Annotated in this window: 63 protein-coding genes and 1 other RNA gene (2 of these 64 only partly in view); 21 read left to right on the forward strand and 43 right to left on the reverse strand. The window is 69.6% G+C overall.

What is annotated here, in order from left to right; all coding sequences use genetic code 11:
* The 3 genes from VGB24_RS00690 to VGB24_RS00700 all read left to right on the forward strand — a co-directional run.
* Nucleotides 1-152, forward strand: partial view of a hypothetical protein gene (locus VGB24_RS00690; RefSeq protein ID WP_331071032.1) — the 3' portion only. The gene continues 4 nt to the left of window position 1, outside the view; the window shows 152 of its 156 coding nt (coding positions 5-156); its start codon lies beyond the left edge, outside the window; the stop codon is at nt 150-152.
* Nucleotides 153-822: 670 nt separating this feature from the next.
* Nucleotides 823-1455: a response regulator gene (locus VGB24_RS00695; RefSeq protein WP_331071033.1), complete on the forward strand. Its 633-nt coding sequence runs from the start codon at nt 823-825 to the stop codon at nt 1453-1455.
* A gap of 2 nt (nt 1456-1457) precedes the next feature.
* Entirely contained in the window at nt 1458-2402 is a 945-nt protein-coding gene (locus VGB24_RS00700) for a HAMP domain-containing sensor histidine kinase (protein WP_331071034.1), read from the forward strand.
* A gap of 454 nt (nt 2403-2856) precedes the next feature.
* Here the strand turns inward: VGB24_RS00700 and VGB24_RS00705 are convergent, their stop codons facing one another.
* Together VGB24_RS00705 and VGB24_RS00710 are read right to left on the reverse strand one after the other, a co-directional pair.
* The gene (locus VGB24_RS00705; RefSeq protein ID WP_331071035.1) at nt 2857-3249 is read right to left on the reverse strand and encodes a DUF3037 domain-containing protein; all 393 of its coding nucleotides are present in this window, start codon (nt 3247-3249) and stop codon (nt 2857-2859) included.
* Nucleotides 3246-4094: a HipA family kinase gene (locus VGB24_RS00710; protein ID WP_331071036.1), complete on the reverse strand. Its 849-nt coding sequence runs from the start codon at nt 4092-4094 to the stop codon at nt 3246-3248. The genes VGB24_RS00705 and VGB24_RS00710 overlap by 4 nt, the downstream gene beginning before the upstream one ends.
* A gap of 150 nt (nt 4095-4244) precedes the next feature.
* Here VGB24_RS00710 and VGB24_RS00715 point away from each other — a divergent pair, with 150 nt between their 5' ends.
* Complete coding sequence (locus VGB24_RS00715) at nt 4245-4694, forward strand: hypothetical protein (RefSeq protein ID WP_331071037.1); 450 nt, start codon at nt 4245-4247, stop codon at nt 4692-4694.
* Nucleotides 4695-4799: 105 nt separating this feature from the next.
* Here the strand turns inward: VGB24_RS00715 and VGB24_RS00720 are convergent, their stop codons facing one another.
* The 5 genes from VGB24_RS00720 to VGB24_RS00740 all read right to left on the reverse strand — a co-directional run bounded on the left by VGB24_RS00720 (nt 4800) and on the right by VGB24_RS00740 (nt 7359).
* A complete protein-coding gene (locus tag VGB24_RS00720) occupies nt 4800-5621 on the reverse strand; it encodes a helix-turn-helix domain-containing protein (protein ID WP_331071038.1) in 822 nt (273 codons plus the stop codon).
* Nucleotides 5622-5713: 92 nt separating this feature from the next.
* On the reverse strand, nt 5714-6016 hold the full coding sequence (locus VGB24_RS00725) for a DUF3817 domain-containing protein (protein ID WP_331071039.1): 303 nt from the start codon (nt 6014-6016) through the stop codon (nt 5714-5716).
* A 45-nt stretch (nt 6017-6061) separates the two neighbouring features.
* The gene (locus VGB24_RS00730; protein WP_331071040.1) at nt 6062-6628 is read right to left on the reverse strand and encodes a hypothetical protein; all 567 of its coding nucleotides are present in this window, start codon (nt 6626-6628) and stop codon (nt 6062-6064) included.
* A complete protein-coding gene (locus VGB24_RS00735; RefSeq protein WP_331071041.1) occupies nt 6625-7068 on the reverse strand; it encodes a DUF2809 domain-containing protein in 444 nt (147 codons plus the stop codon). The genes VGB24_RS00730 and VGB24_RS00735 overlap by 4 nt, the downstream gene beginning before the upstream one ends.
* 42 nt (nt 7069-7110) lie before the next feature.
* Complete coding sequence (locus VGB24_RS00740; protein ID WP_331071042.1) at nt 7111-7359, reverse strand: helix-turn-helix transcriptional regulator; 249 nt, start codon at nt 7357-7359, stop codon at nt 7111-7113.
* A gap of 73 nt (nt 7360-7432) precedes the next feature.
* Between VGB24_RS00740 and VGB24_RS00745 the strand changes: the two genes are divergently transcribed.
* The gene (locus tag VGB24_RS00745) at nt 7433-7669 is read left to right on the forward strand and encodes a hypothetical protein (RefSeq protein WP_331071043.1); all 237 of its coding nucleotides are present in this window, start codon (nt 7433-7435) and stop codon (nt 7667-7669) included.
* Between the two features lie 39 nt (nt 7670-7708).
* Here the strand turns inward: VGB24_RS00745 and VGB24_RS00750 are convergent, their stop codons facing one another.
* Together VGB24_RS00750 and VGB24_RS00755 are read right to left on the reverse strand one after the other, a co-directional pair.
* On the reverse strand, nt 7709-8329 hold the full coding sequence (locus tag VGB24_RS00750; RefSeq protein WP_331071044.1) for a hypothetical protein: 621 nt from the start codon (nt 8327-8329) through the stop codon (nt 7709-7711).
* A gap of 205 nt (nt 8330-8534) precedes the next feature.
* The gene (locus tag VGB24_RS00755; RefSeq protein WP_331071045.1) at nt 8535-10829 is read right to left on the reverse strand and encodes a Tex family protein; all 2295 of its coding nucleotides are present in this window, start codon (nt 10827-10829) and stop codon (nt 8535-8537) included.
* A 192-nt stretch (nt 10830-11021) separates the two neighbouring features.
* Between VGB24_RS00755 and VGB24_RS00760 the strand changes: the two genes are divergently transcribed.
* Complete coding sequence (locus VGB24_RS00760; RefSeq protein WP_331071046.1) at nt 11022-12005, forward strand: hypothetical protein; 984 nt, start codon at nt 11022-11024, stop codon at nt 12003-12005.
* A 341-nt stretch (nt 12006-12346) separates the two neighbouring features.
* Here VGB24_RS00760 and VGB24_RS00765 read toward each other — a convergent pair whose 3' ends face one another.
* The 4 genes from VGB24_RS00765 to VGB24_RS00780 all read right to left on the reverse strand — a co-directional run bounded on the left by VGB24_RS00765 (nt 12347) and on the right by VGB24_RS00780 (nt 14898).
* Nucleotides 12347-12769, reverse strand: a complete 423-nt coding sequence (locus tag VGB24_RS00765; RefSeq protein ID WP_331071047.1) for a hypothetical protein — start codon at nt 12767-12769, stop codon at nt 12347-12349.
* The gene (locus tag VGB24_RS00770; RefSeq protein WP_331071048.1) at nt 12769-13458 is read right to left on the reverse strand and encodes a ribonuclease HII; all 690 of its coding nucleotides are present in this window, start codon (nt 13456-13458) and stop codon (nt 12769-12771) included. Before VGB24_RS00770 ends, VGB24_RS00765 begins: the two co-directional genes overlap by 1 nt.
* 82 nt (nt 13459-13540) lie before the next feature.
* Nucleotides 13541-13717 carry a hypothetical protein gene (locus VGB24_RS00775; RefSeq protein ID WP_331071049.1) on the reverse strand — a complete coding sequence of 59 codons (177 nt, stop codon included), beginning with the start codon at nt 13715-13717 and terminating at the stop codon, nt 13541-13543.
* 11 nt (nt 13718-13728) lie between these two features.
* The gene (locus tag VGB24_RS00780; RefSeq protein ID WP_331071050.1) at nt 13729-14898 is read right to left on the reverse strand and encodes a metallophosphoesterase family protein; all 1170 of its coding nucleotides are present in this window, start codon (nt 14896-14898) and stop codon (nt 13729-13731) included.
* Nucleotides 14899-15093: 195 nt separating this feature from the next.
* Here VGB24_RS00780 and VGB24_RS00785 point away from each other — a divergent pair, with 195 nt between their 5' ends.
* Together VGB24_RS00785 and VGB24_RS00790 are read left to right on the forward strand one after the other, a co-directional pair.
* Nucleotides 15094-15588, forward strand: coding sequence for a cation:proton antiporter regulatory subunit (locus tag VGB24_RS00785; protein ID WP_331071051.1), 495 nt, complete (start codon nt 15094-15096; stop codon nt 15586-15588).
* 3 nt (nt 15589-15591) lie between these two features.
* On the forward strand, nt 15592-16806 hold the full coding sequence (locus VGB24_RS00790; protein WP_331071052.1) for a cation:proton antiporter: 1215 nt from the start codon (nt 15592-15594) through the stop codon (nt 16804-16806).
* Between the two features lie 306 nt (nt 16807-17112).
* Here the strand turns inward: VGB24_RS00790 and rplS are convergent, their stop codons facing one another.
* From rplS to ffh, 5 genes are all read right to left on the reverse strand, one after another.
* The gene (gene rplS, locus VGB24_RS00795; RefSeq protein ID WP_331021624.1) at nt 17113-17463 is read right to left on the reverse strand and encodes a 50S ribosomal protein L19; all 351 of its coding nucleotides are present in this window, start codon (nt 17461-17463) and stop codon (nt 17113-17115) included.
* Between the two features lie 73 nt (nt 17464-17536).
* On the reverse strand, nt 17537-18235 hold the full coding sequence (gene trmD, locus VGB24_RS00800) for a tRNA (guanosine(37)-N1)-methyltransferase TrmD (RefSeq protein ID WP_331071053.1): 699 nt from the start codon (nt 18233-18235) through the stop codon (nt 17537-17539).
* Nucleotides 18235-18774, reverse strand: a complete 540-nt coding sequence (gene rimM / locus VGB24_RS00805) for a ribosome maturation factor RimM (RefSeq protein WP_331071054.1) — start codon at nt 18772-18774, stop codon at nt 18235-18237. Before rimM ends, trmD begins: the two co-directional genes overlap by 1 nt.
* Nucleotides 18775-18788: 14 nt before the next feature.
* Nucleotides 18789-19478, reverse strand: a complete 690-nt coding sequence (gene rpsP, locus VGB24_RS00810) for a 30S ribosomal protein S16 (protein WP_331071055.1) — start codon at nt 19476-19478, stop codon at nt 18789-18791.
* Nucleotides 19479-19621: 143 nt separating this feature from the next.
* A complete protein-coding gene (gene ffh, locus VGB24_RS00815; RefSeq protein WP_331071056.1) occupies nt 19622-20980 on the reverse strand; it encodes a signal recognition particle protein in 1359 nt (452 codons plus the stop codon).
* 306 nt (nt 20981-21286) lie between these two features.
* Here ffh and VGB24_RS00820 point away from each other — a divergent pair, with 306 nt between their 5' ends.
* From VGB24_RS00820 to VGB24_RS00830, 3 genes are all read left to right on the forward strand, one after another.
* Nucleotides 21287-21652 (forward strand): type II toxin-antitoxin system RelE/ParE family toxin, encoded by a 366-nt coding sequence (locus tag VGB24_RS00820; RefSeq protein ID WP_331071057.1) that lies wholly within the window; start codon nt 21287-21289, stop codon nt 21650-21652.
* Nucleotides 21649-22053: a helix-turn-helix transcriptional regulator gene (locus VGB24_RS00825; RefSeq protein WP_331071058.1), complete on the forward strand. Its 405-nt coding sequence runs from the start codon at nt 21649-21651 to the stop codon at nt 22051-22053. The genes VGB24_RS00820 and VGB24_RS00825 overlap by 4 nt, the downstream gene beginning before the upstream one ends.
* 219 nt (nt 22054-22272) lie before the next feature.
* On the forward strand, nt 22273-23208 hold the full coding sequence (locus VGB24_RS00830; RefSeq protein WP_331071059.1) for a protein kinase domain-containing protein: 936 nt from the start codon (nt 22273-22275) through the stop codon (nt 23206-23208).
* Between the two features lie 138 nt (nt 23209-23346).
* Here VGB24_RS00830 and ssrA read toward each other — a convergent pair.
* Nucleotides 23347-23720: a transfer-messenger RNA gene (gene ssrA, locus VGB24_RS00835) on the reverse strand.
* Nucleotides 23721-24023: 303 nt separating this feature from the next.
* Between ssrA and VGB24_RS00840 the strand changes: the two genes are divergently transcribed.
* The gene (locus tag VGB24_RS00840) at nt 24024-24599 is read left to right on the forward strand and encodes an outer membrane beta-barrel protein (protein ID WP_331071060.1); all 576 of its coding nucleotides are present in this window, start codon (nt 24024-24026) and stop codon (nt 24597-24599) included.
* 81 nt (nt 24600-24680) lie between these two features.
* On the opposite strand, the gene VGB24_RS00845 is transcribed toward VGB24_RS00840, so the two are convergent.
* Complete coding sequence (locus VGB24_RS00845; protein ID WP_331071061.1) at nt 24681-28571, reverse strand: bifunctional RecB family nuclease/DEAD/DEAH box helicase; 3891 nt, start codon at nt 28569-28571, stop codon at nt 24681-24683.
* A gap of 522 nt (nt 28572-29093) precedes the next feature.
* On the opposite strand from VGB24_RS00845, the gene VGB24_RS00850 reads away from it, so the two are divergent.
* From VGB24_RS00850 to VGB24_RS00865, 4 genes are read left to right on the forward strand one after another with little or no spacing between them, the layout of a single operon-like run.
* Entirely contained in the window at nt 29094-29408 is a 315-nt protein-coding gene (locus VGB24_RS00850) for a FeoA family protein (protein WP_331071062.1), read from the forward strand.
* 4 nt (nt 29409-29412) lie between these two features.
* Nucleotides 29413-29634, forward strand: a complete 222-nt coding sequence (locus VGB24_RS00855; protein ID WP_331071063.1) for a FeoA family protein — start codon at nt 29413-29415, stop codon at nt 29632-29634.
* Between the two features lies 1 nt (nt 29635).
* Nucleotides 29636-31816 (forward strand): ferrous iron transport protein B, encoded by a 2181-nt coding sequence (feoB, locus tag VGB24_RS00860; protein ID WP_331071064.1) that lies wholly within the window; start codon nt 29636-29638, stop codon nt 31814-31816.
* Nucleotides 31817-31839: 23 nt separating this feature from the next.
* The gene (locus VGB24_RS00865) at nt 31840-31983 is read left to right on the forward strand and encodes a hypothetical protein (protein ID WP_331071065.1); all 144 of its coding nucleotides are present in this window, start codon (nt 31840-31842) and stop codon (nt 31981-31983) included.
* Between the two features lie 106 nt (nt 31984-32089).
* Here VGB24_RS00865 and VGB24_RS00870 read toward each other — a convergent pair whose 3' ends face one another.
* Nucleotides 32090-33205 (reverse strand): ABC transporter substrate-binding protein, encoded by a 1116-nt coding sequence (locus tag VGB24_RS00870; protein WP_331071066.1) that lies wholly within the window; start codon nt 33203-33205, stop codon nt 32090-32092.
* Between the two features lie 462 nt (nt 33206-33667).
* On the opposite strand from VGB24_RS00870, the gene VGB24_RS00875 reads away from it, so the two are divergent.
* Nucleotides 33668-34882, forward strand: coding sequence for a hypothetical protein (locus tag VGB24_RS00875; protein ID WP_331021639.1), 1215 nt, complete (start codon nt 33668-33670; stop codon nt 34880-34882).
* 62 nt (nt 34883-34944) lie between these two features.
* Nucleotides 34945-35394: a hypothetical protein gene (locus VGB24_RS00880; RefSeq protein ID WP_331071067.1), complete on the forward strand. Its 450-nt coding sequence runs from the start codon at nt 34945-34947 to the stop codon at nt 35392-35394.
* A 71-nt stretch (nt 35395-35465) separates the two neighbouring features.
* Here the strand turns inward: VGB24_RS00880 and VGB24_RS00885 are convergent, their stop codons facing one another.
* Nucleotides 35466-35993 (reverse strand): hypothetical protein, encoded by a 528-nt coding sequence (locus VGB24_RS00885; protein ID WP_331071068.1) that lies wholly within the window; start codon nt 35991-35993, stop codon nt 35466-35468.
* 152 nt (nt 35994-36145) lie between these two features.
* Between VGB24_RS00885 and VGB24_RS00890 the strand changes: the two genes are divergently transcribed.
* On the forward strand, nt 36146-36427 hold the full coding sequence (locus VGB24_RS00890) for a hypothetical protein (RefSeq protein ID WP_331021642.1): 282 nt from the start codon (nt 36146-36148) through the stop codon (nt 36425-36427).
* A gap of 3 nt (nt 36428-36430) precedes the next feature.
* Here VGB24_RS00890 and VGB24_RS00895 read toward each other — a convergent pair whose 3' ends face one another.
* The 16 genes from VGB24_RS00895 to VGB24_RS00970 all read right to left on the reverse strand — a co-directional run bounded on the left by VGB24_RS00895 (nt 36431) and on the right by VGB24_RS00970 (nt 48643).
* Entirely contained in the window at nt 36431-36868 is a 438-nt protein-coding gene (locus VGB24_RS00895; RefSeq protein WP_331071069.1) for a type II toxin-antitoxin system VapC family toxin, read from the reverse strand.
* The gene (locus VGB24_RS00900; RefSeq protein ID WP_331071070.1) at nt 36865-37188 is read right to left on the reverse strand and encodes a hypothetical protein; all 324 of its coding nucleotides are present in this window, start codon (nt 37186-37188) and stop codon (nt 36865-36867) included. The genes VGB24_RS00895 and VGB24_RS00900 overlap by 4 nt, the downstream gene beginning before the upstream one ends.
* Before the next feature lie 215 nt (nt 37189-37403).
* Nucleotides 37404-38459 carry a Glu/Leu/Phe/Val dehydrogenase gene (locus VGB24_RS00905; RefSeq protein ID WP_331071071.1) on the reverse strand — a complete coding sequence of 352 codons (1056 nt, stop codon included), beginning with the start codon at nt 38457-38459 and terminating at the stop codon, nt 37404-37406.
* A gap of 109 nt (nt 38460-38568) precedes the next feature.
* The gene (locus VGB24_RS00910; RefSeq protein WP_331071072.1) at nt 38569-39705 is read right to left on the reverse strand and encodes an acyl-CoA dehydrogenase family protein; all 1137 of its coding nucleotides are present in this window, start codon (nt 39703-39705) and stop codon (nt 38569-38571) included.
* 80 nt (nt 39706-39785) lie between these two features.
* A complete protein-coding gene (locus tag VGB24_RS00915; protein WP_331071073.1) occupies nt 39786-40031 on the reverse strand; it encodes a hypothetical protein in 246 nt (81 codons plus the stop codon).
* A 76-nt stretch (nt 40032-40107) separates the two neighbouring features.
* Nucleotides 40108-40965: a 3-hydroxybutyryl-CoA dehydrogenase gene (locus VGB24_RS00920; protein ID WP_331071074.1), complete on the reverse strand. Its 858-nt coding sequence runs from the start codon at nt 40963-40965 to the stop codon at nt 40108-40110.
* Between the two features lie 62 nt (nt 40966-41027).
* Nucleotides 41028-41402, reverse strand: coding sequence for a hypothetical protein (locus VGB24_RS00925; protein ID WP_331071075.1), 375 nt, complete (start codon nt 41400-41402; stop codon nt 41028-41030).
* Complete coding sequence (locus tag VGB24_RS00930) at nt 41399-42328, reverse strand: CPBP family intramembrane glutamic endopeptidase (RefSeq protein WP_331071076.1); 930 nt, start codon at nt 42326-42328, stop codon at nt 41399-41401. Before VGB24_RS00930 ends, VGB24_RS00925 begins: the two co-directional genes overlap by 4 nt.
* 4 nt (nt 42329-42332) lie before the next feature.
* On the reverse strand, nt 42333-42905 hold the full coding sequence (locus tag VGB24_RS00935; RefSeq protein WP_331071077.1) for a biotin transporter BioY: 573 nt from the start codon (nt 42903-42905) through the stop codon (nt 42333-42335).
* A 188-nt stretch (nt 42906-43093) separates the two neighbouring features.
* Nucleotides 43094-44317 carry an acetyl-CoA C-acetyltransferase gene (locus VGB24_RS00940; RefSeq protein WP_331071078.1) on the reverse strand — a complete coding sequence of 408 codons (1224 nt, stop codon included), beginning with the start codon at nt 44315-44317 and terminating at the stop codon, nt 43094-43096.
* A 53-nt stretch (nt 44318-44370) separates the two neighbouring features.
* A complete protein-coding gene (locus VGB24_RS00945) occupies nt 44371-45285 on the reverse strand; it encodes an MBL fold metallo-hydrolase (protein WP_331071079.1) in 915 nt (304 codons plus the stop codon).
* Entirely contained in the window at nt 45282-46163 is an 882-nt protein-coding gene (locus VGB24_RS00950; RefSeq protein ID WP_331071080.1) for a 3'-5' exonuclease, read from the reverse strand. The genes VGB24_RS00945 and VGB24_RS00950 overlap by 4 nt, the downstream gene beginning before the upstream one ends.
* Nucleotides 46160-47419 carry an arginine deiminase family protein gene (locus tag VGB24_RS00955; protein WP_331071081.1) on the reverse strand — a complete coding sequence of 420 codons (1260 nt, stop codon included), beginning with the start codon at nt 47417-47419 and terminating at the stop codon, nt 46160-46162. Before VGB24_RS00955 ends, VGB24_RS00950 begins: the two co-directional genes overlap by 4 nt.
* Before the next feature lie 104 nt (nt 47420-47523).
* Nucleotides 47524-47766 carry a type II toxin-antitoxin system HicB family antitoxin gene (locus VGB24_RS00960; protein ID WP_331071082.1) on the reverse strand — a complete coding sequence of 81 codons (243 nt, stop codon included), beginning with the start codon at nt 47764-47766 and terminating at the stop codon, nt 47524-47526.
* The gene (locus VGB24_RS00965; RefSeq protein WP_331071083.1) at nt 47763-48017 is read right to left on the reverse strand and encodes a type II toxin-antitoxin system HicA family toxin; all 255 of its coding nucleotides are present in this window, start codon (nt 48015-48017) and stop codon (nt 47763-47765) included. The genes VGB24_RS00960 and VGB24_RS00965 overlap by 4 nt, the downstream gene beginning before the upstream one ends.
* A gap of 5 nt (nt 48018-48022) precedes the next feature.
* Nucleotides 48023-48643, reverse strand: coding sequence for a redox-sensing transcriptional repressor Rex (locus tag VGB24_RS00970; RefSeq protein WP_331071084.1), 621 nt, complete (start codon nt 48641-48643; stop codon nt 48023-48025).
* A 211-nt stretch (nt 48644-48854) separates the two neighbouring features.
* On the opposite strand from VGB24_RS00970, the gene VGB24_RS00975 reads away from it, so the two are divergent.
* Both VGB24_RS00975 and VGB24_RS00980 read left to right on the forward strand, forming a co-directional pair.
* Complete coding sequence (locus VGB24_RS00975) at nt 48855-49298, forward strand: type II toxin-antitoxin system VapC family toxin (protein ID WP_331071085.1); 444 nt, start codon at nt 48855-48857, stop codon at nt 49296-49298.
* A gap of 3 nt (nt 49299-49301) precedes the next feature.
* Complete coding sequence (locus tag VGB24_RS00980) at nt 49302-49502, forward strand: hypothetical protein (RefSeq protein ID WP_331071086.1); 201 nt, start codon at nt 49302-49304, stop codon at nt 49500-49502.
* 63 nt (nt 49503-49565) lie between these two features.
* Here the strand turns inward: VGB24_RS00980 and rsmA are convergent, their stop codons facing one another.
* The 5 genes from rsmA to pta all read right to left on the reverse strand — a co-directional run.
* Complete coding sequence (rsmA, locus tag VGB24_RS00985) at nt 49566-50423, reverse strand: 16S rRNA (adenine(1518)-N(6)/adenine(1519)-N(6))-dimethyltransferase RsmA (RefSeq protein ID WP_331071087.1); 858 nt, start codon at nt 50421-50423, stop codon at nt 49566-49568.
* A 5-nt stretch (nt 50424-50428) separates the two neighbouring features.
* Nucleotides 50429-51988, reverse strand: coding sequence for a GAF domain-containing SpoIIE family protein phosphatase (locus VGB24_RS00990; RefSeq protein WP_331071088.1), 1560 nt, complete (start codon nt 51986-51988; stop codon nt 50429-50431).
* A gap of 16 nt (nt 51989-52004) precedes the next feature.
* Nucleotides 52005-52472, reverse strand: coding sequence for an ATP-binding protein (locus tag VGB24_RS00995; RefSeq protein WP_331071089.1), 468 nt, complete (start codon nt 52470-52472; stop codon nt 52005-52007).
* A gap of 131 nt (nt 52473-52603) precedes the next feature.
* Nucleotides 52604-52936 (reverse strand): STAS domain-containing protein, encoded by a 333-nt coding sequence (locus tag VGB24_RS01000; RefSeq protein WP_331021660.1) that lies wholly within the window; start codon nt 52934-52936, stop codon nt 52604-52606.
* 152 nt (nt 52937-53088) lie between these two features.
* On the reverse strand, nt 53089-53209 hold the end of the coding sequence (gene pta, locus VGB24_RS01005) for a phosphate acetyltransferase (protein WP_331071090.1). It continues 863 nt past the right edge of the window; only the last 121 of its 984 coding nucleotides appear in the window; its start codon lies off the right edge, out of view; the stop codon is at nt 53089-53091.

Genomic DNA, 53209 nt, shown 5'->3' on the forward strand with positions numbered 1-53209 from the left:
AGACGATCATGGGCGTGGTGGCGGCGGGGTGGTGCCTGGCGGCGGTGGTCGTGTCGTACCGCAACATCCGCGGACTGCTGGACCAGCGCCGGGCCAGGCGCGACATGGCGGCGCACGATCCGTACGGCGAGGAGGATCGCGGCGGGGGCTGAGGGGCGGGTTCGACGGGCTGCTTTGCATGCTGCGGCAGCCCCCTCTCCCGGCCTCTCCCCCGCAAACTGCGCGGGAGAGAGGAGAACGTCGATCGGGGTTCGACGGGCTGCCTCGCATGCCGCGGGAGCCCCCTCCCCCCGGCCCCCTTCCCCCGCTGCGCAGGGGAGGGGGAGACCTGAATCGCGGTTTGGCTGGCCCCGCGCACTCGACTGCGCATGCAGTCCGCGCAGGCGGACTTCGTGCCGTTCCAGCCGCGGTTTCAACCGCCCGGACGGGGCCGCGTGCGTGCACTCGATCCGACGACACACCCATGCCTGAAGTGTACCCCCTCTCCCACGCTGTTTGTGGGAGAGGGTGGACGAGCCTAGGCGAGGACGGGTGAGGGCCCCACGGCAGCCGAGGCCTCGGCCGCCGTGACCGCTGCCGCGCCCGGGCTAAGAGGCATCCGCAGCCAGATTCCTCGGCGCGCGGAGAGTGAGGCACGGGCTGGTGCGGTGCGCCTGCGCCTCAGGATGACAGGGGTTTGCGTGGGCTGCGGTCGGCGCGACGTGCCATCGTAGGTCACCCGACCCATGCCTGTCGCTGATCCGTACCCGTACCTTCCCATCCGATTCGACCGCGCGTGCATCAGGCCCGCGCATCCAATCAACCGTACTGATCCTGGAACGAATGTCCCGCATCCTGCTCGTCGAGGACAGCCCCGACCTGGCCGAGGGGCTGCAGCGAAACCTGGAGATGGACGGCTACGAGGTGTCGCTGGCCATGAAGGGCGCCCACGCCCTAGCCCTGGCCACCAGCGACAAGCCCGACCTGATCGTCCTGGACCTGGGCCTTCCCGACCGCGACGGCTACAGCGTGCTCGAGGAGTTGCGCACCCGCGGCGCCACCTGCCCCGTCCTCATCCTTTCCGCCCGCAGCCTGGAAGCCGACAAGCTGCAGGGCTTTCGCCTGGGCGCCGACGACTACGTCACCAAGCCGTTCAGCGTGATGGAGCTTCTGGCGCGCATCTCGGCCCTGCTGCGCCGCGCGCGCGCCGCCGCCGCCCCGGCACCCCCGCCCGGAGCCGCCGAAGCGCCCAAGCCCGCCCCGCTCGCCGACGAGGCCCTGCGTGAGCGCTTTGGCCTGACGGCGCGGCAGATCGCCGTCACCCGTCTGCTGGGCGAGGGCTACAGCAACGCAGAGATCGCCAAGCAGCTTTCGGTGAGCTACTTCACCGCGCGAAACCACGTAGAGCAGGTGCTGTCGAAGCTCGGCGTGTCCACGCGTGCGGCGGTCGGCTCCATCCTGTACGGGCAGGGCTGACGGTGGACCGGGGGCGGATGCGGCTGGCGCGGCGGCGGTCCCTGGCGGGCGGGCGCCTGGCCTCCGGCGCCCTGGGCACGGCCTCGGCGCTGACCGCCGTCGCCGCGCTGGCGCTGGTGATGAGCGGCGGTTCGCTCCCCGGCTGGGTACCTCCGTTCACGCTGGGGGCTGCGGCGCTCGGTCTGGGAGCGGGCGCCTGGCTTCAGCGCCGCGCCGAGCGCGAGGAGCGCCGCGTCCGCCGCGCCGTCGCCGATGGGCTGGCCCACTCGGTCCGCACTCCGCTGGCCCAGGTGCAGATGCAGGCCGAGATGCTTCTCGCCGGCCGCACGCCCTCGCCTGAGGAGCAGGAGCGCGCGTTGATGAACATCGACGGCGCCGCCCGCCGCCTGTCGCGCGCGGTGGAGAACGCCGTCGCCTTCGCCAGTCTGTCCAATCCCGGCCTGCTCCTCGTCCCCGCGACGGTCGATCTCGGCGCGCTGATCGAGGATGCCGCCGCCGACGCCACCGGCGCCTTCCGCGCACGCGGCATTGTGCTCGACGCCGACCCGCCCGCCGGCCTCATGATCGACGCCGACCCGCAGGCGCTGCGGCTGGCGCTGGACAACCTGCTCGACAACGCGCTCCAGCACGGATCGGCCGGGCAGCGCGTGGTGCTGGCGGTTACCGTGGATCGTAGCGCACGCGCCGTCATCAGCATCACGGACGAGGGTGACGGCGTGTCCAAGCGCGACCGGCTGCGCATCTGGCAGCCGTTCGCCCGCCTTTCCGCGCCGGGCCAGCCGGAGCGGAACGGGGGCTTGGGCCTGGCGATCGTCCGCGCGGTGGCGGAAGGGCACGGCGGCGACGCGTGGGTAGAAGCCGCCCCCTGCGGCGGCGCCCGGTTCTGCATCAGCCTCCCCGCGAGCTCCACACCCGCTACTTCCCTGCCCCTCGCAGCGGCCCTGTAGGTTCGGTTCAACGCAAGGTCGGGAGCCTCGGCTCCGGCCTCTCCCCGGCGGTTGAAACCGCAGCAACGACGGCCCAAAGTCCGCCTTCGCGGACTGCATCCGCCAGTCGGTTGCACCTGGCCAGTGGACGCGCATCCCGCTATACCCGCCAAACCACATGGCGCGCCCACACACGCGCCGTGCGCGCCAAACCCTGTCATCCTGAGCCCCAAGCGCACCGCACTCGCCCGCACTCCAAACGACGCGGGGCGAAGGATCTAACCTGAGGCACGTACAAACCAGGGCGCGGCAGCGGTCACGAAGCCGTGGGCCTCGGAGCGGGCACTGGAATGCGCACCACCCAGGACTCGCCGCGGCGGGTGTAACCGCATCTGGAACGTCACGAAGTCCGCCAGCGCGGGCTGCAGGGGCCAGTCGCGTGCGAACCCCTCAGGCGGTGCCTTGCCCGGATTCGTTACACCACGTGCGCGTCGAACAACTCGGCGAGCGCGGCCGCGGGGTCGCGGCAGAGGCCGCCGTGCACGGCGCCGCACTGCAGCACATCCGATCGCGGCGCGGTGAGCCAGTGGAAGCGCTCCGATGGCGGAAGGAGCGCCACGGGCCCGCCCGCCGAATCCCCGTTGCAGATGGCGGAAAGGGTGTGCAGGTAGCGCGAGAGGAGTTCCACGTCCACGTCCCCCACACGTTCCGCCAGCTCCGACGCATCCGTCACCACGCGGATGCCCAGGAACCCCGCCGTGCGCGCGTGAAGAAGCACGCCCACCGGCACGCAGGTGCCCAGGTGCGGGTGCGGAACCGCGCGCAGCACCGCGAAGCTGTACGCGATCCAGGGAGTCTGCTCGCTCATCGGCGGCTCTGGACACGGCGGGGGGGCTCGCGCCTGAGCGTCTCGCGTGCCTCGATGGCCTGCGCCACGAACGCGCGCGGTGCCTGGATGCGCGTGCACAGGTAGTCGGCGTAGCGGGCGCGCGCCGCGTCTGGGTCCGCGAACTCCGACGCGATGGCGGGATCCTGCAGGAGCGCATCCGGCAGGCACGCAACGGCGTCGCGGATCACGCGGTCCTCCAGCGCCGACGCGATCTCCGCGTCCGCCGCCTCCAGGTCGCCGCTGATGGCGAGAAGTACGTGGTCCTTGATCAGCGGAAACGCCGTGCGGGTGCGCGCCGCGTCCACGCCGGGCCAGTTGTGCTGCGCGTAGAGCGCGGCCCCGTGGTCGATCAGCCAGGGCTTGCGTTTCCAGATCAGCAGGTTGGGATTGCGCGCGGTACGGTCGGGATTGGTGGTGAACGCGTCCAGCCACACGATGCGCGCCGCCAGCTCCGGGCTGATGAACTCCCCCGCGGCGGCCGCCTGGAAGTTGAACGCGCCGTCCAGGTAGCGCAGGCCCATGTTGATCCCCACGCTGGCCTTGAGCAGGTCCTGGATCTCGGGATCGGGCTCGCTGCGGCCGAAGTCCGGCAGCACCTCGATCAGCGCGAGCTCGGGAACGGGCAGGTTTACCGCGCGGGCGATCAGCCCCACCAGCAGCTCGGCCACGAGCGCCTTGGCGCCCTGCCCCGCGCCCCGGAACTTGGCGACGAACAGCCCGCCGCTATCCGTGTCGACCACGGCGGGAAGGGTGCCCCCCTCGCGCAGCGGCTGCACGTAGCAGGTGGCGGTGTACACCGGAAGCTCGGGCATGGCGTCGGACATGTGGAGGCGAACGAGCGGGGGCGCCGGGGCCAAACTACGTGCATCCGCCGCACGCGCCAGCCCGTGTCGCCAGCCGTGTCACGGTTTCACGGATCGCGCGTTGTCTCCGCGGCAGAAACCCACCGCATCCCTGTCGATAGGAGGCCCGCAATGACGCTCCGTCGTTCCTTCAGCACCATCGCGATCACCCTCATGCTCACCGCCGCCGGATGTGCCGCGGACCCGGGCGTCGGCCCTACGCTCTCCGGCGACGAGAACCCGTTGGCGGTCACCTTCGTCGCGCAGGTGAATCAGACCACGTCGATGGAGGCGCTGTACCACGGCGTGGTCAGCCGCGACGCCAACGGATGCCTGCGGGCCGAGGGCTCCTCACGGACGGTGATCTGGCCCGAGGGGTGGAAGCTGGAGGCCCGCGGCGAATCCCTGTTCGTAAAGGACGCCACCGGCAGCGAGGTGGGGCGCATCGGCGGGCAGTTCCGGCTGGGCGGGGGCGAGATTCCAAGCGTGGAGTTCGCCTCGCTCTCCGCGTCCGATGCCCAACTACTGCAGACCCGCTGCCCCGGCAGCTACTGGCTGGCGGGGAGCCGCGCGGACCGCTGACGCGGGCGCCCGTCACGTCCTGAGCACACGACACGCATATCGAGAGGCCAAAGCCCCGTCCAGCGAACGCTGGGCGGGGCTTCTTCGCGTCGGCAGCGGCAGGATTCACTCTTTCAGGATATGACCCACCACCGGCCCACCGGCCTGCGCGCGGTACTCCTGCGGTGTGATCCCGGCGAACGAACGGAAGTCGCGACAGAAGTGGGCCTGGTCGTAGTACCCCGCCGATAGCGCAACCTCGGCCAGAGTCCGTTGGGGCGATGCCATCCGGTGCAGCGAATCGATGAAGCGCGACAGCCGCACGTACTCCGCCGGGCCCACGCCCACGTGCTGGTCCATCAGCCGCCGAAGGTGCCGCGGCGAAACGGCCATCGCCCTGGCGGTCGCTCGCACGGCATCGTCGGCGCGCGAGCGGCGGAGCAGCGCGCAGGCGTGCCGCACCAGGTCGGCGCCGCGGACGAGACGCAGCCGCCCCGTCAGCCACCGCATGAGGAACGCGCACTGGTCGCCGAACGATTCGATGTCGTACAACTGCTCGCTGATGGTGGCCAGCCCCGCGCTCGGCGACAGGCCGTGCACCTCCAGGTTGAGGATTTCCCCTGGCGACAGCGGCAGCAGCCCCGCGCACGCGTCGGCCCGCAGGCTGATGCCCACCAGGTCCATGGCGGCTTGCGGATGGACGCTGTACGGCCGCGTCTTCAGTCCCCCGATCCAGGCGGAGCCTTGTGTGGCGATGTAGGGCTCGGCCTGCAGCCCCACGCCGTGGACGGGCTCACCCAGGTTGAAGAGCAGGTCTACGTTGCCCTTCGGCAGGATGGTCTCGTGCCGATACGGGGTTTGGGCACGACAGCGGAAGATGGAGAGCACCGACCCTTCCAGGGGATGCCCCGCGGGCGGCTGGTAAACGTCGATTTGGATGGGCTGCATGGGCACCGGGAGGGGGCGGCGCAAAAGCGGGGACGCTCGCCGCGCGATTGGCGCGGCGAGGGGGGATCAACCTACACGATGGCGCGCGAAGCTCAACCCTCCGCGGCGCGCTCCCGGCGGAGGTGCGCGTCGAAGACGAAGGGGCCGAACGGGAGTACCGAAGCCGCCAGCGCCGCCACGAGCCGCCGCAGCGGCCAGCGCAGTTCCACGCTCGCCTGGAACACGGCCGCGACGTACAACATGAACAGGATGCCGTGCAGCATCCCCACGACACGCACCATCTGCGGCATTCCAGCCAGGTACTTCAGCGGCATCGCGACGCCGAGCAGCAGCAGAAACGAAGCGCCTTCCATCATCCCGACGATGCGAAGGCGGTCCAGCGAAGTCTTGAGCACAGCGTACATCCTGAAACGGGCAGGGTCGATCGACAGCGCGCAAACCTACACAAATCCGCCGCTTGCGCCAAGCCATCGCGCCCACCACGGCCGCCGGGCCGCCGATCTCCATTCACCGGGGTCGTCCACCCAGCGGAGGCACGGAATCGGCAGCACTTCGATTCCGTTGTGCGCCATCTCCAGCAGTTGAGGCGGCACCCAGCAGTACACCTGGAATTCGGAACGCCCCACCCGCGCGCAGTGAAACCACGTGTCCCACCCGGGAAGGTCGTCGGCATCGAAAAACCCGTTCGATTCCGGTTGGGCGATCACGCACCAATCGCTTGTGAAGTCGGTGCTGAGAACCCGTCCCCCCGCGAGGTCGGAGGACTCGGGCGCCACGTGGATCCCACCCTGCGCGAGCGCCTCGCGTCGACGTTGGCAGATGAACTCCACCGCCTGCTGCACTCCCGCGAAGCCAGCGTTGTACACCCGGCTCAGGACCCCTTCGCCAGCAAGGAGCGGCGGAAGGAACTCCGGAGTCCGCGTGCTTCGGTCCGGATCGGCCGGATCCGCGTGGACGGAACACCAGGCAATCGCCTCCGCCAGCCGTTGAGTTACGCCGTCGTTCATCTTCTGCCTCCGCCCAAGTGGGCACGTGGCGAGTAGATCTCTCCGCCAAGACCCAGACGCGCGACTGCGCGGTCGATGACCACCGCCAGCGCGATCCCGACGGCGTAGCACACGAGGTCGCTCCACAGGAACCCGAACCCGAGCACCAGCCCGCCAAGCCGCGTGTCACGCACCGCGTCGATCCAAGGCGCGTGGTACAACTGCCCCACCTCGATGGCGAGCGCGAACGCCGCCGCGCCGACCGCGAGCCGCCGGATCGATGCACGCGGCCAGATCGCCGCGGCCAGCAGGTACATCATCGTCGCCCACAGCACGTCGCCCGCGTACAACCCGACCGCGGCTGGGAGCGCCCGTCGAAAGCGGCGGCTGGCGAGCCCAATGACAATCGTCGCGGCGGCCAGCGCCAGGAACACCGCCCGGCTGCGAACCCGGTGCTGCATCTCGCGCGCGATCGGGGTTGACAACGCTGCCCGTTTCACCAACTATAAGGGTGGATGTACGTCCGCGGATGATTCGAGCCGCTGCGCGAACTCCACCCAACTAACGCGCAGCCCAGCGAGAATGCGGCCGACCACCTTCATCGTGGGGTTCCGCTGTCCACGCTCCACGTCACCGAGGTAGTTCGCCGTGACCTGGGCGCGCTTGGCGGCTTCATCGATGGTGTACCCGCGCTCTTGGCGAAGGCGCCGGAGCACGGGACCGAACGGCGGATCAGGGTTGAAGGCAGTCATGCTGCATGCTAGGGGCTCGGCGCGCCCGAGTCCACCAACTATCAGGGTGGATCAACCACAAGAGAGGATCACGATGCCGATTCAGAATCAAGCCGCCGCGTCACCAGCCCGGCTGCTGGAAATGCTGGCGGATCGATTCGGTGCGTTCGAAGCGATCGCGTACTCCACGATCAAGCTCGCCCGCTTTGCACCCGCGGACGAACTCTCGATGGACCCCATTGTCGCCGAGGCCATTCTGGAGTTCGGCACCGATCTTCGCGAATCCGCTGCCCTCGCTGCGGACGGAAGTGGAACGCAAGGACTACTGTGACGATCCATTCAGGTCCAGGAGGATCAACTAACTAGATAATCACGAACGTTGCTGCTGGACGTTGCGCGCAACCGACTGGACAGCTGCGACGATTCGGGTTGCCTCCTGGAGGCTGGCATCACTCGCGTGCTTCCCGGAGATAACACTCTCAACTTCTCGCAGAAACTTCGCTTCGAGAAGTTGAAGGCAGGAGTACCAGCGTCCAAACTGCCCGCGCATCACCTCAGACATCTCCTCGCTGTTGAGGACTGATGAGAGGAGTTGTTGCATCCCGTGATCTCGGCGCCACGGGACAATGACTCCGCGCTTGAATCCTTCACCAATGAGGAATAGGAGTCGGCCGTGAATCGCTCTGTATATGAAGAATAAAGCCCACGGCAACTCGCCGCAGAAAGGACGGTGCTCCTCCACGTTCGCCGAGGCCGACATGAGTTGCGTGATCTCTCCTTCGATATTCGACATCAGGTCGTTATCCAACAGATCGGGCCGAGTATGTAACCTAGCAAATTCATCATCGCTCATGACGTCCGCCCAAACAGTCACCGGAGGTGCATTCCGCCGCAGATTGAGCATGGCTTTCCACAGACTCTCCACTGCCACCAGCCGACGCTCATTTGCCGCGCTATGACTCGAGGAGAAGCCCGTGATGGCTGCACTCACGACAGCTTAGGAATGGCCGGTGAGTGCCCGGAACTGCTCAATCTGGAGCTCGCGGTCGCGCGTCCAGCGTTCCCCGAGCAGTTGAGCAACCCGGTCACTAATCCACTTGCCGGCCGCGATGGCGACTAGGGTCCACCCCCCGAGGGCCGCCACCAGGAGCATGATTTGATTTAGCATAGAACCTCCCTGGGTTGATCCGCTGCGCTCACACGCGCTTCGTGACGATCCGCATGCCGTTCGCCGCGATGCCGTTCTTTGGCGGCTCGGGTTGGGGGGGCGCCGGTTTGGGAGTGGGCTTCGCGTCCGGCTTGCGGGCCTCCGGCTTCCCTGCCCCGGCGGGACGCTGGCCGGTTACCGGCTTCGCGGCGCCGGGCGACTTCATCGACAGGGCGATGCGGTTGCGGGGCACGTCAACCGACATCACTCGCACGTTCACGCGGTCGCCCACGCGGACGATGTCGGCGGGGTCCTTCACGAAGCGGTCGGACAGCTCGGAGACGTGCACGAGGCCGTCCTGGTGCACGCCCACATCCACGAAGGCGCCGAACGCCACGACGTTGGTTACCGTGCCCTGCAGCGTCATCCCCTCCTTGAGGTCCGCCACCGTCTGAACGTCGTCGCGGAAGGCGGGAGCCTCGAACTGCTCGCGCGGGTCGCGGCCCGGCTTCTTGAGCTCGGCGACGATGTCCTCCAGCGTCGGCAGGCCCACGCCGTCGCCCACGTACTGGGACAGGTCCACGCGCGAAACCGCGGCCTCGTTCCCCACCAGCGTCGTCATGTCCACCGACAGGTCGCGCGCCATCCGCTCCACCAGCTTGTAGCGCTCGGGGTGCACGGCGGACGCGTCCAGCGGGTGCGCGCCGCCGCGGACGCGTAGGAACCCTGCGGCCTGCTCGAAGGTCTTCGGCCCCAGCCCCGCCACCTTCTTCAGCAGCTCGGCGCGAGAGCGGAACGGGCCCTCCTGGTCGCGCTGCGCGACGATCCGCTGCGCCACGGTGGGGCCGATTCCCGCCACGTACGACAGCAGCGCGGGCGAGGCCGTGTTCAACTCCACGCCCACGCGGTTAACGGCCGATTCCACCGTCTCGTCCAGCCGCCGCTTCAGGCGCGTCTGCGAAACGTCGTGCTGGTACTGGCCCACGCCGATGGACTTGGGATCGATCTTCACCAGCTCCGCCAGCGGGTCCTGCAGCCGCCGCGCGATGGACACCGCCGACCGCAGCGTCAGGTCCAGCTCCGGCAGCTCCTCACGCGCCAGGTCCGACGCCGAGTAGATGGACGCGCCCGCCTCGTTCACCATCACCACGGACGGGCGTGGATCCACCGACACCTCGCGGACGGCGTCCTTGCACAGCTTGTCGCTCTCGCGGCTCGCCGTGCCGTTCCCCACGGCGACCAGTTCCACAGCGTGCTTGTCGATCAGCCGCGCCAGTTCCCGCCGCGCGCGGTCTTCCTGGTGCAGGTACACCACGCCGGTCTCCAGCAGCGCCCCCGTGCGGCTGACGACGGCCAGCTTGCACCCGGTGCGATAGCCGGGATCCACGCCCAGCACGGTGCGTCCGCCCGCTGGCGGCTGAAGGAGCAGCGCCTCCAGGTTCTTGCCGAAGATGGCGATGGCCTCCTCGTCCGCCCGCGTCTTCAGCTCCATGCGGATCTCCACCTCCACCGACGTGGAGATCAGCCGCCGATACGCATCCTCCACCGCCAGCCCCATCTGCTCCGGCGCGCGGTGCCCATCCAGCCACTTCCGCCGCAGCGTGCCCACGATCGCCTCGTCGGGCGCCACGATGCGCGCCATCAAAAACCCCTCCGTCTCACCACGGCGGATGGCCAGGATGCGGTGGCTGGGCAGGTCCTTCACCGGCCCGCTGAAGTCGTAGTAGTCCTGGAACTTGCTGACCTCCTTCTCCATCCCTCGCGCCGCCTTGCTCTCCAGAACGCCCTTGGCGCGCACTTGGTCGCGCACGTGCTGGCGGGTGGGGGCGTCCTCGGCGATCCGCTCCGCCACCACGTCACGCGCGCCGGCCAGGGCGTCATCCGCCGCAGCGACGCCCTTTTCCGCGTCCACGAAGGACCCTGCGCGAGCCGCCAGCTCGCGGTCGCTCGTCTGCCCCGCCCACAGCAGCTCCGCCAGCGGCCCCAGCCCGCGCTCTAGTGCGATGGTGGCGCGCGTCCGCCGCTTGGGCTTGTACGGCAGATAGAGGTCTTCCAGCACCGACTTCGTTTCCGCGCGGTCGATGGCGGCTTTCAGCTGGGGCGTGAGCTTGCCCTGCTCGTCGATGGACTTGAGGATCGCGGCGCGGCGCTCGTCCATCTCGGCCAGGTACTCGTGGCGGTCGCGGATGTCGCGAAGCTGCACCTCGTCCAGCTCGCCCGTGGCTTCCTTGCGGTAGCGGGCGACGAAGGGGATGGTATTGCCGGCGAGCAGAAGCTCCAGCGCGGCGGAAACCTGCGGCGCGCGGAGCCCCAGCTCGGCGGCGATCTTTTCGGCGTACGGCACGAGAGTGCGACAGTGCAAAGTGCGAGAGTACGAACGTGTAGAGAAAGGTAAGGTCCGGGCGGTGAGCGGTCCACGATTGACAAACCCGGCGATGCCGTTGCCGACGGGCGGCGCGAACCTCGCATGCGCATGCGGGTGGGCAGTGTGCACAAGCGCGCCACCCGGCGAGATTTACGTGATTGGGAGCAACGGATGGCGGACGATACGGGGATCTACAAATTTGGCGCGCTGGTCTGCGGCACGTTCGTGCTCGTGGCGGCGGCGACCTTTTCGTTCGAAACGGACAGGGACGGACCAAGCCGGCCGAAGCGGGTCGCGCCGGTGCAGGTGGAATCGGCGCTCACCTCGGTGAAGGCGGCGCGCACACCCCGCGGAACGCTGGTGTGCACCGTCCAGGGCAGCACTCGTCCCTTGGCGGACGAGGTGCACGAAAGCTCCGGCGTCGCCGTCAGCGGCGCGCACGCGGGAATCTTCTGGACGCACAACGATTCCGGCGATCCGCTGCTGTACGCCGTCGACGCGCAGGGGCGCACGGTGGGCACGGTGCGCGTCACCGGCGCGCAGGTGCAGGACTGGGAAGACGTTTCGCGCGCCCCCTGCCCCGGCGGCGACTGCCTGTTCGTGGCTGACATCGGCGACAACCAGGCCGCGCGGCCGTTCGTCACCGTGTACCGCGTCCGCGAGCCCGCGCCGGGCGACACCGCATCGGCCCCGGCCGAAGCCATTCGCCTGCGCTATCCCGACGGCGCACAGGATGCCGAGGCGATGTTCGTCCTGAACGGCGCCGTCCACATCGTCACCAAGGGTGAGACGGGCCCCATCGCCCTCTACCGCGCCCCCGTGGGCGCGGGCCCGGGCGCGCCATCCACGCTGGAGCGCATCCGCAACGTGACGCCCGACAAGGTGAAGCGCTCCGAGCGAATCACCGGCGCCGACGCCAGCCCCGACGGCCGCTGGGTAGCCATGCGCACCCTCGATGACGTGGTGATCTACGCGGCCGCGGAACTCACCGGATCGGCCCCGCTTACGCCCCGCCGCGTCAGCGTGAAGGGCCTCGGAGAGAAGCAAGGCGAGGGGATCGGCTTTACGCCGGACGGATCGCTGGTGCTTACGAGCGAGGGCGGCAAGAAGGAAGACCCCGCCACGTTCGCCCGCCTGGGCTGCACCCAGTCCTGACCGAACGCGTACAGAAGGCAAATCGGTGCGCATCCGAAGCATGGATGCGCACCGAGATCGTGAAGTGTATCCCCTCTCCCACGCTGTTTGTGGGAGAGGGTGGCCGAGCCTAGGCGAGGCCGGGTGAGGGCCAGCGAGGACGGGTGAGGGCCCCACGGCAGCCGAGGCCTCGGTGACGGCGACCGCTGCCGCGCCCTGCCTTGTACGTGCCGCACGCTAGATCCTTCGGCGCGCGAGGTCCGGCCTGCGGGCGGGTGCCGTGCGCCTGCGCCTCAGGATGACAAACTTCCGCGCACCAAGGACTTCAGCGGCGCACGCAGGAGGACGTGGCCGGCTCCCGTTCAGGATCTGCGCGGAAGCGCGGCCCGTCGCCCGCGCGAGCCGATGCGCGCGCCCACGGCCGCCGCGACGATCTGCACCAGCAGTCCGCCCGCGGCCACGGCGGGAGACACCTCGTTCCATGCGGCCGCGTCCAGCGCCTCGCCCACCAGGTTCGCCACCAGCCACACCACGATGGAAAACAGCCCCATCGCCACGCCGTGAAGGATGGGCGCGGCGCCCACCCGCGCGCCGGTAAAGAAGCCGCCCAGCGTAAAGCCCACCAGCAGCGCCGCCACCGTCCATGGTCCGGTGGAGCGCGAACCCTCCACGATCAGCCCCAGCGCGTTCAGCGCCACCAGGACCAGCGAGGCCACGGCCACGCTCACGAACCATCCAAAGCCCACCCACGAGGGGCGAACGTTCTCCAGGTGCTCGGTGTGCATCAGGCGGTCACAAGCTCGTCGGCGAAATCGAACTGGCAGGGCTGAAAGCTCCTGCGGTGATGCGGCGTGGGGCCCAGCCGGTCCAGCGCGTCCAGGTGCTCGGGCGTGCCGTACCCCATGTTCCGCTCCCACCCGTACTGCGGATACCGGGCCGCCAGCCGGGCCATCAGCCGGTCGCGCGTAACCTTGGCCACGATGGACGCCGCGCTGATGCAGTGCACGCACCCGTCGCCGCCCACGAACGCCGTGTGCGTCTCCGTTCCCAGCTCCGGCACCGCCAGCCCGTCCACCAGCAGGTGGTCGGCCCCGCCCAGCCGCGCGATGGCCCGCTGCATGGCCAGTGCGGTCGCCCGGCGGATGTTGATGCGGTCGATCTCGCGGCACGACGCCGCGCCCACGCCGTAGACCAGCGCCGTCCGGATGATCTTCTGATACAGGTCCAGCCTGCGGTCGGCGTTCAGCTTCTTGCTGTCGGCCACGCCCTCGATCCAGCAGTCGCGCGGCAGGATGACGGCGGCGGCCACGACGGGTCCCGCCAGCGGCCCCCGCCCCACCTCGTCGATGCCGGCGATGCGGATCATCCCGCGGTCCCAGAAGCCCCATTCGGTCGCCAGCAGCTTGCGCAGCCGCTGCGGCGTCGGCTTGCGCTTGCGGGTGGTATTGGCGGATTTCCGCTTGGCGGCAAGCATCGGGAGAGGTGTGGGAGTGCGTTAGTGCGGAACGACTTGCGGGGACGATAAAACAAATCGTCCCCGCGCACAACGCCGCCGGTCAGCCCCCGCCCGGTGCCGGGAACGACTCGCCGAACATCCACTCCGCCGGGGGCTCGCCTACGGAGACCGGTACCTGGTAGTAGTTCACCGTAGCCTGGGACGGCGAGAGCGACAGCACCGCGAAGCCGTGTGCGTACTCGACGCCGTTGGATGCCAGCTGGATGCTCGTGTCCATCGTGGGAACGTTCAGCCCGTCCACCCCACCAGGTTCGGGTCCTGTTCGTACGGGTTCTGCACCACCAGCATCGGGATGCTCCCCGAGCCGATGCAGCGGCCCAGCGGCAGCCCCCGCTCGGGGTTGAAGATCACCGTGTTGTGCTCGTGCCCCCACAGCCAGACGGCGATCTGGCCGAAGTACGGCTTCAGCTGGCTGTACAGGTGGGGGTTGATGCCGTACTTGATGGGCTTCCGCTCGCCCACCGGCCCGGCGCCGCTGTACAGCTGGTGATGCGTCAGCAGGATGGTGCCGCGGCCGCCCGCGGTCAACATGACGGTGTCCAGCCACTCCACCTGGTCGGGGGTCAACAAGGTGATGTTGGACACGACGGTGAACGGGTCGTGGTCGTTGCGCCCAGTATCCAGCGCCACCACCTGCCACTGGTCCGTCCGCAGGCAGAAAAAGCTGTTCGTCTGGCCCGAAAGCCGCGGGAGCACCGTCCCGTAGTACCCGAAGCCACCCGAGTAATACTCGTGGTTTCCCGGAATGGCGTACACGGGAAAGTCGCGGGAGAACGCGGCGGGCACCGCGGACTTTACCGCGTCCAGGAAGTGCTGCTGGCATTCGGCCGGCGTGCCCGCGTAGTAGATGTCACCCATGTGGATGAGAGCGCTCGCCGCGGCCTGCTGCCCCGGCGTATTGCCTCCGGACAGCGCGGTCACCGCCTGGGCCAGCACGTTCACCGCGAGGTTCGTCCCCATCCCCCAGTCCGCCAGGAGCGCGATGTTCAGGGTGTCGCTCGGCAGGGCCATCGGCGGGTTGGGGCGGATGGCGGGGTCGTAGGGCAGGTACGGGATCTTCTTGCCCGTGGCCTGCACCCACTCGTATTCCACCAGCGCTTCTGCCCAGAGCGGGTCGCACACCGAGCCCGTGAGTTCGTCGTGCAGCAATTGCTTCTTCAGCCCCGTCGCGAAGATGTACTCCACGGCCAGCTTGGCGCACACCTCGATGTCGGGGCCGATGTCCGAGGGAGCCTGCCCGGGCTGGGTGTAGGCCGCGCCCGCCGCGACGACGGCCTGCATGGCGGGATGCGCGGCGCTGGTGCTGCCGGCCGCCACCGCGCCGCGCCGGAGAAGCACCTGGTGCACGGCCGACTGCAGGAGTGAAAGGCTGGATTCGTGGAATGTTGGGATGGGCATCTGTGCCTCGAACATGAAGGTGAAGGGTGGCGCGAATCCCGGTGCGGGCCGCGGGGCACAAGATAGTGAAGCAGCCGCGACTATCCTAACACGACGTTCAGTGGCCCGGGATCACGCGGGTGGCGCGGGATGGCCCGGAATCTGAACCCCCATGAGCCGATTGCCCGAATCCGCCACCCCCGACCCGCACGAGCGATGGACGTCCGCGAGCACGATCTGCCCGGCGTGGGAAAGAAGTTCGCCGTCACCACGAACGACGGCGACCGCCTCACCATCATCATCCACAACTCGGGGCACCGCGAAATCTACTTCTTCGAGCGCGGCGAGGACTACCCGGCCTACGCCGTCCGCATGGAAGACTCGGAGGCGCGCAAGCTAGGCGCGATCCTGGGCGGCGCCTTCTTCCAGCCGGTGATGGCCGAGTCGATGGACGTCGTCTTCTCGCAGCTGTCCGTCGAGTGGATGAAGACAGGCTCCAGCTCGCCGCTGATCGGCAAGAGCCTGCTGGAAGCCAGGGTCCGCGAGCGCACCGGGGCCAGCGTCATCGCCATCCTGCGCAGCGGCAAGGCCATCCCCAACCCCCACCCCGAAGAACGCATCGCCGCGGACGACACGCTGATGGTGGTGGGCGACCGCGAGCAGGTGGGGCGCTTCGGCGACCTGCTGCGCGGGCCCGGCCGCGACGGGTAGGCGATGCACGGCGAGTTTCTCCTGGGCGCCGGGGCCGTTCTGGCCGCCCTGGCGCTGGCCGGCCTGCTCTTCGACCGGCTGCGCCAGTCCGTCATCCCCGCGTTCATCCTGCTGGGGATGGCCATCCGCCCGCTGGACGTCGACGCGCACCTGGTAGAGGTGCTGGCGACGCTGGGCGTGGTGCTGCTGCTGTTCTTCATGGGGCTGGAATTCTCCGTCGGCGCGCTGCTCCGCGACCGGCGGCGGATCGTCCGCAACGGCGGAATCGACCTGCTGGTGAGCTTTCCCGTGGGCTTCGCGGGCGGATTGTGGATCGGCGGGGGATGGACGGGCGCGCTGCTGATGGGCGGTGCCTTCTACGTGTCGTCCAGCGCCATCATCGCCAAGAGCACCATTGAGATGCGCCGCTCGGCCAACCCGGAAACGGAGGTGGCGCTGGGCGTCCTCGTGTTCGAGGACCTGTTCATGGCGCTGTTCCTGGCCCTGCTCTCCGGCGCCGTGCTCTCCGACGAGCCCAGTGCCCAGGCGGCGTTGTGGGGAATGGGAAAGGCCGTGGCGTTCTTCGCGGCGGTCGTCGGTCTGGCGCTCTACGGGCGGCGCCTGCTGGACCGCCTGTTCGATTTGGACAACGACGACCTGTTCCTGCTCTTCACGGGCGGCGTGGTGCTCCTCCTGTCCTGGGGCGCGCTGGCAGCGGGGCTGTCCGAGGCCATCGGGGCGTTCCTGGCGGGGCTGCTGCTGGCGGAAACCGAGCACAAGGAGCGCGCGGAGCGGCTGTTCGGTCCGCTGCAGGGGCTGTTCGCGGCGGTGTTCTTCCTGGGCTTCGGGCTGTCGCTGGACCCCGCCTCGTTCGCGGGGGTGTGGCCGTACGCGCTGGTGCTGGCGGTGGCGGGAACCGCGCTGAAGATCGCCGCGGGGATGTGGATCGGGCGGCGCGACGGCCTGCCCAAGCGCAACGCGCTCGCCCTGGGACTGACGCTGGTGCCGCGGGGCGAGTTCTCCATCCTGCTGGCGGGCATCGCGGTCACCGCGAACCGCGAGGCGGTGGGCGCCACCATCGCGCTGCTCGTCCTGGCGCTGTCGCTGGTGGGCACGGTGGGGCTGCGGTTCGCGCCGGAGATCGCCCGCTGGGTCTATCCGCGGAAACCCGGGCGCTCGCTGGAGGAGCGGGGCTTCTCGCCCGGCCTCGCCGCCTTCGACGAGCCGCCAGCGAAGTAGCCGCGCATGTGTGGGCGCGCGCCGGCTTGCAACCGGCACCCGAACAAGCCAGTCCGCGCAGGCGGACTTCGTGTGGTCGTTGCAGCGAATTCATTCGCCCCTGCCGGGGACCGCGGCCCAAGCCTTGGTGCCGCTGCCGCGCCCAGGCTGGTACGTATCTACGGCTAGAGCCTTCGCCCCGCTGCCATGCTGTACGGGCAGGTGTGGTGCGCTCGGGACTCAGGATGACAGGAGTGGGGGCACGCAAGCGGGGCGCACCCGGAAACCCGGATGCGCCCCGCGGCGCGACTACGATACCGCCGATGGTCAGCGGGCGACGCGGCGCTCGCGGATGCGGGCGGCCTTGCCGCGCAGGTTGCGCAGGTAGTACAGCTTGGCGCGGCGCACGCGGCCGAAGCGAACCACTTCCAGGCTGCCGATCATGGGGGAGTGCAGCGGGAAGGTGCGCTCCACGCCGACGCCGCCCGAGATCTTGCGGACCTTGAAGGTCTCCTGGATGCCGCCGTGCTTGCGCGCGATGCAGACGCCCTCGAACGCCTGGATGCGCTCCTTTTCACCCTCGCGCACGCGCACGTTCACGCGGAGCGTGTCGCCCGGGCGGAACTGGGGCATGTCGGAGCGAAGATATTCCTTCTGGGTCTCGATGAACGGATGCATGGGTCCTCGGTCTTTCTCTGAATAAGTGGAGAGGTTGGGCCGTCCGGAACGGGTCCGGCCATCGTACCCAACATCAACTGTGATCCGGGGCCTCCCAGAGGTCCGGACGCCGCTCGCGCGTCAGGGTTTCGCCCTGCTCGCGCCGCCAGGCGGCGATTCTGGCATGGTCGCCCGAAAGAAGGATCTCGGGCACCCTCAGCCCGCGATACTCCGCGGGCCGCGTATACGACGGCGCGCTGAGCGAGCCGTCGTAGTGGCTGTCGCTGGACGCCGACTCGTGGTCGGAGATGGCGCCTGGCAGCAGCCTCACCAACGCGTCGATCACGGCCAGGGCCGGGATCTCGCCGCCGGAAACGATGAAGTCTCCCAGCGACACCTCTTCGGTGGCCAGGTGCTCGGCCACGCGGTGGTCCACGTCCTTGTAGTGCCCGCAGAGGAGGGTGATCTCGTCCGCGAGCGAAAGCCGAACCGCGTCCTCGTGGCCGAAGCGCCTGCCCCGCGCCGACATCAGCAGGATGGGGCCGGCGGGCCTGTCCCGCCCCTCCGGCGCCAGCGACTCCACCGCCTCCCAGAACGGCTCGGGCTTCATCACCATCCCCGCGCCGCCGCCGTAGGGCAGATCGTCCACCGTCTGGTGGCGGTCGTGGGTGAAGTCCCGCAGCTGCACCAGGTTGTAGCTCACCAGCCCCGCCGCCGCCGCCCGGGCCGGAATGCTCAAGCCCAGCGGCCCCCGGAAGAAGTCGGGGAAGAGCGTGACCACGTTCACGCGCATCACAGCTCCAGCAGCCCCACGGGCAGGTCCAGCTCCAGCACGCCCTCGGCGGGGTCGATCCGGCGGATCATCTCCCGCACGAACGGAATCAACAGCTCGTCGCGCCCCTCGCGGGCCACGCTCAGCAGCGGCCCCGAAGGAGCATCGTACAGCTCCCTCACCGTGCCAACCTCGCCCTCGGCCTCGGTGATCACCTTCAGGCCCAGGACCTGGTGATAGAACACCTCGCCCTCCTCCGGCGACGCGGCGTCGCCCCGGGCGATCAGCAGCGACCGTCCGCGCAGCTCGTCCTGCGCGGGCGACCGCCCGGCGTGCTCCCGAACCTTCACCAGCATGCCGCCCTTGAAGGGGCGGGCACGCTCGATCGTCAGGCGGTCGTCGGACGCCCTGCCCCGCGCGTCGCCCACGATCAGGACGCGCCCCGCCGCGAACGCCGCGTCGGGACGGTCCGTCTCCAGGCGGACGAACAGCTCGCCCTTGATGCCGTGCGGCTTCTGAACCGACCCGACGATCAGGAACTCGGGCTCGTCGCCGGCCATGTCAGCGCCGGCGGTCAGCCCTGGTTCTCGTCCGCCGCGGGCTCGGTGGCCTCGGCGTCCGTGGCAACCGGCGTCTCGGCGGTCGAGGCGTCGGGCGTGCCCGGGTCGGTCGCGGTGGCGGTCGGCTCGGTGGCCTCGGCCTCCACGGCCACGGTGCCGGCCTCATCGCCCGACGTCGCCGGAGCAGCCGACGCCGGGTCCTGGTTGTCGTCGCCACCACCCGAAATACGGTCGCTCACCGTCGAAGCAGCGGACGAAGCTGCGTCCGACACCGCCGAGCCTGCCGAAGCCGCAACGCTTGAAACCGCCGCGCCAGCCGAAGCCGCCGCGCCGGCCACGGCCGAAGCAGCCGAAGCCACCGCGCCCGCCAAGACCGAAGCCGCGCCCGAAACGGACTTGCCGGCCTTCTTGGCCGCGCCGGTCACCGCCTCGGCAGCCTGCTCGACCACGTTGGGGGCGGGCTCGAACACGCCGGCCTTCTTGAGCAGCGACTGCACGGTGTCGGTGGGCTGTGCGCCCTTGGCGATCCAGGCGAGCGCCTTTTCGCGGTCGACCACGAGGGTCGCGGGCTCGGTCGTCGGGTTGTAGTGGCCAACCCGGGCAACGAAACGGCCGTCACGGGCCGTGCTGCTCTCGGCGACGACGATGCGGTAGTGCGGGGCCTTCTTACGGCCCATGCGACGAAGACGGATCTTGAGCGCCATGGTTCTCCCTCGTGGGGTGGGTGGCGTCCAGGCGGGCGGCGTCTGCCCAGGCCGGACGATCGAAAACCAGTGCGTGAGTGCGTGAGTGCGTGAGTGCGGAAGTAATCTGTTCCGCACTAACGCACCAACGCACTAACGCACTTCTACGCCCTCGGCATGCCGCCGAACGGCAGCTTGGGCATTCCTCCGCCCTTGGGCATCATGCCCTGCAGGCCCTTCATCTGCTTCATGAACTTCTGCATCTCCTTGAACTGCTCCAGGAGACGGTTGATCTCGCTCACCGGACGGCCGCAGCCGCGCGAGATGCGGGCGCGGCGCGAGCCGGTCAGCATCTCGGGGCGCTTGCGCTCCTGCTTGGTCATCGAGGTGATGATGGCCTCGATGTGCTTCATCCGCTGCGGATCGACCTTGACGTTCTTCAGCATCTTGCTGTTCACGCCCGGCAGCAGCTTCAGGAAGTTCTCCAGCGGGCCCAGGTTCTGGAACTGCCGCAGCGCCATCAGGAAGTCGTCCAGGTCGAAGCGCCCGGCGCCCATCACCTTGCGCTCCAGCTTGGCCGCCTCGTCGGCATCGAAGGCCTTCTGCGCCTTTTCCACCAGCGCGACCACGTCGCCCTGCTGAAGGATGCGCCCGGCCATCCGCTCCGGGTGGAACTCCTCGAGGCCATCCAGCTTTTCGCCGACACCCAGGAACTTGATGGGCTTGCCGGTGACGCCGAAGATGGAAAGGGCCGCGCCGCCGCGGGCGTCGCCGTCCATCTTGGTCAGCACCACGCCGGTCACGTCCAGCGCCTCGTCGAAGCCCTTGGCGACGTTCACCGACTCCTGGCCGATCATGCCGTCGGCCACGAACAGGATCTCGGCGGGCTTCAGCTCGGCCTTCAGGCGGCGAAGCTCGTCCATCAGCTGCTCGTCGATCTGCAGCCGGCCCGCGGTGTCGAAGATCACCACACGGTCGCGCTCGCTCCGGGCCAGCTCCAGCGCGCGGCGGGCGATCCCCACCACGTCCTGCGAGCCCGGCTCGGCGTATACGGGCACGCCCACCTGCTCGCCCAAGGTCTGCAGCTGCTCGACGGCGGCGGGGCGGTACACGTCGCACGCCACCAGGCGGGTCTGGCGCATCTCGCGCTTCATCTTGCGCGCGATCTTGCCGGCCGTCGTCGTTTTGCCGGAGCCCTGCAGCCCCACCATCATGATGACGGTGGGCGGAATGGGCGACAGGGCCAGCGAGGCCTTCTTGTCGCCCAGCATGGACGTCAGCTCCTCGTGAACGATCTTCACGAGCTGCTGGCCGGGAGAAACGGACTTCAGAACCCGCTCGCCGAGCGCCTTCACCTCCACGCGCTTCATGAAGTCGCGCGTGACCTGGAAGTTCACGTCGGCCTCCAGCAGCACGCGCCGGATCTCGCGAAGCCCCTCGCGGATCATGGGCTCGGTAAGAACCCCGCGCTGCCGCAGGCCCGACAGTACGCCTTCGAGCTTGTCGCTGAGCTGGTCGAACACGCTATCGCCGCCGTTCGGATAAGCCGAATTCCCGCCTGCGCCGGTGCCCCGGGCAGGCGGGAGATGCAGAGCCCACCAAGATACACCCGCCCGCCCTTTTTGCCAACCCTACCCCGGTTCGCAGGCTGTACGCCGAACAACCCTCCGTCCCCACCTGCCACCGCCCGCACGCTCCTGTCCACCTGTGGCGGCTTCGGTCCCGTAGCGCCAGCCCAGAGCAGGGGATACCGTCACCGCACCCGTCCGGTTTCGCTCCCCGAGAGGATTGACCGGTGATACGGTATAACGTATACTAGGGAGCGCGGCGTGAACGACGATGTGCAGGTGGTCCCGACCGAATGGTTCGTCCGGGATGTACGCCGCTTGTCCGCCAACCTTCGCGCGCGGGTGGACAGGCGGATTCGTGAACTCGGAAAGAAGGGGTGGGTCGCGTCTGCCCGCTCCCGTGACGTGGCCGAGTTAGATGACGGGATCTGGGAACTCCGAGTGTTAGGCCAAGGAACCGCGTTCCGCGTACTGTTCTTTCTGGATCCGCGATACCCGGGACGGCGCGTAGTCCTGATGGCCTGCGTAGCCAAGGCTTCCATGAAGAAGGCGCATGTGATGACGTCCGAGATCGAGCGCGCGAAGGCGCGACGTGCACAGTGGCTTCCGCAGGAGATGACGCGATGAAGGGCGACATGACGTGGGACGAATACATGGCGGAAAACCTTCGCGATCCCGAGTACGCGGCCCTTTGGGCAGAGTCGCTGCCGAGGATCGACCTCGCCGTCAATGTCTGTCTGCTGCGCTTGGAACGAGGGCTCTCGCAGAAGCAGCTTGCCGAGGCCGCCGGCCTGAGCCAGCCGCGCATCACGGACATCGAGCGGAGTGACGCCAATCCCACACTGCTCACCATCACACGCATCGCCAACGCCCTCGGGGTCCGGGTCGAGCGCCTGTTTGCCGGTAAGAGCGTGGTTGATGAGGAGCTTGTCACGCCGCAGGCCGAGGTCGCTGCCGCAGAGCAGACACCGGTCCCTCGCTCGGTCCGCAAGCGGAAGCCGAGAGCGCGAGCGGCGCTCGTTGCGTGAGTCGCTGAAGGCACTGCCGCGACGAACGTAACAGTTGTATATTGATCCCAAGGGGCGGCCCGCCGAGGCCGCCCCTTCGCAATTCCCCACCCAATCAGCAGTCCACGGCAGAAACGCGGGCCAGATTGCCACGCTCCTACCCTCTGCGGGTCCCGGAGCCTGGCCAGGCCTCGAACGCCCCCCGGATCGCTTGACGCACCACCGGGCAGGAGCCCTGAATTGATCGCACCTGGCACCCTGATCAACCTCGCCGCCCCCGTCATTCCGGGGTGGCGGATCGTGCGCCCGCTCTCCAGCGGGGCGCAGGCCCACACGTACGTCGTCGCTCCCGCGGACCGACCGCACGATGAGTGCGGGGTGGCCAAGGTGATGCGGCTGACCGCGCTGGAGGGGCATCCCCTAGCGATCGAAGGGCAGCGCTGGCGGATGGAGCGCGAGGTAGCGGCCCTGGAGTCGCTGGCGCGCGCGGAGTGCCCGGGCGTGGTGCGGCTGCTGGACCACGGGCAGGCCACGGCGAACACCGAGCAGGGTTGGATGGTGATGCGCCGGCATGAGACGGCCGCGCGCTGGTTCGACGGCGTCACCTTCTGCTACGCGGAGCGCTTCCGCGGCCGCGTGACGCGGGTGATGGGCTTCGCCGAGTCCCTGGCCCACACCCTTTCCATCATGCACGGGCGGCCGCAGCCCATCGTGCACCGCGACCTGCACCTGGGCAACGTGCTGATGGACGGCGTGGGTGGCCCGCCCGTGCTGGCGGACTTCGGGATCGCGCACGTGGCGGGGTTCGCGGGCCGGCCCGAAGGCGACGCCGTGCGGTCCGGCGCCTGGCACTGGCGCCCGCCGGAGCTGGACGCAGGCGGTGTGGGTTCGCCCGCGTCGGACGTGTTCATGCTGGGCGGGCTGGTCTTCGAGGCGCTGTCGGGCGGGTTCGTGCTGCCGCCGACGGAGGAGTGGGAGGGGCGCTCGCCCCACGATCTCAACGATCACCACCTGGGCCGCTGGACCACGGATTTCCGCATACCCATGGTGCACCGTCTTCTGCACCGGCTGCTCGCGCTGGACCCCGCCGAGCGCCCGTGCGCCACCGAGGTGGCGGAGCACTGCCGCGAGATCCGCCTGGCCGCGACCCGTCGCGCGATCCCGATCGCCGCGTAGGAACAGTCGCGATCCGAAGCGAAAAGAGGCCGGGCCCAGCACATCACTGGACCCGGCCTCTCTCGTAAATCCGTAAGCAAACTTCCGGATACGCAAAACGCCGGACCAGGCGAATGCCCGGTCCGGCGCAGCGTACAACTATGGAGCTGGCGGGAGTCGAACCCGCGTCCGCCTACAGATCCCCCGCAGCGTCTACGTGCGTATCCCCCTGTTTCTTTCTCCTCGCTCGCTCATCGGCCAGAGAGAGGCCCATCGCGAACCAGCCGTGAAAGTCTCGCCTGCGCCGTCACGGCGCCAAACGCAGGCCAGCTAGCTTTTGTCGACGCTCATCGGCCCGCCACTAGCAGGGCTGACCGACAAACGGGAGGTAAGGAGCCGTTAAGACTCTACTTACGCAGCCAGGGCGAAGTTATCGTTCGCGGTTACACGTTTCCCGGAGGTTTAACGAGTGCTCCGAGCACCTCGGCACGCAGCCACGGCTTCACCATACACGTCGAAACCATGACAGCCCCATGACCCATATTTTCAACCGACGCCACTAATCTAACTGCTCCCCGCCCCACTGTCAATCCTCTTGGCGCGCAACGACTTACGCGCGGTGTCACCCTCGCGCGGCGGGCATCCGTCCTTCACGGCGGACACCTCCGGGCGGGCTCCGGATGCCCCACGACGGTCCCGTATCCCCGAAAACACTGGTGGAAGCTCGCAATTCGCTACCGTACAACGACTTCGGCCCATCGCTTGCCAAACCAGGCCACCACATCCGCTCCGCCGAACGGTCGGTGGGCGGCATCAACCAGTAAGTGGAAAGCACGATGAGAAAGAGCATGTTTGCCGGCGTGGCGCTGGCCTTGGTGGTGGTTGCGAGTGACGCGGCGGCCCAGTCTCCGGTTCCGTTCTCGCTCGAGGGCCGCGTGGACTATGCGGCGCCCACGGGCGACTTCGGAGACGTGATGGAAGAGGGGCACAGCTTCAGCGGTGGCGTGTCGATCGGCATCTCGCCGGGGCTGGGCGTGTACGGCAGCTTCAGCCAGACGCGGTTCGGCACCGACCTGGGCGAGGACGGCGACAACGCCGACGCCATCGACCAGGGCTTCTCGGCCGGGCTGACCACCGCCCTGCCCCGGTTTGCGGGCGTCGCGCCGTGGGTGGGTGTGGGCGCGGTGTTCCACCAGTTGGAGATCGGCGGCAACGACGACGGCATCGACGAGGACGTCGGCTTCGAGGTGGGCGGCGGCCTGGCGCTGAGCCTGGCCCGCAACGTCCGCCTGACCCCCGGCGTCGGCTACCGCCGCTACGCCACCGAGATTTCCGGGCTCGCCGGCCTGGTCGAGAGCGAGCTGGACGTGGAGTACTTCACGGCCGGCATCGGGCTGAACATCGCTTTCTAAGCGACGGCGCTCGATTGCGAAGCGGCCCCGGGCATCGTGCCCGGGGCCGCTTTTTCCGTCCGCGTCCCCACTCGTCGTGCATCAGAAACCGGCAAGCGATCTCGTCCTCACCGTCATCGGCACCGGGGTGCCGTCGGGAGCGGCTATCTCCAGCTGACGCACCGAACGGAAGTGCGCGGGATAGCCCTTGATGGCCATCGAATCCGTCATCACCTGCTCGTCACCCGGAACGGTGCGCAGGATCTCGTCGCTCATGAACACGATCAGCTTGGACCGTGGGCGGGTGATGGACACGTTGAAGCGGTTGGGGTTGAGCAGGAATGCCGCCTCACGCTCGGCGTACTCGCGATCCGCCACCGAGTAGGAGACGATGATCAGCTCGCGCTCGTTCCCCTGCATCCGCTCGACGGTGTCCACCACCGGCAATTCGTCGCGCGGCCACCCGCCCGCGATCAACTCGCCCAAGATCGCCGAGTTCTGCGCGCGGTGGGGCGCGATCACCGCCAGCGCGTGCGAGCGGAAGCGCTCCGCCGTGTAGGTCTCGCCGGTCGCAGGGTCCCTCATCCCCACGCGCGCCAGCCGGGCGATGCGGGCGACGAGGCCCGCCTCGAACGGGTTGCGGACGGTGGCGCGAAATCCCTCGTACGTGCAGAAGACGACGGCGTCCTCGGGCCGCAGGAACACGTCCCACAGCAGCGCATCCACCGGATCGGCCGGGGCTGCGGCGGACGTCAGGGAGAGCCGCCGGTCGGGGTCCATCGACACGAAGCCCGGATAGAACAGGCGCCGCGGCCAGCGGACCAGGGCGCGGTTCATCCGCCGGCTCTCGCGCAACGCCATCCGACCGAAGTGCGTGGCGAAGTGCGTGAACGCCGAGCCGAAGAGGGTCTCTTCGCGCGGATAGCTGCCGTGCAGGATGGGCGCGAGCTGCCGGTCGTCGCCGCACAGCACCAACCGCCCGCCGCGGCGGATGGACGACAGCGCGATCAACGCATCCGGCACCTTCATCTGCGACGCTTCGTCGATCACGATCACGTCGAACAGCGAGCGGATCGGGATCTCTGGGCCGGACTCCTTTTCCGCCTCCGCCCGGTTGATGTCGCGCATCTGCTTCCACAGCGACCACACGGTGGAGCCGACGACCACGGGCATGCCGTCCGCGGACACGGCATCCAGCTCCCTCGGCAGATGGTCGTCGCGGATCACGTCGACATCCAGCCCCGCCAGGTCCTCATCGGCCTCGCTCCCCCGCCCCGCCAGCTTCACGGCGCGCAGGGGCGACTCGGTGCCGGCCGATTCGAGTTCGCGCGCCACCTTAGCCAGCACGTTGACGATCGCCCGGTGCGTGGCGGCGGCCACCAGCATCCGCAGCGGGCGCCCCGCCCTGCGCGCCGCCGCCGCCATGCCGATCAGCATCCACGCCAGCAGGTACGTCTTTCCCGTCCCCGGCGGACCCCACACGACACTGACCGCACGCTCGAACACCGCGCGCCACGCCGCCTCCTGCTCGGCGTTCAGCGCGTAGCCGCGGGTGGCCAGAGTCGGGACGATCGCATCCGCCCACCCCGCGTCGGCGTCCAGCGGAGCGACCCAGTCGGGCGGCACGATCCCGTGCAGCGCCCCGAGCACGAATTCGCTCTGCCCCGCGCCGTCGGCCAGGGCGCGGAGGCTGGCGACCACGCGGCGGGTGTTGAAGTCTACCGAGGCGCGGTCCAGGACGCAGACGCGGTCCAGGTCCAGCAGCGGCGCCCTGGCCAGCCGATCGGTTTCCAGCTTTTCCCACGTGAGGTCCGACGCCAGCGTGACGCGGGGCGGCGAGGCGGCCAGGTCGTAGTCGATCAACTCCACCATCAGCTTGCGGCGGAGCCAGGGCTTTACGTCCGTTTCCGCCAGCGTGCGCCCATCGTCGTTCGTCAGCACCAGGGCAAAGTCGCCGGGGCGGAACTTGGCCTCGCGGCAGGCCTCGTCGAACTCGAAGACAGCATGGCCGTTGGGCAGCACCTGCACCTTGTTGAGCCCCGCGATGCACTCGAAGCGACGCGCGCGGTCCGCCGTGGGCAGCGCGTGAAGCTGGCGGATGGACACGGATTCCTCCGCCGCCTCGGCCAGGGTGAACAGGCGAAGCTGCTCCAGTGTCGCGTTCTGGATGGGCCCCGCCCCGTCCGCCGCCGCGCCGAAGCCCGCGTCCAGCCGCAGCATCGGGTCGCGCCGCTTGGCCGCGTGGTCGCGGATGGCGCGGATCACCGAATCCACGGCGGCCAGCTTGGATTCCACCGTGCGGACGATCTCGGCGCGCACTTCACCCGGAGCCTGGACTGCTCCCCCGGCGCGGTGCGGGCGCGCGTTCCACACGTTGTGGATGCGCTCGAACGCCACCTGGCTGCTGAGCGGCCAGCCGTAGTCGCCGCGCGGGGCATGCGTCCACGCTCCCTCCACCGGCGTCAGTGCACCGGAGACCCCCGCCAGGTCCCAGGCGTAGGGCACCGGCAGGGCGAAGAGTTCGGAGACTACGTCCAGCACCACCGTCCCCGGCGGCGCCGCGCCCGCGTCGCCTGGGAACAGGATGCGCGCGATGCCGGCCATCCCCGGCTGCGTCCCGGGATCTCCCAGGTGCCGCTGCAGGCAGTCGCGCAGCAGTTCGGCCTCGCGGCGATCCCACAGGTAGAAGTGCACCGGCCGCGGCGCCCGTCCCGAGAGGAATCCATCCTTCCGCTGCTCCGCCTCCGCCCGCGCGACCACCTCGCCCGCGCGCAGCAGGAAGCGCCCGAGCATCTCGCGTTCGGCGGCCTCGGTGCCGGCCGCGGAGACGAAGACCTCGGCGGCGCCGCGGAGCGAATCGCCCTGGCCGGCGCGCAGGCCCAGCGCGAACACCGTCCCGCTGACCGGGTCACCCTCGGCGGAGAGAAGTACGCGGACGCGCTCTGCCACCGGCATGCGAAAGCTCTGCTTCTCCGCCGGAACCAGCTTCTGGTAGTCCAGGGCCTGCACGCGCTTCTTCAGGGTGGATTCGGCGGATTCCAGGGCGTGGCACCCGGCGTAGACGCCTTTCCTGAACTCGGCCTTGCGCAGCTCGCGGACGGAGCGGATGCCGCGCGCCTTCAGCTCGCGCCCGGCGAGCGGGGTGAGGCCCACGACGCGGCTGAGCCGGTCGCCGGCATCCGCCTCGGCGCGGCACTGGTGGAAGAACGTGCACGACGTGCAGCGCGGACGCAGGTGCCAGTCGACCTCGGCCGGGGCGGCGGCGGCCACGCGCGGCAGCTCGTCGCGAAGGAATTCCTCGACGTGGTGGCGGTACGCGGCCAGGGAAAACCGCTTGGGGCCGCGCGAGCCGCGGGTCCACAGCCATCCCCACCGCGCCTCCACCGTGGCATCGATCCCCTCGGCGCGGCAGATCTCCTGGAGCAGCACCGTGTAGAACGCCACCTGCACGTAGTGCTGCAGGGTGCCCTCGCGGCTCCACTTGATGTCGGCGACGCCCAGCATCAGCCGCCCGCGCCGATCCCGTCCGATGCGCACCAGGTCCGGCTGGGCGGGCGCGATCTCCACCGCCTCCGGAAAGCCGAAGCGCGCCGCGAACGCCGCCCGGTCCACGATGCGAAGCTCCGGCTGCACGAGCCACAGGCAGTCGCCGGGCTCACGGAGCGACTCCACCAGCGCCTCGTAGGGCAGCCGCGCGGCGGCCCCCCGCTCGTCGCGCCCCGCGAACCGCACGCGGCCGCCGTGGCGATCGACCAGCCGCTGCAGCGCGTGCCGCTCCCACCGGCGGCCGGCCTGCGTCAGCAGCCCCATCCCGGGCCGCTGGCCCACGAGCGGACCGCGCGACGGGTCGGCGTTGGGCGCGGGCACCTCGCCGCCGCGCAGGGCGCGCGGCACCATCTCCCACCGCAGCTGCCGGTCGCAGCTGAAGCGGAAGTACTGGGAGACGAGGGTGCCGGTCAGCCGGAGGTCGGCGACGGGACGGGCGAGGGACAAGTGCGTGAGTGCGTTCGTGCGTGAGTGCGGAACTACAACGAGTGCGAGAGCAGGTGTCTCGCGAGCCGCGGTTACAGTGTGCGCATCGTACACCGCAAGCTCGGCGAGGGTCAAGCGGCATTCTTGGGAGGTTCGTGCGCGTTGGGGGAGCGGCGCCAGCGCTGAAGTGTACCCCCTCTCCCACGCTGTTTGTGGGAGAGGGTGGCACGCGTGTCAGCGCGGCCGGGTGAGGGCCCCACGGCAGCCGAGGCCTCGGCGACGGTGACCGCGGCCGCGGCCGCGCGCTGGCTGGTACGTGTCCGCGGCAAGATCCTTCGGCCCGCGAGGTCTGTGCTGCGGGCGAATCCAGTGCGCCTGGGGCCTCAGGATGTCAGGTAGCCCACTCCCGCACTCCCGCACTCCCGCACTCCCGCACTCCCGCACTCACGCACTCACGCACTCCCGCACTCCCGCACTCCCGCACTCACGCACTCACGCACTATCTTGCGTTTCCGCCCGGGCGTGCCTATCTTCGACAGCCGGTTGAAACTGATTCTCACCCGCAGCTACACACGCTGGCTGATGCTCTCGCGCTTGTTCCGGAAGAAGGCGGCCCCCGAGGCCCCGTGCGTCGAGTGCCCGCTGGCTGCCTGCGCCACCGGCTGCAAGGCGTCGGTGCTGCGGATGGAATGCCCCATCGACGACGCGCACCGGCTGCGCGGGATGGGGCTGTTCGAGGGCACCTGCGTGCAGGTGATCGACTCGCGGAACGGCATGCTGCTGGAGGTCAAGGGCTCGCGTCTGGCGTTGGGTGAGGGCCTGGCGTCGGCCATCAAGGTCCTGCCGCTGGCCTCCTGAACGGGTGAAGAAGCTGTCGGACCTGTCCCCCGGCGACCGCGGGCGGGTAGCGAAGATGGGCGGCGACCCCGAGGCGCTGCGCCGGCTGATGGAAATGGGGCTGATGCGCGGCACCGCCGTCGAGGTGGTGCGGCGCGCCCCGCTGGGAGACCCGCTGGAGGTGAAGGTGCGCGGGTTCATGCTGACCCTGCGCCGAAGCGAGGCGGAGCACATCGAAGTGGAGTAGGATGCAAGAGACCGCGGTCGGAGCCATTCCGGCGCCCCCCGCACCCTCGCCCGCGGAAGCACCGCGCGGCGGGGGTGTGCTGCATGTGGCGCTGATCGGCAATCCCAACACGGGCAAGAGCACGCTTTTCAACGCGCTGACCGGCATGCGGCAGCGCGTGGGCAACTATTCCGGCGTCACGGTCGAACGCGTCGAGGGCCGCTACCGCGACGACCAGGGCGCCGTCACCATCATCGACCTTCCCGGCACGTACTCGCTCTCGGCCAGCTCGCCGGACGAGGAGATCGCGCTCGCCGTGCTCACCGGCCACGCCCCGGGCATCGACCGCCCCGACGTGGCCGTCGTCGTGCTGGACGCGGCCAACCTGGAACGAAACCTGTTCCTGGCGTCGCAGGTGCTGGAGCTGGGCCTTCCCACCGTCGTGGCCCTCAACCAGGTAGACGCGGCCGAGGCGGCCGGGCTGCGCATCGACGCGGTGGAGCTGACGATGGAGCTGGGCGCGCCCGTGGTCCCCATCGTCGCCACGCGCGGCGAGGGGCTCGACGTGCTCAAGTCGGCCATCCGCAAGGCGCCCGGGCTGGATCGCCCCGGGCGCCGCTTCGAGCTTCCCGCCGAGGCCGCCGCCGCGCTGAAGCCGGTCGAGCAGGCGCTGGTGGACGCGGGCTTCAACGCCTCCGCCGCGGCCATGGAGGCGCTTCGCCTTCTCGCCGTCCAGCACGTGGGCAAGCACCTGTCCGGCGTTCCCGGGCTGGAGCCCGCCGTCGCCGCGGCGCGCGCCGAGGTCGAAGCGGCGGGCCTGCTCCCCACCAGCCTGGAAGCGGAGTCGCGCTACGGGTGGATCGGTGGCGTCGTCGACAGCTGCGTCACCCGCGCCGGGCATTCGGGCCGGACCATCACCGACCGCATCGACGCCGTCGCGCTCCACCGGGCGGGTGGGCCGCTGGTGTTCATCGCCCTGATGGCGCTGGTCTTCCAGTCCATCTTCACCTGGGCCGAGCCGATGATCGGCCTGGTGGAGGGGCTGTTCGGCATCCTTTCCTCCGCCGTGGGGGGCGCGATCCCGGAAGGCGACCTGAACAGCCTGCTGGTGGAAGGCGTGATCGCCGGCGTGGGCTCGGTGCTCGTGTTCCTTCCGCAGATCGTCATCCTGTTCCTGTTCATCGGCATCCTGGAGGACACGGGATACATGGCGCGGGCGGCGTTCATCATGGACCGCTTCATGAGGAGCGTGGGGCTGCACGGGCGCAGCTTCATCCCCCTGCTTTCGGGATATGCGTGCGCCGTTCCGGGGATCATGGCCACGCGGACCATCGAGAGCCGCAAGGACCGGCTGGCCACCATCATGGTGCTGCCGCTGATGAGCTGCTCGGCGCGCATTCCCATCTACGCGCTGCTGATCGGCACCTTCATCCCCCCGGTGGTGGTGGGAGGTATCTTCAACCTGCAGGGCGTCACCCTGCTGGCGATGTACCTGCTGGGCACGGTGACGGCGCTCGTCGTGGCGTCGCTCTTCAAGCGCACGCTGCTGCGCGGCCAGGCGCGCCCCATGATCATGGAGCTGCCGCCCTACCGCCTTCCGCGGGTGAAGAGCCTGGCGCTGTCGGTGGGCCACCGCGCCAGCCTGTTCCTGAAGAAGGCCGGCACGGTCATCCTGTCGCTGACCATCATCCTGTGGGCGCTCGCCACGTACCCGCGCACGGAGCCGGCGCCGCGGATGACGGACCAGCAGGCGCAGGAGGCGCAGCTCGCCAACAGCGCCCTGGGCCGCGTGGGGCACGCCATCGAACCCCTGGTGAGGCCGCTGGGGTACGACTGGAAGATCGGCGTGGGGATCGTCAGCTCGTTCGCGGCGCGCGAGGTGTTCGTGTCCACCATGGGCACCATCTACGGCGTGGGCAGCGACGCGGACGAGGGATCGTCGTCGCTGCGCGAGCGGCTGCGCGGCGAGCGCCACGGGTCGAGCGGGGCCCTGGTCTACACGCCGCTCGTGGCGGTGGGTTTGATGGTGTTCTACGTGTACGCCATGATGTGCATGAGCACCATCGCCGTGGTGGTGCGCGAGACGGGCGGCGGATGGACGGGCGTGCGCTGGGCCGCCTTCCAGTTCGGGTGGATGCTGGCCCTGGCGTACGGAAGCGCCCTGCTGGTCTACCAGGGCGGGCGCCTGCTCGGCTGGGGCTGAACGCTGAACGAGGGATGGATGAGATGCAGACGCTGATCGTTGCGCTGATCGTGCTTGCCGCGCTGCTGTTCGTGGGCAACCGCTGGCGCCGCACGCTGATGTCCGCCCGCGTCCCCTCCGGCCGAGGCGAGCCGGGGTGCGGCACGGGCTGCGGCTGCGGGAAGTAGCCGCGGTCCGACTTGGTCGTGACGTGAAGAAGCCCTCTCCCGGTGCGTGGGAGAGGGCTTCTTTCGTTCGGCGGACCCCGAAGACCCTGTTGCCTGTTCCCCGCCACTATTGCCTGCCGGCCGTCACCAGCTGTCCGCCGCGCACGACGCCTACCGACACCTCCTTGCCGCGCACGTCGCCCATCTCGTCGAACTGGATGAGCCCCGACACGCCCTGGTGCCCCTCACGCCCGTTGCCGATGGACGCCACGTAGTCGCGGATGGCCTCGCGGTCGGTGCCGGCGTGCTCGATGGCCGCGCTGAGCAGGTACATGACGTCGTAGGTCATCGCCCCGCGGTGGTCCGGCAGCTTCTGCGTGCGCTGGCGGTAGCTCGTCACGAACCGCTGCGCCTCCGCGGCCGGGCGGTCCGGGAGGAACGCCGAGCTGACGAACACCCCCTCGGCCACCGGCCCCGCGTCCTTGAGCCCCGTCAGGCCGTCGGACCCCAGGATGGGCCCCGTGTAGCCGAGCCGCCGCGCCGCTGCCACGATCTTGGCGCCCGCCTCGGCCTGCCCGCCGATGACCAGCGCGTCCGCGCCGCGCCGGATGGCCCGCGCGAGGTACGGATCCAGTTCGTCGCCGCGCGTCAGCACGGCGGGCAGGTACGGGTCGGCCGTGACCACGGCGCCCCCGCCGGCCTGGAAGGCACGCTCGAAGGTGGTGCGCACACCCTGTCCGTAATCGTCGTTGGCGTACAGGACGGCCGCACGGCGACGCCCGAGCCGCTGCGCCGCCCATTGGGCGAGTGCCGGCGAAAACTCCAGGTCGGTGGGCGTCACCCGGAAGGTCCACTCCCCCGCCTCGCGCAGGGCCGGGCTGCTGGACGCGGGGGAGATCTGCACCACCGGGTCACCCTCGTGGTCCAACGCATTGTAGATGGGGGCCGCGGCAATGCTGGCCGACGACCCCACGTGGCCGATCACCGCCACGATGCTGTCGCTGTCACGAAGCGTCTTCGCCACCTGGATGGCCTTCTGCGGATCGCCCCCGTCGTCCATGAACACCAGCTTCACGGGGCGGCGCCCGCCGATGCCGCCCTTCGCGTTGATCTCGGCGGCGGCCATCTCCGCCGCCGCCTTCATCGAGGCGCCGTTGGCCGCGCTCAGCGGTCCCGCCACGCCGATGTACACGGGCTCGCGCGACCCGCCGCACGCGGCGAGCAGGAACGCGAAAGTGGACATCAGGGCAAGGGTGTACTTTGGAGCCATTTCGAGTAAACTTGATCGGGGTGAGAAGCAGTGCCGGAGCACGTTGGCGCAACTGCGGCCGGTGCAGCGTTTGGGTCGCCGCCGGCCCACCGAAAGAGAACGAAGTAAACCCTCCCGAAAGCCGCCGGGCCGAGCGGTTCCAGCCGATACGGTGGCGGTGTTGGCCTGATTTCGCCTGAAAAGTATTCGGAGTGAACGAAAGCCATTGACGAGCCGGACCGGGGCCTCTATCTTCTGGCTCGTCTACTCTGTCCACTATTTTAGTGGGGTCCCGCAGGGTACACTACCGGGCGGTTTGCGCCGTCGCAAGAGCGGTGCGGGCGCGCTGCTGCCGCCCCGGAACACCCGCGCTAACCGGAGCAGGGAGGCTTGCCCTCCCCTCCACGTCGGAGCGTCGTGCCAGGGACCGGCAGGCGCGCCTGGGAGCCCCGGACCATGGCCGCAAGAGCATCGAAGAACAGCACCCCCAGACCGCGCGGACGGCGCCGTAACGCGTCGCGTCGCTGGTGCATTCCCCCCGCCATCCTGCGCGAGCCCGACGAGACGCTGGAGGCATCGCAGATCCTGGAGGAGTTCAAGGGCGACCTGGGGCTCCTGCTGTGGAACTCGCTTCGCGACGTTACCCTGTGGTCGGCCACCCCCGAGGAGCGGCGCGAGGGGCTGTTCGTCTCCGAGGCGGCACACAAGCGCCTGGGCCTGCTGGCCACCTCGGGGGTGGAGCCCGCGCTCGAGGTGAGCCTCACCACCCTGGCGGCCGTCGTCGGCAGCCCGGGGACGGCCAGCCCCGAAATCGTTACACTCGTCTGCCTGGAAGTGGGCAAGTGGGCGTTGGAGCAGGGCGCCTTCGGCACGGCGCTGGCCTATGCGCAGGCCGGGGCCCTCGCCTCGCCCGAGGACGCCGCCCCGGCCTGCACCGTCGGCGGCATGGCGCTGCGCTGGGGCAGGCACGCGCGGGCCGAGACCTGGCTGCGCCGCTGCATCGGACTGGCGCGTCGAGGCCGTGACTGGCAGAGCTACGCGCAGGCGTACGTGGACCTCGGAACCCTGTACACCCGGCGCGGGGTGCCGGGCGCCGCGCGCAGGTACTTCACCCAGGCCATGCGCGCAGGCCGCCGCCACGGGCTCCTTGCGATCCGCGGGGCCGCACTGCACGGCCTTTTCTTGCTGGCGCTGGATGCGGGCGACCTGGACGACGCCGAGCGCTACGCCCGCTCGGCCATGCGCGCCTACGGCCGGGGGCACCCGCGGCTGGCCGAGCTGCTTCACGACCTGGCGTACCTGTGGGTCACGCGCGAAAGCTACGGGCGGGCCATCCCCATGCTTCAGAAGCTGCTGGTGGCGCGCACGGAGCCGGCCGACCGCACCCTCACGCTGGCGGTGCTGGCGCGGGCGGCGGCGGGAACGGGCGAGCGGCGGCTGTACGAAGAGGCGTGGAGCGGGGCGTGGTCGCTGGTCAACCGCCCCGGCGCGCCCGAAGACCACTCGCGGGCGCTGCTGGAGCTGGCCCGGGCCGCCGCCAAGCTTCGCGACTGGGTGCGGATGGAGCAGGCCAGCCGCAAGCACGCCGCCACGCCGCAGCGCGCGGCCGACCGGCGCATCGCCGAGCAGCTGGCGCAGCTCGCCGCCTTTGCGCGGCAGCCGCATCCGTGATCACACGGCGGGGGCCGGGACGTCCGCGGTCCGTCCGCGCGCCCCTCCTGTCCCCGGCGCCGGTGGTCGGGCCGGTTCCGGCCGCCAGCCGGGGCTCCGCGGCGGAAGCGCGGCTCCGGGCCGCGGGGACGGCGGACGAGCTGATCGAGGGCAGCCTGATGGTGGCGGAGACGGGTGCGGGGCCGGGGCTGCTGCTCTGGCGCGCGCTGCGTGACGTGCGGGCGTGGGCCGCCGCGCCCGAGCCGCTGCGGCCCTTCGTCTTTCCCCCCGCCGCGGGACCGGACCGGCGGCGGCTCCTGGCCTACAGTGGAGCGGACGAGCGGTTGTGGGCGCCCGTATGCGTCTTCATCTGCCTGGTGGAGCAGCGCGAGCCGGCGGACCCCAGCCGCCTGCTGCACGCCTGCCGCCGCGTGAGCCAGTGGGCGTCCGACCATGGCGCCCGCGTCACCGCCGCCGCCTTCGAAGCCTGCGCCGCGCTGGTCGCCGCCGCCGTCAGGGAGCACCCGTACTGATCCGCGGAGCCGCGTCCAGCGCACCAGCCCGAAAACACGACCGCCCGGGCTCGTCGCCCGGGCGGTATTGTTCAGGCCTCTTCGCGGCAGTCCGCGATCAGCTCCCGGTCCGCCAGGCCCCATCGGCCGGCCTGCTTGCGGAAGGTCAGCCGCCAGACGCGGTTGCAGAAGTCGGAGGGCCTCGTGTTGCGCTTGGTCGAGGTGCTGCGGACGGTGCCCCGGATTTCGTCCGGCGTGCCGTAGGCCACGTTCCAGTTGATCCAGATTCCATACTTGCGCACCCAGCAGCCGCCGAAGCTCGACACGGTGTCGCACAGCAGCACCTGCTGCAGGATGGCCTGCGTGGGCTCGCCCAGGACCACGGAGATGCTGTCCAGGTCCAGGAGCGCGCCCGTGACGCCGTCCGACGCGTGGCGGAACGACTCCACGTTCACGTACAGCGGCCCGTCCGCCGCGCGCCCGGGCTGGTTCTGGCGGGCGTCCTGCTCCATGAACCGCAGCACCTGCGGGGCGACGGCGTAAAAGTCTTCGGGCGTGGCCCGCTCGCTCGAGCAGGCGGCCAGCAGCAGAAGCGGGGCGAAGAGGGCAGATCGCTTCATCGTCACGTCGGTGGCGGAGGGGAGATCGAGAAGGGAGATTACCACCCGTGCCGCCGCCGCGCAAAAAGACGGCCCTCCCGCCCGCGCGGCACAGGCGGTAGGTTGCTGCCCGTGAACGACCGACGACCCCGACCCGCTTACCCGGAGACGTGATGGCGATCTGGAGACTGTCGCCCAGGATCAATACGATGTGGTGGTGCGTGGAAGGCCGCGACCCGTGGCAGCCGCCCGACGAGCGCGCGTTCGGGTTCATGGTGCGCGCCGCCGACGAGGAGCAGGCGCGCTGGCTGGCGCACGAGGCGGCAGGCGAGGAGAACGGCACGCTGGACGGCGTTTCGCCCTGGCTGGATACCAACTATTCGAGCTGCGAGATGATCCGCGAGGAGGGGACGGGCGAGGTGCTGCTCGTGAACTTCCGCCACGGCAGCCGCTGACGGTCAGAAGATCTCGGCGGGCTCCACCACGCGCACGCCGCAGAACCGCCGGATCTTCTCGAAGTCGCCACGGTTGTACGTGACCACCGAGGCGTTCACCCGGCTGGCGCTCCGGGCGATCAGCACGTCCCTCACCAGCCGCTGCTGCTCGGCTTTGCCAATGGCGAGCGGTTGCCGCGAGTGCTCCGACCGTGCGCCTCGGAGAAGGGCGTTCAAGATGCGCCCCGCCTCGAACCAGTCCTCTCCATCGGGCGTTAGCAGCACTCCCTTGGCTTCCGAGTCGGCCCGGACCGTTCGCCAGCGCCGCACATCGGCCGTATCCTTGGAGCCCGCAGTAAGTTCCTGGAGCACCACCGCCGACACGAGTCCGGGAAGCCGGAGCCTGGGAGCGTTGTGCCGGATGAAGACGTTGGTATCCCAGAGATATCGCCCGCCGGTCATGCCGAGCCTTCCTCTCCCCGCCAGAGGCGAGTCCCGCGGAACGTCTCGACCGTCGCCAGCCAGCGTGGGTCCTGGTCGACGGCGGAGACGAACTGACGCCCCGCTGAGCCCTGCACGAGGATTTCGCGGAATTCGGCTTTCGAAAGCTCGAGTGCGGCGTCGATGGCGTCGTCCACGCACGGATGACTGCTCAGGACATCTCCTTCGTCGGAGCGCAGTTCCCATCCCACGCCGTTCCGGCTGATGTGGAGTTGCCGGGCGCCAGGGTCGAAGGCTGCGTCCGCGAAATCGGGGTGTAGCGTCACCTTCTGCTTCGCCATCGTTCCTCTCGTCCCGGGAAAGCACCGTCGCCCAGAATGGAAGGTAACAGCGGTGGCCGGTGCCAGTCCAGACACAAATGCGAGCGCGCTGGACGGGCCAGCGGTGGGCATGGGTGCTACGTCTCTGGCGGGAAAAGACGAATCGTGGAGCATGGAAAGAGCGGGCCGGCATCGCTGCCGGCCCGCCCTTTTCGTCGTGCCCGGAAACCGAAGGATCAGACCCAGGTCTGCTGGATCTTGCCCACGGCGGCGATGCGCTCTTCGGCGATACGGTCGGCGGCCACGTAGGTGGGCAGCCCCGCGTTCGCCGACAGCTCGAAGATGCGCAGCAGGGTGGTGTAGATGTCGCCCGCCTTGCGCATGGAGCGCTCGGCCGTCCACCCGTTCAGCTCGCCGTACACGTTGATCAGGCCGCCGGCGTTGATCACGTAGTCGGGCGCGTACAGGATGCCGCGGGCGTGCAGGTCGTCGCCGTGGCGCGCCTCGCCCAGCACGTTGTTGGCGGCGCCGGCGACGATGTCCACCTTCAGCAGCGGAATGGTGTCGTCGTTCACCGTGGCGCCCAGCGCGCTGGGCGCGTAGATGTCGGCCTCGACGCCGTAGATGGCGTCGGGGGCCACCGCCTCGGCGCCGAACTCGTGCACGATGCGCTGCACCCGCTCCTGGTCGATGTCGGTCACCACCAGGCGGGCACCCTCGGAGGCGAGGTTCTGGCACAGGGAGTAGCCCACGTGCCCCACGCCCTGCACCGTCACCCGCTTGCCGCTCAGGCTGTCGGAGCCGTACTTGGCCATCGCCGCCGCCTTGATGCCGCGGTACACGCCGTAGGCGGTAACGGGAGACGGGTCACCCGACGTCTGCGCACGGCCGGTGACGTGTTCCGTCTCCATGGCCACGAACTCCATGTCGTCGACCGACGTGCCCACGTCCTCGGCCGTGATGTAGCGGCCCTTGAGCGTCTCCACGAAGCGGCCGTGCGCGCGGAAGATCTCCTCGCGGTTGGTGCTGCGCGGGTCGCCCAGGATCACCGACTTGCCGCCGCCCAGGTTCAGCCCGGCGACGGAGGCCTTGTACGTCATGCCGCGCGACAGGCGCAGGGAGTCGACGAACGCTTCCTGGTCGTTGTTGTAGTTCCAGAACCGCGTGCCACCCAGCGCGGGGCCGAGCACCGTGTTGTGGATCGCGATGATCCCCTTGTAGCCGCACGAAGGCTCCTGGCAGAACACCACCTGCTCGTGGTCGTGCTCGCCCATCAGCGAAAAGAGTTCCATGCCCGTTTCGGTCCAGTGTAATGCGTGTGGGTGGGCGCGGCGGCGGGCGCCCTCGCCGGCGGGGCGGGGCCCCGGCGGCGGATCAGGTGTTCGGCCGGGTTCCGGCGGCCTACCGGTACAGCTCGCGAGCGATCACCGTCCGCTGAATTTCGCTCGTTCCCTCGTAGATCTCCGTCACCTTGGCGTCGCGGAAAAGCCGCTCCACCGGGTACTCCTTCACGTAGCCGTATCCGCCGAACACCTGCACGGCCTCGGTGGTCACGTACATGGCGGCTTCGGAGGCGAACAGCTTGGCCATCGACGACAGCCTCGCCTCGGGCTTCCCCGCGTCCTTGGCGGCGGCGGCGCGCATCACCAGCGACCGGGCCGCCTCCACGCGCATGGCCATGTTCGCCAGCTTGAACTGCATCCCCTGGAAGGCGCGGATGGGGGTGCCGAACTGCTTGCGCTCGTCGGCGTAGCGCACGGCGTGCTCCAGCGCCGCCTGGGCGATTCCCGTCGCCACGGCGGCGATCCCCATCCGGCCCCCGTCCAGCCCCTGCAGCGCGTAGATGAACCCCAGCGACGGGTCGCCCAGCACCTGGTCGTCGGCCACGAACAGGTCGCGGAAGGCGATGCCCACCGTTTCCGAGGCGCGCTGCCCCATCTTGTCTTCCTTCTTCCCGACGATGTACCCCTCCGCGCCGGTCGGGATGATGAAGGCGCCGATCCCCTTGGCCCCGCGGCGGTCGTCGGGCGTGTCGGTGCGGGCCATGGCCACCACCACGTCGCCGAAGCCGCCGTTGGTGACCCACGCCTTGGCGCCGTTCAGCACCCACCCGCCGTCCACGCGGCGTGCCTGCGCCGCCATCCGCGCGGCGTCGGAGCCCGCGTCGGGCTCGGAAAGCGAGAACGCGCCCAGCCACTCGCCGCGTGCCATCGGCATCAGCCAGCGCTCCTTCTGCGCGTCGGTGCCGTGCGCCAGGATCATCTGCGTGGGGAGCGAGTTGTGCACGCTCATGGCCACGGCCACCGAGGCGTCGCCCCGGGCGATCTCCTCCAGGGCGATCAGGTACGTGGCCGTGTCCATCCCCAGCCCCTCGTACTGCTCCGGAAGCAGCATTCCCAGGAAGCCCAGCTCGCCCAGCTTCTGCACGACCTCGCGGGGAAAGTGCGCCTCGCGGTCCCACTCCTCGGCGTGGGGCTTCAGCTCCCCCTCAGCGAACTCGCGCGCCAGGTCCCTGATCTGCTGCTGCTCTTCGGTCATCGACCCCAGCGTGCCGGAAGTGCGTAAGTGCGTACGTGCGCTGGTGTCCATACGGCGGACGGGCGCACCGTGGATCTACGTCAATTGCACCGGTCTTCGGGGCGGGCGTACGAGCGCAGCAGTCCGCAGCGGCTGCAGCGAAGCGTCGTGACGTCGTAGCGGGGCCGGTCGCTCACCTTGAGCCCGGCCGTCATCCCCAGGAACTTCTGCATCGTGGGCTCTCCGCCCACCCAGTACTGCTGAGCCGCGACCGAGTAGTCGCCCCGGTCGACGACGAATCCGGGCTCCATCTCCGCGCCGCACTCCGCGCAGTCAACCGCCGCCATGCCGCTCCTGTTCCCGGTGTTCACCTGCCGTGCGGGGCGCGCGAGCGTGCGCAACTTCCGCACTCGCGCGCCAGGGTCACGCACGATAGTCGTAGAAGCCTTCGCCCGTCTTGCGGCCCAGCTTGCCGGCGGCCACGTACTTCCGCAGCAGGGGGCACGGGCGGTACTTGTCGTCGCCCAGGCCGTCGTGCAGCACCTGCATGATGGCCAGGCAGGTGTCCAGGCCGATCAGGTCCGCCAGCGCCAGCGGCCCCATCGGGTGGTTCATCCCCAGCTTCATCACCGTGTCGATGGCCTCGCGGTCCGCCACGCCCTCCATCAGGCAGAAGACGGCCTCGTTGATCATGGGCATCAGGATGCGGTTGGACACGAAGCCGGGGTAGTCCTGCGCCTCGGCCACGGTCTTCCCCAGCTTCTCCGACGTTGCCACGATGGTGCGCGTGGTCTCGTCCGAGGTCGCCAGCCCGCGGATGATCTCCACCAGCTTCATCACGGGGACGGGATTCATGAAGTGCATCCCGATCACCCGGTCCGCCCGCTTCGTCCGCCCGGCGATCTCGGTGATGGAGATGGACGACGTGTTGCTGGCCAGGATGGCGTGCCCGGCCGCGACGGCGTCCAGCTCCTCGAAGATGCGGAACTTCAGGTCGCGGTTCTCCGTCGCGGCCTCGACGATGAGGTCCGCGTCCGCGGCGGCGGACAGCTCCGTGGCGGTGCGGATGCGGCCCATCGCGGCGGCCTTGTCGTCTTCGGACAGGGCGCCCTTCTTGATCTGGCGGTCCATGTTGCCGCCGATCGTCTTCAGCGCGCCTTCCAGCGCCTCGGCGCGCACGTCGATCATCGTCACGTCGTAGCCGCCATGGGCGAACACGTGCACGATGCCGTTGCCCATGGTTCCCGCCCCCACCACCGCGACCTTCCGGATCTCCGCCATTTCGCTCTATCTCTGTTCAAATTCGGACGGCGGTCGATGGCCCCCACCGGGTTTTTGTCGATTCAGCGCAGCGCCACCCAGAGGACGATGTACGCCGCCAGCAGCATGGCGCCGGTGACGATGGTCCACACCGCGGCGTTGTGGGTGTAGTCGGCGCGGCGCTCCTCGCGCTCGGAGGCCCGGTCCAGCGCCTGCCGAACACCGCCCGCATCCACCACGTCCCTCACGCCGACGGACCGCTTTCCGGCGATCAGCCCGCTGGCGCCGAACAGCACCATCATCACGCCGGCCGTGAACACCATCAGCAGCCACACGTGGTCCCGCTCCAGCGCCCGGTCCATCCCCAGCGCGCGGAAGGGAAAGAGCACGGGCACCAGCGCGGGGAACACGATGGCGACGGCCGCCGCGCTCGCCCAGAACCGCTGCGCGGGGCTCACCGCCACCCCTCGCCGATGCGCGCGTCCACCAGCGGCCGCAGGTCGCGCATCCGCGCGCTCTCGCCGATCCACCGCGTCCGCATCAGCCACGCGGTGCCCAGCGCGAGAGTCACCGTCGCCGCCACCCCCGCCTCCGGGCCAAAGGCACCGCCTGTCCACCAGTCGGCGCCCGTCTCGTGCGCGTCGTAGTACGGCGCGTCGAAGGGGCGCAGGCCGCTGACGGGAAAGTCCAGCAGCCCCGACATCGCCCAGTTCCACCCCATGTGCACCGCCGTGGCGAACCACAACGACCGGGTGCGAAGGTAGGCGACGCCAAGCATGAACCCGGCCAGGAAGATGTTCGCCAGAGCAAACGGCGTGATTCCTGGATTGTTGCGATGCACGTAGGTGAACAGCGCCGAGGTCGCCAGCAGCGTGGGCCAGACCCCGATTCCCTGCACCAGCACCTGGAACGGGTAGCCCCGGAAGAGCACCTCTTCCAGCGCGGCCGCCACCCAGAAGAAGACCAGCGCCCGTCCCAGGGCGGCGACATATTCGGACACCGTGCCCGGTTCGGCAACCCACCGGGCCGTACCCGCCACCGCAAGCAAAACGACGGCGGCGCCCAACATGGCGCCGCCGGCCAGTGTTCCGAAAGCGGAATCCCTCAGCCCGGCGGGCTCGGCGGCGAAGCCGAGCGCTCCCACGGGCCGCTGGTCGATGACCCGGACCATCACCCACCCCGCAACCAACGCGCCGAAAAGCGCGGCGGAGGTCGTGGCTAGCATGCTCCGCGACAGCCCCACCGCCGCTACGGCGACGCTCAGGCCGCCGGACGCGACCACGAAGAGCAGCAGGTACAGCACGAGCCGCCACCCCGCGCGCAGCCCGTACGGACCCTGGAAGAGTATCTGGACCGTCGTGCGCGGGGCGGACGCCTCCGTCATCCGCTCAGGCGACCCGCGCGCGCGTCCGCCCACCGATGCGCCGCGCGATCGCCAGCACCATGGCCACCTTCACCAGGTCCATCAGTACGAAGGGACGCAGACCCAGCGCGACGGCCACGTTCACGTCGCCGACGGCCGACAGCCAGGCGAGCCCGCCGGCGTAGATCGTGGCCAGGCCCAGCAGCAAGCCAGCGAGCGTCCGCAGGGTGGAGCGGTCGGCCCACATCCCGGCGAGGAACGCGGCCAAGGGATACGCCATCAGGTAGCCGCCGGTGGGACCGAGCAGGTACGCCGCGCCGCCGCCCGCGACGAACACCGGCAGCCCGGCGATCCCCGCGGCCAGGTACAGCGCCTGGCTGGCCGCGCCCAGGCGCGAGCCCAGGAGCACGCCGGCGAGGATCACGAACAGCGGCTGGAAGGTGAAGGGCACCGGCGTTCCCGGGATGAGCACCGAGATGCGGGCGCCGACGGCCGTGGCCGCGGCGAGCGCGACGACGCCGATCACCCGGCGCGCCGTGCGGGAGGGAACGAGGCCGGCGGCGGCCGGCTGGGTCAGGGTGAAGCGGTTGGTCGTCATGCGTGTCGGCTCAGGTGTGGTGCGTGGTTCGTGGCGTACGGTCCGAGGAGCTTCGAACGGGCCCGGCCCATGCCGCGGCAGCCCTCTCCCCCGCAAGCGGGGGAAAGGGAGAATTCGATCCCGCTACGGCTGGCTGCAGGTGCAAAACCCCAACGGGCTTCGGCCCGCGCGGACCGAAGCCCCTAAGGTCAGACGCGCTCGACGGAGAGCGCCACGGCGTCGCCGCCGCCCAGGCAGAGCGTGGCCAGGCCGGTGGAGACGTCGCGGTCGATCATGGCGTGCAGCAGCGTGGTCAGCACGCGAGCGCCCGACGCGCCGATGGGGTGGCCCAGCGCCACGGCGCCGCCGTTCACGTTCACGCGGTCCCAGTCCCAGCCCAGGCCCGCGCCATCCGCCAGCGCCTGCACGGCGAACGCCTCGTTGGCCTCGATCAGGTCGTAGTCGCTGATCTGGCTTCCCTGCTTCTTCATCAGCTTCTTCACGGCCTCGATCGGCGCGAAGAACAGCTCCTTGGGCTCCACGGCACCCGTCGAGTACGCGGCGATGCGGGCCAGGATGGTCAGCCCGTGGGCGCGCGCGTACTCCTCGCTGACCACCACCACGGCTGAGGCGCCGTCGTTCATGGACGAGGCGTTGCCGGCGGTGACGACGGGGTCCGTCACGTCCTTGGGCGCGTGCTCGCGGAAGGCGGGCTTCAGCTTGCCGAGCGAATCGACCGAGCTGTCGGCGCGCGGGCCCTCGTCCGCATCTACGACCGTGGTGCCCTTGCGGCCGGCGATCTCCACCGGGACGATCTCTTCCTTGAACTTGCCGGCCTGCTGCGCCGCGACGGCCTTCTGGTGCGACTGCACCGAGAACTCGTCCGCCATCTGGCGGCTGATGGAAGCCTTCTTGGCGGTGTACTCGGCATGCCCGCCCATGTGCACCTCGCAGAACGAGCACCACAGGCCGTCGCGCACCAGCCCGTCCACCATCGTCTGGTCGCCGAACTTCACGCCGTGCCGCATCCCGTAGACGTAGAACGGGGCGTTGCTCATGGACTCCTGCCCGCCCGCCAGGATCACCTGGCTGTCGCCGGCGCGGATGGACTGCGCCGCCAGCATCACCGCTTTGAGCCCGGAGCCGCACACCTTGTTGATGGTGAGCGCGGAGACCTGGTCCGGCAGGCCGGCCTTGATGGCGGCCTGGCGGGCGGGCGCCTGCCCCACCCCGCCCTGCACCACGTTGCCCATGATGACCTCGGCGATGTCCTGCGCGTCGATCCCCGACCGCGCAACGGCCTCGCGCAGGGCGATGGCGCCCAGCTCGGGCGCGGAAAGCGACGCCAGGGCGCCCAGGAACTTGCCGATGGGCGTGCGCACCGCGCTCACGATCACGGGGGTGGTACGGGGATCACGTGCGATATCGATCATTTCGTCCTCGAGCGTTTGATGATGGACCTGCCTGGAGTTCCGCACTCACGCACTCACGCACTGCCTCCTACTTCCTCCAGCCGAACGCCCTTCCCCTCCGCCACCGGATGGCCCCACGGCACGAACGGGTCGTGCGTCGACACCAGCAGCCACCGCTCGTCCACGGCGCGCGACAGCAGGGCACGCTTGCTTTCCAGCGTCACCAGCGGCTCCACGTCGTAGCCCATGATCCACGGCAGCGGCAGGTGCGCGAAGGTGGGGATCACGTCCGCCAGGAAACACGCCGTTTCCCCCTCCGACCGGATGAGCACCGACTGGTGGTGGGGGCAGTGGCCCGGCGTACGATACACCGAAAGGCCGGGCGCGATCTGCACGTTTCCGTCCACCAGGTGCAGCAGCCCCGCCGCCATCACCGGCTCGTAGTTGTCGGGCAGGTAGCTGGCCGAGGTTCGCTCGTTGGCCTGGTGCGCCCATTCCCACTCGCCGCGCTGCACGTGGTAGCGGGCGCGGGGGAACGAAACGCGCACCTGCCCCTCGCCGTCACGGTAGGTGTTCCCTCCCGCGTGGTCGAAGTGCAGGTGCGTGTCGATGACGATGCCGACGTCGTCCGCGGCGAAGCCCAGCGACGCGAGCGCCTCGTGCAGCCGGTCCGGGTGGGCGGGATCCGAGGCCGCGTTGTCGACGCCGTAGATGTCGCGGAACTTCTCGTTTTCCTTGTTGCCCAGCCCCGTCTCGATCAGCACCAGCTCGTCGGGCGTCTCGACGAGAAGGCAGCGCAGGCCCAGCGGAATGCGGTTGCGCTCGTCCGCCGGAATCCGCCGCTCCCACAGGGGCTTGGGCACCACCCCGAACATGGCGCCGCCATCCAGCCGCTGCAGGCCGCTCTCGATGGCGTGCAGGGTGAACGCGCCCAGCTTGCGGCTCTGCACCAGCGGCAGCGCCGCGGAGCGATCGGGAACCTGCGTCACGCCACCTCCATCGACTGCGGCATCCTCTTCTTCTTCCGCGGCGCGCGCGGCTTGCGCTTGCCCAGCACCGCCTGCAGTCCCGCCCAGTCCGCCACGCCCTGCTCGTCGAGCATGTCGATGAAGTGGATCAGCACGCGCGCGGTGGCCAGGGCGTCGTCCAGCGCACGGTGGCGCGACTCGATCTCCAGCCCGAAGAACAGCGCCAGCCCGTCAAGCGAGCGCGAGGGAAGCTGCGGAAGGAGCTTTCGCGCCAAGCGTACTGTGCACAGCTGCCGGCCGGAGAGGGTCATCCCCGTGCACATGCTCAGCTCGTGGCAGATGAAGCGCCAGTCGAACGCGGCGTTGTGGGCCACGAACACGCACCCGTCCAGCGCCCGCGACACCTCCGGCGCCACCTGGGCGAACCGCGGCTGGCCGGCCACCATGGCGTTGGTGATGCCCGTCAGCGACGAGATCATCCCCGGGATGGGCCGCTCGGGATTGACCAGGGTGCAGAAGGTGTCGCGGATCTGCCCGCCCGCCACGCGTACCGCCGCCACCTCGGTGACGCGGTGGCCCTGCTTGGGCGAGCCGCCGGTGGTCTCCACGTCCACCACCACGAACGGCTCGTCGCGCAGCCTCCGGGCGGGCCCCGGCGCCGGCTCTGACACGGCGAGCGACCAGACGCCCTGCGCGGAAACGCGGAAGCGCGGGTCGCTGCCCAGCAGGGCGAACACGGCCGCGGCCGCCGCGCCCGCGCCGCCGGTGATGCCCAGGACGCGCTGCGCCACGTCGGCACTGGAAAGGGGCTCGGACGCCAGCACCCGCAGGGCCCGCTGCGTCAGCGAGCCGTCGCGCTCCAGGCGAACGCCGTCCAGCGGAATTGCGATGTCGATCACCAGATGTCGTCTCGGCAAACAGGCATGGTCATGCACCGGCCGCCGCCGCCCCCGCGGACCAGCTCGGAGCCTTCGAAGGCGATCACGGCCCTGTCGCCCTCGCGCACCTCCGCCTTGCCGGCGAGGAAGTCGGTCGCGTCCACGATGCGGTATCCCGCCTTGTCCTGCAGCTCGCGCATGGTGCCCTCGTTCCGTGCGTAGCCCACGACGATGCCGGGCCGCACCGCGACGAAGTTGCACCCGCTGCTCCACTGCTCGCGCTCCTGGAGGGTGGGGTGGGTTCCGCCGCACCAGACGGGCTCCAGCTCCACGCCCACCTGCTTGAGGGCGCTGAAGATGCCGTCGTGCGCCTTCACCCCCTGCCCGCCCGGCCGGTAGTGCAGCGCGGGAAGCCGCTGCGGCCCGAAGAAGTACGGGGGATACACCACGCAGTGCGTCCGGTCGATCATGGTGAAGATCATGTCCAGGTGAATGGCCGGGCTTTCGGCCGGCAGCACCACCACCACCACGTGATCGATCCCCGCCTTCTCCTTCAGCCCCTCCACCAGCCCCTCGATGGCGGCGGGGCTGCTGCGCTCCGAAAGGCCGACCATCGCCAGGTCGGGGCGAAGGACCAGCACGTCGCCCCCCTCGATGGTGTAATCGCTGCGGCGCTCCTCGGTGCCGTCGTAGATGAAGCCGCCGTTGCCCAGCAGCGGGTGGTACAGGAAAAGGGCCTTCATCAGCAGCTCTTCCGTCCACCGCACCGCGTATCTCATCGCCCCGATGATCACGCCGTCGTTCACCACCATGGCGGCGTCGCGGGTGAAGAAGAGGTTGGGAAGGGGCGGCAGCTCGTAGCTCACCTTGTGAAGCAGCTGGGAGATGGGCCCCCGGGGCGCCTCCTTCCCCTCGATGAACCGGCGGATCAGCTGGTCGCCGGGAATTTCGTACAGCTCGCCCCCCAGCGGCTCAGAAGGCGCCACCTCCATCACCTGGTTGACCAGGAACCGGCGCACCTCTTCCCGGTCGACGATCTCGGCCAGCAGGTCGCGCACCTGCAGCACGTCGCAGAACCGCGCAAGAATGGCGCGAAACTGGGCGTGCTCCGACTGTGCCTGCCGGAGGTGGATGATGTCGTCGTGCAGGTACTGCTCGCGGTTGCTGGGCGTTACCGCGAGCAGTTCGGGACCCGGCGTGTGGCAGATCACGGTGCGGAGCGCGCCGATTTCCGACGTGACGCGTACGGTGGGCCTTCCAGATGTTTGGTCGGTCATATGACCGGAAAGTATAGCCGGGCGGCGGAGTGCGGGCAACGCACCGCGCCCCCGCGCAGGCGCAATCGGGGCGGTTGTGCGGGCCAGTGAAGGCGGCGTCAACGTCAGGACGCCAGGCGCTCCGAATCCACCATTCTCGAGGGATTGGGACGAGGCTCCTGCGGATCCAGGCGCTGCTCGGCGCAAAAAGCCAGGTACTCCTCCACCGACACATGGAACTCCCGTTCGAGCTCGTCGACGCTCGTGGCTTCGAATGTCACGACGTCGTCGATCCCGGCAACCCGGCCGCGCAGGACCTTTTCTTCCCCGTCGTACAGCACGCGGGCGATGTATCCCTTGTAGTTCATGGCGTGAGCCCTGCCGTGGTGAGGAACTCGCGAACGTCCCTGATCGTAGACTTCTTCGCCTCTTTTTGCGGATGCGGGCGATGGAACACTGCAACCCGAAGACCAAGGCGCACCGCCACCCGCGATCCGGCCCGCTCCGAGACGACCGCACCGTAATGCACCAGCATGCGTTCCACATCCGCCCACACGATGCTGGCGGAAACCGGATCCGAGAAGATCGCGTCCAGCGTACGCTTGTGCCGGTTGCTCATCCAATCTAACGGGGGTTGAGGGCGAACGAGAGGCCTTCGAGCTCCAGCGTCACGTCCACGTTCTTCAGCGCCACGCCCCGGGGCACCTTCAGGCGCACGGGGGCGAAGTTCAGGATGCCGCGCACCCCCGCCGCCACGATCCGGTCGGCGACCTGCTGCGCCGCGTCGGCCGGCACGGCCAGGATGGCCATGTCCACCTGCTCGTCGGCCAGCGTGCGCTCCATCTCCTCGTCGGCGCACACCGTCAGCCCGCCCCAGGTGGTGCCCACCTTGCGCGGATCGGAATCGAACACGGCACGAATGTGAAAGCCGCGCGCCTCGAAGTCGCGGTACGAGAACAGGGCGGAGCCCAGCTTGCCCGCGCCCACCAGGGCCACGCGCCAGGTCTTCTGCAGCCCCAGGATCTCGCGGATGCGGCCCAGCAGTTCCTGAACCGAATAGCCCAGTCCCCGCTTGCCGAACGAGCCGAACAGCGACAGGTCCTTACGCACCTGTGCGCTGGTTGTGCCGCCCCGTTCGGCCAGCTGGCCGCTGGAGATGGTTTCGGCGCCCGCGGCATCGGCTTCCTGCAGCAGGCGGAGGTACAGCGAAAGCCGGCGCACGGCCGACTCGGAAATCTTCTTCATGCGCGTGACGCAGCCCGCGACGGCAGGCGCCCATCCTTCCCGGCGCCCAGCTTGTGAAATCGTTCACAAGATAGGCGCGAGGCTGCGAAGCGTCAACGCGCGCGCCGAATGAGCCACAGGCGCGACCAGTTTTCCGCCCCACCTCCCGCCGCGCGGAGTGAACGGTTATGCTTTGCAAATGGACAAGCCGACGCTATACTTGGAGACGAGCGTGATCAGCTACCTCGCCGCGCTCCCCAGCCGCGACCCGATCACGGCACGCAACCAGCAGATCACGCGCGAGTGGTGGGACACGCGGCGGAACGAGCATGTTCTCGTGGCCTCGCCGACGGTTCTCGACGAAGCGGCGCTGGGCGATGCGGAGTTCGCCAGGAGGAGGCGCAGCTACCTTGACCGTGTGCCGCTTCTACAGGTGACTGGCGAGGTAGAGGTGCTCGCCGGGGTGCTCTTGCGCCAGGTACCGCTCCCGGTGCACGCGCGCTCCGACGCCCTGCACGTCGCCGTTGCCGCGGTGTACGGAGTAGCGTACGTCCTGACGTGGGATCGCAAGCACATCGCGAATCCCAAACTGGTTCCGCGCTTCCAGAGGTTCTGTGGTGATCTGGGCTACACGGCGCCGCTGCTCACCACCCCAGCATCCATGATGGAGAGGTGAACCATGCACGAGGATCCGATCGTGGAGGAGGTGCACCGCGCCAGGCGAGAGATCATGGCGGGGTTCAACAACGATCTACACGCCTACTGCGAACACCTCCGGGAGTTGACGGAGGTCGAGCGCCAGCGAGGCCGCGTCATCATCTCGACGCCGTTCCGCCGGAGTGCACCCCAGCATGAAACGGCCCGGACGGACGCCGCGTGACACCTGGCCATGTGGACGAAGGGCGCCTCTCGCGAGGCGCCCTTCGTTTTTCCAGCCCCGCTTTCAGTCGGGACCGCCGCCGGGCGCGGTTTTCGACTCGTGGCCCGCCGACCGCAGCGCGCGGGCGAGGTCGATGAAGCGCTCGGGGGCGAACGATTCCGGGCGCGCCGTCAGGTCCATCCCCGTCTCCCCCTCCAGCTTCTGCACCTGCTCGGGAGAGAGGCCGTACGCGTCGCGGAGGATGCGCTGGAACTGCTTGCGCCTCTGGCCGAACGCGGCCCGGGTGAGCACCCGGAGCGCGGCCTCGTCGTCCTCCGTCAGCGGCGGCGGGTTGAGCGGCACGATGCGGATGACCGTCGACATCACGTCGGGCGCCGGGCGAAACGCCTCGCGGCTGACGTTCAGTACGCGCTCCACCTTCGCCACGGCGCGAACGCCTACGGCCAACGCGCCATAGGTCTTTCCTCCCGGCGGCGCCAGAATGCGATCCGCCACCTCGCGCTGGATCATCACTACGATCTCGGCGGGCCGCGGCCGCCGCTCCAGCAGCCCGAAGATGATGGGCGTGGTGATGTTGTATGGGATGTTGCCGATCACCTTCAGCCGCGCGGGGTCCGCCGAGATGCGCTCCAGCGGCACCTGCAGCACGTCTTCGTGCACGATCTCCACCGACGGGTCGCCCGCGAAGCGCTCCTGCAGGCGCGCCGCGAGCGCGTTGTCCAGCTCCACCAGCACCAGCCGGCCCACGCGCCCGGCCAGGTGCTGCGTGAGCGCCATCCGGCCCGGCCCGATCTCCATCACCTCGTCGTCCAGCGACGGGCGAAGGGCGTCGACGATCTTCCGCTGAATGTTGGGGTCGACCAGGAAGTTCTGCCCCAGCGACCGCTTGGCGCGGTGGGGGGCCGAGGGATCGCGCGGCATGGCGCTCAGAAGCGGACGACGACGGCGGTGCGGTCGTCGGGCGGAATGTGCGTGGCCTCGCCCGCGCGGTCGAACAGGCGCGCGCAGATCTGCTCGGGGGGCTCGCGGCGCATGTCGGTCGCCACCTCCAGCAGCACCCGCTCGCCCTCGATCTCGCCCGCGTCCAGCGCGTCGGAAAGGCCGTCGGTGAAGAGAAAGAGAAGGTCTTCGCCGCTCACCCAGTCCACCGTCGTCTCGGCGTAGGTGTCGCGGTCGACGATGCCGAACGGCGGGTCGGTGGCGGCCAGCCGCTGGGCCTCGCCGCTGGCCAGGATGCGGAACGCGTGGCCGTGGCCCGCGTTGGAGTAGGTGAGCGTGCCGGCGGCGGGATCGATCACCGCGTACACCAGCGTCAGGTACATCTCGGTGTTTTCCAGCTCGTCGATCACCGCGCGGTGGGTGCGGTGAAGCACCTCGGACGGGGCGTCGCCCTCGGAGGCGTGGATGGCCACGGCGCTGATGGTGAGCGCCATGATCAGCGCCGCGCCGAAGCCGTGGCTGCTGACGTCGCCGATCAGCACCCCCAGCCGGTTGTTCGGAAGCCGGAACAGGTGGTAGAAGTCGCCCCCCACCGACTCGGCGGGCACGCATCGCGCGGCCACCTCGGCGTAGCCGCGGAACTGCTCCAGCGGAGGAAGCAGCTTCAGCTGAAGGTCGTGCGCCAGCTCCAGTTCGCGCGCCAGCCGCTGCTGGATCAACGATTCGGCGATCAGCCGGTTGTTCTCGACCGCGGCGCCGATCTGGCTGGCGATCGCCGAGAGCAGCTTCAGGTCGCCGGCCGAAAAGCCCTCGTTGGTTTCGCGCCCGATCAGGTTGATGACCCCCACCGCGCGGGTTTCGCCCTCCGGCGGAGTGTAGCTGACGGGAACGGACAGGAACGAGCCCCGCTGCCGCGCGCCGCTCGTGCAGTCTTCGCGCTGGTACTCCTCGCCGGGGCCCAAGAGCACGTGGCGCCCCTCGCGGAAGACGGCCGCGGTGATGGAGCACGGGTCGTCGACCGCCACCGGCTCGGAGTGCCCTTCGCCGCCCACAACCGCCGCCAGCCGGATCATTCCCGTGTCGCGGTCGTGCACCCACAGGGCGGCGCGCCGGGCGCTGAGGACGCTGGCCACCTCGCCCAGGATGGTGCGCGCGGCGTTCTCCAGCGAGATGATGGAGCCCAGGATCTCGCTGATGGAGTACAGCAGCGTGATCTCTTCGTAGCGCTCGCCGATCTCGCGGCTGAACGAGCGGATCTCGTCCTCGTGCTTCGCCGCGCGCGCCAGCATGGCGCCCAGGAACCGCGCCGCGGCCGCCGAGTCCTCCGCCGAGCCGTCGCGAATCTCCACGCGCAGCGCCGTCCCGGGCACCTCCGCGGCTCCGTCGGCGGAGCGGCCGTGCGCGGCGGGGTGAGCGCCCGCCGGATCCCAGCCGTCGCCCGTGCGCTGCCAGACGAGCGCGGCTTCGCCGAATGCCCGACGGAAGTCGTCGAGCACGCCGCGCGCGGAAGCGGGAAGGCGGGGAGGGCTGGGGGCGGCCGTAGTCACCGGGATCGACAGGAGTTCACTCGCCCGAGGCGCGGCGCCGCGACTCGTCGCGGCGCAGCACCAGGCGAACGCAGTTGCCCGCGTCGTTGTAGCGCACCTCGTCCATCAGCGTGCGGATCAGGAAGATCCCGCGGCCGCCGCAGAGGTCGAGGTTTTCGGGGAGGGTGGGGTCGGGCACGTGGCCGGGGTCGAACCCGGTGCCCTCGTCCTGCACCTGGACGGACACCGCGTCGCGAGACAGCTCGACCTCTACCCGCACGCGCTTGTCGGGGTCGCTGCCGTTGCCATAGATCATGGCGTTGGCCAGCACCTCGGCCATCCCCACGCGAAAGTTGAGGGTCAGCCGCGAGCCGTCGAAGTCGTAGGCCCGCAGCCGGTCGGAGAGGTAGCCTACGGCTCCCTCGATGACCCGCGGGTCGCTGGGCAGCTCCAGCACGAACACGCTCTGCTCGGGCGGAGCGCCGCCGATGTCGGGTTTCGCCATGTGCCTAGCGCACCTTTGCCTGCGCGGAGCGGTGCATGGCCCGCCGTGGCCTGGTCGTCATGGGCAAACGCGGCGGGCCGCGCCGGGCACCCGCCCGGAACGGCCGCCGGACCGTTGCAGTGTGGGCCGGATCAGAAGCCCGTGAGGGCCGCTTCGCGAGTGTCTGCGATGTTGAACAGCGTGTCGAGCTTGGTGAGCTCGAACAGCGTCCGCAGGTCCTCGTTCAGGTTGGCCAGCCGCAGCTCGCCGCCCTGCTCGCGGATCTTCTTCGACAGGCTCACGAGCACGCCCAGGCCGGACGAATCGATGTAGCCGGTGTTGGAGAAGTCGATGAGAAACTTGCGCTCCCCGCCTTCCAGCTCGTCGAGCACCTTCTGCTTCAGCTCCTGGCGGTTGCCCACGATGAGCTGCCCATCCACATCGACCACCACCACACCATTGTTCTTGCTCGTGTGGAAGCTCATGACTCCTCGGTATCCACGGTTCCGGGTAAAACACCCTGGGCATGCCGGGGCAAGCGATGTGCCACCTCCGGCCCAAAACGCGGAGGCCGGCCCCGGCCCTCCCGCTTTCCGGAGCACACGGTAGGGCGCCGGGCGCGCTTGCGCAATAAGCGTCACCCCGCCAGCAGGCCGGTGATGCAGGCCACGTTGACGATGTCGGCCGGCGTGGCGCCCCGTGAAAGGTCGTTGCACGGCTTCGCCAGCCCCTGCACGATGGGGCCGACCGCCTCGGCA

The organism is Longimicrobium sp. (genome assembly GCF_036399935.1).
In the GTDB taxonomy this organism is placed as follows: Bacteria; Gemmatimonadota; Gemmatimonadetes; order Longimicrobiales; family Longimicrobiaceae; genus Longimicrobium.

What these genes read in the sequence shown, in the direction of transcription:
- VGB24_RS00765 (WP_331071047.1), bottom strand. Translation starts at nt 12,769, where the DNA reads ATGCACACCGAGCACCTGGAGAACGTTCGCCCCTCGTGGGTGGGCTTT.
- VGB24_RS00785 (WP_331071051.1), top strand. Translation starts at nt 15,094, where the DNA reads ATGGACGTCCGCGAGCACGATCTGCCCGGCGTGGGAAAGAAGTTCGCC.
- VGB24_RS00895 (WP_331071069.1), bottom strand. Translation starts at nt 36,868, where the DNA reads ATGACCGGCGGGCGATATCTCTGGGATACCAACGTCTTCATCCGGCAC.
- VGB24_RS00705 (WP_331071035.1), bottom strand. Translation starts at nt 3,249, where the DNA reads ATGAGCGAGCAGACTCCCTGGATCGCGTACAGCTTCGCGGTGCTGCGC.
- VGB24_RS00960 (WP_331071082.1), bottom strand. Translation starts at nt 47,766, where the DNA reads ATGAACTACAAGGGATACATCGCCCGCGTGCTGTACGACGGGGAAGAA.
- VGB24_RS00730 (WP_331071040.1), bottom strand. Translation starts at nt 6,628, where the DNA reads ATGAACGACGGCGTAACTCAACGGCTGGCGGAGGCGATTGCCTGGTGT.
- feoB (WP_331071064.1), top strand. Translation starts at nt 29,636, where the DNA reads ATGCAAGAGACCGCGGTCGGAGCCATTCCGGCGCCCCCCGCACCCTCG.
- VGB24_RS00760 (WP_331071046.1), top strand. Translation starts at nt 11,022, where the DNA reads ATGGCGGACGATACGGGGATCTACAAATTTGGCGCGCTGGTCTGCGGC.
- VGB24_RS00775 (WP_331071049.1), bottom strand. Translation starts at nt 13,717, where the DNA reads ATGGACACGAGCATCCAGCTGGCATCCAACGGCGTCGAGTACGCACAC.
- VGB24_RS00885 (WP_331071068.1), bottom strand. Translation starts at nt 35,993, where the DNA reads ATGAAGCGATCTGCCCTCTTCGCCCCGCTTCTGCTGCTGGCCGCCTGC.
- VGB24_RS00710 (WP_331071036.1), bottom strand. Translation starts at nt 4,094, where the DNA reads ATGTCCGACGCCATGCCCGAGCTTCCGGTGTACACCGCCACCTGCTAC.
- VGB24_RS00910 (WP_331071072.1), bottom strand. Translation starts at nt 39,705, where the DNA reads ATGACCGAAGAGCAGCAGCAGATCAGGGACCTGGCGCGCGAGTTCGCT.
- VGB24_RS00995 (WP_331071089.1), bottom strand. Translation starts at nt 52,472, where the DNA reads ATGGCGAAACCCGACATCGGCGGCGCTCCGCCCGAGCAGAGCGTGTTC.
- trmD (WP_331071053.1), bottom strand. Translation starts at nt 18,235, where the DNA reads ATGCGCGTGAACGTGGTCACGCTCTTCCCCGACTTCTTCCGGGGGCCG.
- rplS (WP_331021624.1), bottom strand. Translation starts at nt 17,463, where the DNA reads ATGCATCCGTTCATCGAGACCCAGAAGGAATATCTTCGCTCCGACATG.
- VGB24_RS00735 (WP_331071041.1), bottom strand. Translation starts at nt 7,068, where the DNA reads ATGCAGCACCGGGTTCGCAGCCGGGCGGTGTTCCTGGCGCTGGCCGCC.
- VGB24_RS00980 (WP_331071086.1), top strand. Translation starts at nt 49,302, where the DNA reads ATGCACGAGGATCCGATCGTGGAGGAGGTGCACCGCGCCAGGCGAGAG.
- VGB24_RS00740 (WP_331071042.1), bottom strand. Translation starts at nt 7,359, where the DNA reads ATGACTGCCTTCAACCCTGATCCGCCGTTCGGTCCCGTGCTCCGGCGC.
- VGB24_RS00955 (WP_331071081.1), bottom strand. Translation starts at nt 47,419, where the DNA reads ATGACCGACCAAACATCTGGAAGGCCCACCGTACGCGTCACGTCGGAA.
- rsmA (WP_331071087.1), bottom strand. Translation starts at nt 50,423, where the DNA reads ATGCCGCGCGATCCCTCGGCCCCCCACCGCGCCAAGCGGTCGCTGGGG.
- VGB24_RS00965 (WP_331071083.1), bottom strand. Translation starts at nt 48,017, where the DNA reads ATGAGCAACCGGCACAAGCGTACGCTGGACGCGATCTTCTCGGATCCG.
- VGB24_RS00940 (WP_331071078.1), bottom strand. Translation starts at nt 44,317, where the DNA reads ATGATCGATATCGCACGTGATCCCCGTACCACCCCCGTGATCGTGAGC.
- VGB24_RS00825 (WP_331071058.1), top strand. Translation starts at nt 21,649, where the DNA reads ATGAAGGGCGACATGACGTGGGACGAATACATGGCGGAAAACCTTCGC.
- VGB24_RS00790 (WP_331071052.1), top strand. Translation starts at nt 15,592, where the DNA reads ATGCACGGCGAGTTTCTCCTGGGCGCCGGGGCCGTTCTGGCCGCCCTG.
- VGB24_RS00875 (WP_331021639.1), top strand. Translation starts at nt 33,668, where the DNA reads ATGGCCGCAAGAGCATCGAAGAACAGCACCCCCAGACCGCGCGGACGG.
- VGB24_RS00935 (WP_331071077.1), bottom strand. Translation starts at nt 42,905, where the DNA reads ATGACGACCAACCGCTTCACCCTGACCCAGCCGGCCGCCGCCGGCCTC.
- VGB24_RS00930 (WP_331071076.1), bottom strand. Translation starts at nt 42,328, where the DNA reads ATGACGGAGGCGTCCGCCCCGCGCACGACGGTCCAGATACTCTTCCAG.
- VGB24_RS00865 (WP_331071065.1), top strand. Translation starts at nt 31,840, where the DNA reads ATGCAGACGCTGATCGTTGCGCTGATCGTGCTTGCCGCGCTGCTGTTC.
- VGB24_RS01000 (WP_331021660.1), bottom strand. Translation starts at nt 52,936, where the DNA reads ATGAGCTTCCACACGAGCAAGAACAATGGTGTGGTGGTGGTCGATGTG.
- VGB24_RS00780 (WP_331071050.1), bottom strand. Translation starts at nt 14,898, where the DNA reads ATGCCCATCCCAACATTCCACGAATCCAGCCTTTCACTCCTGCAGTCG.
- VGB24_RS00900 (WP_331071070.1), bottom strand. Translation starts at nt 37,188, where the DNA reads ATGGCGAAGCAGAAGGTGACGCTACACCCCGATTTCGCGGACGCAGCC.
- VGB24_RS00745 (WP_331071043.1), top strand. Translation starts at nt 7,433, where the DNA reads ATGCCGATTCAGAATCAAGCCGCCGCGTCACCAGCCCGGCTGCTGGAA.
- VGB24_RS00695 (WP_331071033.1), top strand. Translation starts at nt 823, where the DNA reads ATGTCCCGCATCCTGCTCGTCGAGGACAGCCCCGACCTGGCCGAGGGG.
- VGB24_RS00920 (WP_331071074.1), bottom strand. Translation starts at nt 40,965, where the DNA reads ATGGCGGAGATCCGGAAGGTCGCGGTGGTGGGGGCGGGAACCATGGGC.
- rimM (WP_331071054.1), bottom strand. Translation starts at nt 18,774, where the DNA reads ATGGCCGGCGACGAGCCCGAGTTCCTGATCGTCGGGTCGGTTCAGAAG.
- VGB24_RS00915 (WP_331071073.1), bottom strand. Translation starts at nt 40,031, where the DNA reads ATGGCGGCGGTTGACTGCGCGGAGTGCGGCGCGGAGATGGAGCCCGGA.
- VGB24_RS00890 (WP_331021642.1), top strand. Translation starts at nt 36,146, where the DNA reads ATGGCGATCTGGAGACTGTCGCCCAGGATCAATACGATGTGGTGGTGC.
- VGB24_RS00970 (WP_331071084.1), bottom strand. Translation starts at nt 48,643, where the DNA reads ATGAAGAAGATTTCCGAGTCGGCCGTGCGCCGGCTTTCGCTGTACCTC.
- VGB24_RS00870 (WP_331071066.1), bottom strand. Translation starts at nt 33,205, where the DNA reads ATGTCCACTTTCGCGTTCCTGCTCGCCGCGTGCGGCGGGTCGCGCGAG.
- VGB24_RS00770 (WP_331071048.1), bottom strand. Translation starts at nt 13,458, where the DNA reads ATGCTTGCCGCCAAGCGGAAATCCGCCAATACCACCCGCAAGCGCAAG.
- VGB24_RS00840 (WP_331071060.1), top strand. Translation starts at nt 24,024, where the DNA reads ATGAGAAAGAGCATGTTTGCCGGCGTGGCGCTGGCCTTGGTGGTGGTT.
- VGB24_RS00715 (WP_331071037.1), top strand. Translation starts at nt 4,245, where the DNA reads ATGACGCTCCGTCGTTCCTTCAGCACCATCGCGATCACCCTCATGCTC.
- rpsP (WP_331071055.1), bottom strand. Translation starts at nt 19,478, where the DNA reads ATGGCGCTCAAGATCCGTCTTCGTCGCATGGGCCGTAAGAAGGCCCCG.
- VGB24_RS00905 (WP_331071071.1), bottom strand. Translation starts at nt 38,459, where the DNA reads ATGGAACTCTTTTCGCTGATGGGCGAGCACGACCACGAGCAGGTGGTG.
- VGB24_RS00720 (WP_331071038.1), bottom strand. Translation starts at nt 5,621, where the DNA reads ATGCAGCCCATCCAAATCGACGTTTACCAGCCGCCCGCGGGGCATCCC.